This is a genomic window from Streptomyces sp. WMMC500 (assembly GCF_027497195.1).
Taxonomy (GTDB): Bacteria; Actinomycetota; Actinomycetes; order Streptomycetales; family Streptomycetaceae; genus Streptomyces.
Map to the genome: position 1 here is coordinate 4,619,794 of NZ_CP114905.1, position 57,671 is coordinate 4,677,464.

The window sequence follows — 57,671 nt, forward strand, 5'->3', positions numbered from 1 at the left end:
CGGGTCTCCTTCCACCACCACGAGGTGGTGGGCGCCAAGATGACCAAGGCCCGGATGACGAAGCTGAAGTACCCCAACGACCAGATCAAGGACGTCTCCCGGCTGGTCGAGCTGCATCTGCGCTTCCACGGCTACGGCACCGGCGAGTGGACGGACTCCGCGGTGCGCCGCTACGTGCGCGACGCCGGGCCGCTGCTGGCCCGGCTGCACAAGCTCACCCGCTCCGACTGCACGACGCGCAACAAGCGCAAGGCACTGGCCCTGCAGCGCGCGTACGACGGGCTGGAGGAGCGCATCGTCCGGCTGCAGGCCCAGGAGGAGCTGGACGCGATCCGACCGGACCTCGACGGCAACGAGATCATGAAGATCCTCGGCATCGGCCCCGGGCCGGCGGTCGGCGGCGCATACCGGCACCTGCTGGAGCTGCGGCTGGAGCACGGGCCGATGGAGCATGAGGCGGCCGTCGAGGCGCTGCGCGCGTGGTGGGCGGAGCAGAACCCCCCGGCCTAGGGTCTACGGCCCCTGGAGGCCGCCGGCGTACGGAGACGGCGTCACGGCGCCGGGCACGGCGGCCCCACGGCGCCACCGAGCCGGGCACGCGCGTCACGTTTCACGTGAAACATGCGGCTCGGTGCCACCCTCCAGGGCCGCCGGCCGGCTCTCCTCGGCCGGCGCGTGTTTCACGTGAAACAGCGACAAGGCGACGCCCCCGAATATCACCGAGACTCCCGCCACGAGCACCGCCGAGCGTCCGTCCGCGGGCAGCAGCGCCGCCGAGGCCGCCGCGGCGCCCACGAAGGCGACGTTGAAGAGCATGTCGTAGAGGGAGAAGACCCGGCCGCGGTAGGCGTCGTCCACCGACGACTGCACCACCGTGTCCGTCGTGATCTTGACGCCCTGGGTGGCGACCCCGAGGACGAACGCCGCCGCCAGCATCGGCCCCGGCCGGAACGACAGCGCCAGCACCGGCGTCAGCACCGCCGCCAGCGCCGCGCACAGCGTCATCCAGCCGGTCCGGCCCAGCCGCGCCACCAGCCACGGCGTCACCACCGCCGCGACGAAGAACCCGACCCCCGACAGCCCGATGGCCACACCGAGCAGCGCCATGCCGTCGTCCTCGCCGTCGGACCAGGCGTAGCGGCACAGCATCAGGAGCATCACGGTCAGCGCCCCGAAGCAGAACCGCATGAGGCCCATGGCGGACAGCGCCTGTGCCGCCTCGCGCCGCTCGCGCAGGTGCCGCACCCCCGCGACGAGCCCCCGCGCGGTGCTGGCGACCGCCGCCGCTATCCGCGGCAGCACCAGCTCCGGGGCCGGCCCCAGCGCCCCCGGCGCCATCCGCAGCGACGCCAGCGCCGCGCAGAGGTACAGCCCCGAGCCGACCAGCACCGTCACCGCGTCCGCCGCGCCCCCCTCCGGGCCGGCCAGCCCGACGAGGAAAGCGACGCCACCGCCGGCCGTGGCGGCCAGCGTGCCCGCGGTCGGCGACAGGGAGTTGCCGACCACGAGCTGCTCCTCGGTGTCCACCACGCGCGGCAGCGAGGCGGAGAGCCCGGACAGCACGAAGCGGTTGACGGCGGTGACGGAGAGTGCGGAGAGATAGAACAGCCAGTCCGGCACCCCCGCCAGCAGCAGCGCCGCCGTGCCCGCGGCGAAGACGGCCCGCAGCAGGTTCCCGTACAGCAGCACCTGCCGGCGCCGCCAGCGGTCCAGCAGCACGCCCGCGAAGGGGCCGACGATCGAGTAGGGGAGCAGCAGCACCGCCATCGCGGAGGCGATGGCGGCCGGCGACGTCTGCCGCTCCGGGGAGAAGACGACGTACGCGGCGAGCGCCACCTGATAGACGCCGTCGGCGCCCTGGGAGAGCAGCCGTACGGCCAGCAGCCGGCGGAAGCCGTGCAGCCGCAGCAGGCTGCGGAGGTCGCGGACAACGGGCATGGCGTTCAGCATCACATGCCGAGGGGCCCCGGGCGGCAGCCCGGGGCCCCTGGAGTCGGCGAGTCGCCTGCGGCGGCGCCTGCACCTGCGGCGGCGCAGGGGCTACGGCAGGTGCAGCGGCAGTGGTGGCGGTGCCGCTCAGCGCTCGACTTCGCCGCGGATGAACTTCTCCACGTTCTCCCGCGCCTCGTCGTCGAAGTACTGCACGGGCGGGGACTTCATGAAGTACGAGGACGCCGACAGCACCGGGCCGCCGATGCCGCGGTCCTTGGCGATCTTCGCCGCCCGCAGCGCGTCGATGATGATGCCCGCGGAGTTCGGCGAGTCCCAGACCTCCAGCTTGTACTCCAGGCTGAGCGGCACCTCGCCGAAGGCGCGGCCCTCCAGGCGCACGTACGCCCACTTGCGGTCGTCCAGCCAGGCGACGTAGTCCGACGGGCCGATGTGCACGTTGTGCTCGCCCAGATCGCGGTCGGGGATCTGGGACGTGACGGCCTGCGTCTTGGAGATCTTTTTGGACTCCAGCCGGTCCCGCTCCAGCATGTTCTTGAAGTCCATGTTGCCGCCGACGTTGAGCTGCATCGTACGGTCCAGGATGACGCCCCGGTCCTCGAAGAGCTTGGCCATGACGCGGTGCGTGATGGTGGCGCCGACCTGCGACTTGATGTCGTCGCCGACGATCGGCACGCCCGCCTCGGTGAACTTGTCCGCCCACTCCTTGGTGCCCGCGATGAACACCGGCAGCGCGTTGACGAAGCCGACGCCGGCGTCGATGGCGCACTGCGCGTAGAACTTGGCGGCGTCCTCGGAGCCCACGGGCAGGTAGCAGACCAGCACGTCGACCTTCCGGTCGCGCAGGACCTGCACGACGTCGACGGGCTCGTCGGCGGACTCCTCGATCGTCTCGCGGTAGTAGCGCCCGAGGCCGTCGAGCGTGTGGCCGCGCTGGACGGTCACGCCGCTGTTGGGCACGTCGGCGATCTTGATGGTGTTGTTCTCGCTCGCCCCGATGGCGTCGGCGAGGTCGAGGCCGACCTTCTTGGCGTCGACGTCGAACGCCGCGACGAACTCGATGTCACGGATGTGGTAGTCGCCGAACTGGACGTGCATCAGCCCGGGCACCCGGCTGCCCGGGGCGGCGTCCTTGTAGAACTCGACGCCCTGCACGAGAGACGCGGCGCAGTTGCCCACGCCGACGATGGCTACGCGAACCGAACCCATTGACGGTTGCTCCCTGTTGTTCGTTGAGGCCGTGCCAGGCAGGACCTCAGTTGGCGGTGTCGTCGGACGGATCCGGCCGGGTGCTGTCCCGGTCACGGGGCAGGCCGCCCGTCTCTGATGAACCGGCGTCTCCCGAAGGGCGCTCGTCGCGCCCCGCCCGTTCGCTCTCGATCAGCTCGGTGAGCCAGCGCACCTCGCGCTCGACCGACTCCATCCCGTGCCGCTGCAGCTCCAGGGTGTAGTCGTCGAGCCGCTCGCGCGTCCGCGCCAGCGACGTGCGCATCTTGTCCAGACGCTCCTCCAGCCGGCTGCGCCGGCCTTCGAGCACCCGGACCCGTACGTCACGCGACGTCTGGCCGAAGAAGGCGAAGCGGACGCCGAAGTGCTCGTCCTCCCACGCCTCGGGCCCGGTCTGGGCGAGCAGCTCCTCGAAGTGCTCCTTGCCCTCGGCCGTCAGCCGGTAGACGATCTTGGCGCGCCGGCCCGCCAGCGGTACGGCGGGACCGTCCTGTGGCGCAGGTCCGGTCTCCTCCGTCAGCCATCCCTGGGCGACGAGAGTCTTGAGACAGGGATAGAGGCTGCCGTAGCTGAACGCGCGGAACACCCCCAGCGAGCTGTTGAGCCGCTTACGCAGCTCGTAGCCGTGCATGGGGGACTCGCGGAGCAGGCCGAGGACGGCGAATTCCAGGACGTCTGAGCGCCTGCTCATCGCCACCTCCTCCCGTACCGCGGATGTCCCGCTCTGTTATGCCGAGCCGATGTGTCGCACCGATGTGTCGCTGCGATGTGTCGCTGCGATGTGTCGTCCTGATGTATCGACTCGATACATTCGACGATAGAACGGGGCCGCGGCAGCGGCAAGTGGAGGTTCTGTGAACGGCGTCACATCCGCTTGATCGGGCGCGCCGAAGTGTCCGGTATAGCGCGTAATACCCGGCGCAAAGCGGGCAACGCCGGTGCGTACCCTGTTCCGCATGCTGTCTGAAGGGAACCGAGAGCCGCATCCGGACGTCTTCGTCCTCGGTACAGTGCGGCTGGTTGCCAGAGGACAGAGAACCGGTCGTGCATCGGGGGGACCGGCTGACAGAAGACGCCCACAGGCGATGCCACCTGTTCGAGGAGTAGTCCCTTCATGAGCGAGCACCGTCGCAAGCCGCCGAACGGCGGCCGCGGAGGAGGCCGTCACGGCGCCCACTCCGGCCGCCGCGGGACGCCCGGCGCGGACGGGGGCTTCCCAGCCGGCCGCCGGGCCGCCGGAGGTGGCGGTGGCGGCCGGCGGAGAGCCGGCGGCGGGAACGCCGGGAACGCCGGCTACGGGGCGGGCGCGGGCGCCGGGGCCGGCGCGGGTGCCGCCGCGGGCGCGGCGGCCGGGCACGGCCGCAGCCACTCCGCCTCCGGCGGCTACGACGGCCCGCGCCGCAGGCGCCGCCCCGAGCCGCCGCCGCGGAAGCGGTTCATCGACTACCCCCGCTCGAACCACACCGGCCTGCGCCGCTGGCTCCCCTCCTGGAAGCAGGTCATGGGGATGTGCGTGCTCGGCGCCGGGATGCTGGTCGGCCTGTTCATCCTCGGCTACATGCTGGTGAGCGTGCCCGACGTCGCCGCCGCCGCCCGGGCCCAGAACAACGTCTACTACTGGTCCGACGGCACCCAGATGGCCACGTACGGCGGCGAGAAGAACCGCCAGATCGTCGATCTGGAGGACATCCCGAAGGAGATGCAGAACGCGGTCATCGCCGCGGAGAACGCCACCTTCTACTCCGACCCGGGCATCGACCCCAAGGGCATCACCCGCGCCGTCTTCAACATGGCGGGCGGCGGCTCCACCCAGAGCGGCTCGACGATCACCCAGCAGTACGTCAAGAACGCCATGCTCAACGACCAGTCGCAGACGCTCTCCCGCAAGGTCAAGGAGCTCTTCGTCTCCATCAAGGTGGGCGCGAAGGTCGACAAGAACGAGATCCTCGCCGGCTATCTCAACACCGCGTACTACGGCCGCGGCGCCTACGGCATCCAGGCCGCCGCCCAGGCGTACTTCCGCGTCGACGCCGAGGACCTCAAGCCCGACCAGTCCGCCTTCCTCGCCGCCGTCCTCAAGGGCCCCGACCTCTACGACCCCCAGGGCGGCTCCGTCCCCGGTGCCTCGCCGGAGGCCAACCGGGAGCGCGCCGAGGAGCGCTGGGAGTGGATCCTCGACCGGCAGACAGAGGTCGAGCTGGACGGCCAGAAGATGATGTCGCCGGCCAAGCGGGCCGAGTACGACACGTTCCCCAAGATCGAGAAGTACAACCCCAGCGCGGGTCTGACCGGTCAGAAGGGCTATCTCATCGAGACGGCCAACAGATACGTGCTGAAGAACTCCAACATCGAGAAGGAGCAGTTGGAGCGCGGCGGCTACCGCATCTACACGACCTTCGACAAGAAGAAGGTCGCGCAGATGGAGAAGGCGGTCGACGACGCCCGCAAGGAGTACCTCGACCCCAAGACGCGGGAGAAGGACAAGTACGTCCAGTTCGGCGGGGCCTCGGTCGATCCGACGTCGGGGGCGATCGTCGCCCTGTACGGCGGCGAGGGCTTCGACAAGGACCACTTCACCAACAACGCCGACACCCTCGGCGTGCCCGTCGGCTCCACCTGGAAGCCGTTCGTCCTCGCCTCCGCCTTCGAGAACGGCACGTACCGCAGCGACAACCAGCCGATCTCACCGGAGAGCACGTACAACGGCAACAACGGGATCATCATCCGGGACCAGAACGGCGACGCGATGCCCGGGCCGGGAGGTGAGGACTTCCGGCAGGTCAACGAGGCCGACAAGGACTACGGCTACGTCGACCTGAACATGGCCACCGGGCTGTCGATCAACACGCCGTACGTCCAGCTCGGCATCGACGTGGGACTCGACAACATCCGCGAGACGGCCGAGAGACTCGGCATCCTCGAGGACTCGATGGACCCGAACAACAACGCCTCGTTCTCCATCGGTACCTCGACCCCCAGCGCCATCCGCATGGCCAGCGCGTACGGCACGTTCGCCGCCTCCGGTGAGCACATCGAGCCGTACTCCGTGACGAAGGTGGTCAAGGACGGCAGGGAGCTGGACGGTTACGAGGACCACAAGACGGAGCGCGGCATCGACGCGAACGTCGCCGACACCGTCACGAAGGTGCTGAAGGAGAACGTCATCGAGGGCGAGTACGGCGAGTTCGGCAGCGGCACCGGCGTCGCCGCGCGCGACCTCGACCGGCCCGCGGCGGGCAAGACCGGTACCACGGACAAGAACAAGTCCGCGTGGTGGGTCGGCTACACCCCGCAGTTGTCCACGGCCGTCACCCTCTTCCGTACCGATCCGCGCAGCGACAAGCAGGAACTGCTGTCGATGAACGGAACCGGCGGCTTCGACTCCATCCACGGTGGCCAGATCCCGACAGAGATCTGGACCAACTACATGAAGGCCGCCCTGGCGGGCCAGGACGTCGAGGAGTTCCCGGAGCCCGGCCCGCTGGGCGAGATCGTCGACGGCAGCGGCGTCCCCGCGCCCTCCCCGACCGACGTCGAGCCCGAGCCGACCGAGACCCAGCCCACCGAGGAGCCGGACGAGCCGACCCACAGCCCGCCGCCCTCGACCTCGCCCCCGCCCAGCCAGACGTGCGAGCCGTGGGACATGGAGTGCCAGACCGGCGGCGCGACGAACGGCGGCGACATCGGCGGCGAGACGAACGGTGAGACGACCACCGGGGAGACGACCGGAGAGACGACCGGGGAGACGACCGGAGAGACGACCACCGACGGCGGCCAGAACAACGGCGGTACCAACGGCAACGCGGGATCGAACGGCGGCGACGACGGCGGAGGACTGATCCCATGACGGCCGCCGCCGTGCGCACGGGCCCGGACTGACGGGTCCTGAGCGGCTCCGGCGCAGCGGGCGCCGGAGCCCGGGCCCCCGGCCCGGGTCCCCGCCGCCCGTACGCGGCCGGGGCCGCGCCGGCCCGCCCGCCGCGCGCGCCGGTGCCCGTACGCCCGCCTGCCCCCCGTCCCCGTACGGCAGGATGACCCCATGACGAGCGTGGACCACGACCCGGCCCGGCGGCCGGCCGCCGCCGGGGCGGCGGCCGGGCCGCCCGTGGCCCCCACCCGGCACGACGAGATCGCCGCCCGCGGCAGCGAGGTCCTCGGCGGTCCGCTGGGCCGCCGGGCGCTGCTCGGCGGGTCCTGGTGGACTCCGGTGCGGGTGATCGCGCTCGTGGCGATCGGGATGTTTGCGCTCGGCATGGTGCAGAAGTACCCGTGCTACGACGGCGCCTGGTTCTCCGGCGCCAACGCGCAGTACACCCGCGCCTGCTACTCCGACATCCCGCACCTCTACCAGGGCCGCGGCTTCGCCGACGACCTCACGCCGTACTTCGACCGCATCCCGCCGGAGGTCTCCGGCGGGATGGAGTTCCTCGAATACCCGGTCCTGACCGGGCTGTTCATGGAGGTCGCCTCCTGGCTCACCCCGGGCGGCGACGACCTGGTGCACCGCGAGCAGGTCTACTGGCTCGTCAACGCCGGCATGCTGATGGCCTGCACCGCGATCGTCGCCGTCTGCGTGGCCCGTACGCACCGCCGCCGGCCGTGGGACGGGCTCCTCGTCGCCCTCGCCCCGGCGCTCGCGCTCACCGCGACGATCAACTGGGACCTCCTCGCCGTCGCGCTGACCGCCGCCGCGATGCTCGCCTGGTCCCGCAGCCGCCCCGTGGCCGCGGGCGTGCTCCTCGGCCTCGCCACCGCCGCCAAGCTGTACTCCGCGCTGCTGCTCTGGCCCCTGCTGCTGCTCTGTCTGCGCGCCGGGCGGCTACGGCAGTTCGGCACCGCGACCGCCGCCGCGGCCGGCGCCTGGCTCGTCGTCAACCTGCCCGTGATGATCAAGGCGCCGGACGGCTGGGCGAAGTTCTACACCTTCAGCCAGGAACGGGGCGTCGACTTCGGGTCGTTCTGGCTGATCATCTCCCAGCGCTCCGGCGAGCCCCTGGACGACGCGAACGTCTACGCGACCGCCCTGATGGTCCTCGGCTGCCTCGGCATCGGCGCCCTGGCGCTCGCCGCGCCGCGCCGCCCGCGCTTCGCGCAGCTCGCGTTCCTGGTCGTGGCGCTGTTCATCGTCACCAACAAGGTCTATTCGCCGCAGTACGTCCTGTGGCTCATCCCGCTCGCCGCGCTGGCCCGGCCGCGCTGGCGCGACTTCCTCATCTGGCAGGGCTGCGAGGTCGCGTACTACCTGGGCATCTGGCTCTACCTCGCCTACACCAACGGCGGCGAGGACGCCAAGGGCCTGCCCCCGGACGGCTACCACGTGGCCATCGCCGCGCATCTCCTCGGCACGCTCTACCTGTGCGCGGTGGTCGTACGGGACATCGTGATGCCGGACCGCGATCCCGTACGCCGCCTCGGCGACGACGACCCCGGCGGGGGCGTCCTGGACCGGGCGCCGGACGCGCGGGTGCTCGGCGAGGCGCGGCCCGGGCGGCACGCGGCGGGCCTGCCCGGGGCACCCGGAGCGGCCGGAGCGCCGGGGAGGCCGCAGGTGCGGTGGGGAGCGGAACGGGCCGTGAAACCGGCCCCGGTGTCCCCCATCGAGTGAAGTCGCGGAGACGGACCCGCTAGCGTTCCACCACGCGGTCCGGCTGGGTCGTCGTGTGCCGCAGGTGCGCGACCATCTCGTCGCCCTGCACCGGCGCCGACGTCTCCGCCGGCAGGAACAGGATCGACACCTGCATGTGCGGCGGCTCCGCGAACCAGCGCTGCTTGCCCTCCCACACGAACGGCGACAGGTTGCGGTTCACCGTCGCCAGCCCCGCCCGGGCCACGCCCTTCGCCCGGGGCGCCAGCCCGTGCATCGCCTTCGGCGCCTCCAGCCCCACGCCCTGCGACGTACCGCCGGCGACCACCACCAGGTGGCCGTCGCCCGACACCTTCTGCTGCCGGTAGCCGAAGCGGTCGCCCTTCGCCACGCGCGTGACGTCCAGCACCGTGCCCTTGTACTGCGTCGCGTCGTGGTCGCCCAGCCACAGCCTGGTGCCGATCCGCGCCCGGAAGCGGGTCTGCGGGAACTGGCGCTGCAACTGCTCGAACTCGTCCGCCCGCAGATGGCTGACGTACATCGTGTGCAGCGGCAGCCGCGCCGCGCGCAGCCGGTCCATCCACGTGATGACCTCGTCCACCGCGCTGGAGCCGTCCGTGCGGTCCAGCGGCAGGTGGATCGCGAAGCCTTCCAGCGTCACGTCCGACAGCAGCGACGCCAGCTTGGGCAGCTCCTCCTCCGTGACTCCGTGCCGCCGCATCGAGCTCATCACCTCTATGACGACCCGGGCGCCGACCAGCCGCCCCACCGCGTCCACCGACGCGACGGTGCGGATCACCCGCGTCGGCAGCGGCACGGGCTCCTCGGTGAGCTGGTACGGGGTGAGGACGAGCAGGTCGCCGCTGACGAAGTCGCGCGCCCGCGCCGCCTCGTACACCGTGCCCACCGCCAGCGGGCCCGCACCCAGCCGGGCGGCCTCGGCGGCCAGGCGCTCGTGGCCGAAGCCGTAGCCGTTGCCCTTGCAGACGGGGACGAGCCCGGGGAACTGCTCCAGGATGTGCTGCTGGTGTGCGCGCCACCGCGCGGAATCGACGTACAGGGTGAGCGGCATGGCGGTCGGTCTACCTTCCTTCGCGGTGTCGGGGGCCCTTTCCTTCACGCGCAAGTCCGCTGCTTCACGCGCAAGTCCGCCGTGGTCAGCGGCGGGACATGTAGATGTCGAGAGCCTTGTGGAGCAGCTTATTCAGTGGGTAGTCCCACTCGCCCAGGTATTCGGCCGCCTGCCCCCCTGTGCCCACCTTGAACTGGATCAGCCCGAAGAGGTGGTCGCTGTCGACGAGCGCGTCGCCGATGCCGCGCAGGTCGTACACGTGCGCGCCGGCGGCGTGCGCGTCCTTCATCATCTGCCACTGGATGGCGTTCGACGGGCGCACCTCGCGCCCGTGGTTGGCGGAGGCACCGTACGAATACCACACGTGCCCGCCCACCGTCAGCATCGTCGTCGCCGCCAGGCACTCGCCCTGGTGGAGCGCGAAGTACAGCCGCATCCGGCCCGGCTCCTCGGCGTTGAGCACCTTCCACATGCGCTCGAAGTACCCCTGCGGCCGGGGCCGGAACTTGTCGCGCTCGGCCGTGATCTCGTACAGCCGCTGCCACTCGCCGAAGTGCTCGAGACCGCCCTGCACCACCTCGACGCCCGCCTTCTCGGCCTTCTTGACGTTGCGCCGCCAGAGCTGGTTGAAGCCCTTGAAGATCTCGTCCAGGGACCGGCCCGCCAGCGGCACCTGGAAGACGTACCGCGGCTGTACGTCGCCGAAGCCCGCGCCACCGTCCTCGCCCTGCTGCCACCCCATCCGCCGCAGCCGCTCGGCGACCTCGAACGCCTGCGGCTCGACGACGTCGGCGTTGACGTCGCGCAGCCGCTTGACGTCCGGGTCGGCGATGCCCGCCTTGATCGTCGGCGCCTCCCAGCGGCGGATGATCACCGGCGGGCCCATCTTCACGGAGAACGCGCCCTGGCCCTTCAGGTGCGCCAGCATCGGCGTCAGCCACGCGTCGAGGTTCGGCGCGTACCAGTCGATGACCGGCCCCTCCGGCAGGTACGCCAGATACCGCTTGACCTTCGGCAACTGCCGGTACAGCACCAGAGCCGCGCCCACCTGCCGCCCGTCGCCGTCGAACCAGCCCAGGTTCTCCGCGCGCCACTCGGACTTCACGTCCGCCCACGCCGGGATCTGGCAGTGGCTCGCGGCGGGCAGGCTGCGGATGTACGCCAGATGCTGCTCGCGGCTGATGGGCTGCAGGGTCAGGCTCATGGCGGCGCTCCTCGTGCTGCGGCGGGTTGCCGACTGCGGCAGGCTTCTCGCGGGTGAAGCCTACTGCGGGCGCACCGCGCCCCAGAGGGGAAGGCCCCAAGCGGCGGGGCCACGCGAACACGGGAGCGAGCGGTGGTGTGAGGCGGCTGCGTCAGCGGAAGGCGGCGGAAGGCGGCGGCCGACTCGGCGCGTCCCGGAGGAGTTCAGGAGGGGTTCAGAGAGAGAAGCCGCCGCGCGCCATCGCCAGGAAGAAGCCGAGGCCGGACGCCCCGAGGCCCAGGAGGATCAGGAACCGTTCCCGGGTGGTCTCGGAGATCATCTGTGCCCACGCCCCGGTGACGATCCCGATCAGACCCGCCCAGGTCGCCGGCACGTGCAGGCCGCGCCACTGGGCCATGACGACCGCGACCGCGCCGACGGCGAGCGTGATGACGAGAAGCGTGTCCTGCGCGACGTGGTGTTCGCCGTCGCTGGCGAAGAGGCCGATGTTGCGCTGCGGGGGCTGTATTGCCTGAGGCATAGGGCACCTCCATGCCCGTACGGCGGCGCGGGCTGCAGGTCGTACGTGACGCCGCTCACACCCTTTGACTCCAGATTGCCCGGAATCCTGGCCGGATTTCAACCGGAAGGGCCGCTGCGGGTACTGTGTACCGTCTGTAGCGGAGCCAGCCCAGGCCATCCCGCCGCACGGCGCCCCATCCGGCGCCTCCACCGCGGGTTGTCAGTGCCGGGCGCTACCGTTGCGACGCAATGAAGAACCTCCTGCCACGGAGAGACCGTGGCCGCCGAGTCCAGAGGAGGTGGGTTCCACAATGCGTCACTACGAGGTGATGGTCATCCTCGACCCCGATCTCGAGGAGCGTGCAGTCTCCCCGTTGATCGAGTCCTTCCTGTCCGTGATCCGTGAGGCCAAGGGCAAGGTGGAGAAGGTCGACACCTGGGGCCGTCGTCGTCTCGCTTACGAGATCAAGAAGAAGCCCGAGGGCATCTACTCGGTCATCGACATCCAGGCCGAGGCCGATGTCGTCAAGGAGCTCGACCGGCAGATGAACCTCAACGAGTCGGTGCTGCGGACCAAGGTCCTGCGCCCCGCAATCCACTGACGACAACCGACGAGTACACCACGTACGAGTAACCGAACCGACAAGCCAGACCGCACCACCCGGCAGCAACCGCGAGAGGTCAAGACATGGCAGGCGAGACCGTCATCACCGTCGTCGGAAACCTGACCGATGACCCCGAGCTGCGCTTCACGCCGTCCGGCGCGGCCGTCGCGAACTTCACGATCGCGTCGACGCCCCGGACGTTCGACCGGCAGACCAACGAGTGGAAGGACGGCGACCCGCTGTTCCTCCGCGCGTCGATCTGGCGCCAGGCAGCGGAGAACGTCGCCGAGTCGCTGACGCGTGGCACGCGCGTGGTTGCCCAGGGCCGGCTCCGCCAGCGTTCGTACGAGACCCAGCAGGGCGAGAAGCGGACCGTGGTGGAGCTGGAGGTCGACGAGATCGGCCCCGCGCTCCGGTACGCCACGGCCAAGGTCACCAAGACCACCGGCAGGGGCGGCCAGGGCGGCGGCTTCGGCGGCGGTGGCGGCGGCCAGCAGGGCGGCCAGGGCGGTGGCTGGGGCGGAAGCCCCGGCGGCGGTCAGGGCGGCCAGGGTGGCGGCGGCCCGCAGGGCGACCCGTGGGCCACGTCCGGCGGCGGTCAGCAGGGCGGTCAGGGCGGCGGCTGGGGTGGGAACTCCGGCGGCGGCCAGGGCGGCCAGGGTGGCCAGGGCGGCGGTTACTCGGACGAGCCCCCGTTCTGATCCCGGGCCTCCCGGGGCGTGACGAGGGTGCTCGTACACCACACTTCTTGATCACTGGAGCAAAGACATCATGGCGAAGCCGCCTCCGCGCAAGCCGAAGAAGAAGGTTTGCGTCTTCTGCAAGGAGAAGATCTCCTACGTCGACTACAAGGACACGAACCTGCTGCGGAAGTTCATCTCCGACCGCGGCAAGATCCGTGCCCGCCGGGTCACCGGCAACTGCACCCAGCACCAGCGCGATGTCGCCACGGCCGTGAAGAACAGCCGGGAGATGGCGCTGCTGCCCTACACCTCGACCGCGCGCTGACTGGGAGGGTGAGCGAAGTATGAAGATCATCCTCAAGGGTGAGGTCTCCGGCCTCGGTGCCGCGGGCGATGTCGTCGAGGTCAAGGACGGGTACGCCCGCAACTACCTGATCCCCAACGGGCTGGCGATCCGCTGGACCCGCGGCGGGGAGAAGGACGTCGCGCAGATCCGCCGCGGCCGCAAGCTGCGCGAGATCGCCTCGGTCGAGCAGGCCAACGCCGTCAAGTCGGAGCTGGAGGGCGTGCAGGTGCGCCTGTCCACGCGCGCCGGCGCCAGCGGCCGCCTCTTCGGCGCCGTCACCCCCGCCGACATCGCCACGGCGATCAAGCGGGCCGGCGGCCCGGACGTGGACAAGCGGCGCATCGAGCTGTCCGCGCCGATCAAGAGCCTCGGCGCCCACCAGGTGTCCGTGCGGCTGCACCCCGAGGTCGACGCGAAGGTCGGCGTCGAGGTCGTGGCCGGCTGACGCACCGTCCGGCAACGGGCAGAACGAAGAACGGGCCGCAACCCCCGCGGGGGTTGCGGCCCGTTCGCGTACGGACGTACGGAACCGGGCCCGGCCCGCGAACCGGGGCCCCGGCAGCCGAGGGCGTCGGCCGGTCCGGGCCGCTACGCCCGTACCCCTCCGCCCGTACCGCTACGCCCGTACGGCGCCCGTGACCAGCCACCGCCCCGACCGCGCGCGCAGCCACAGCGTCGCCAGCCGGGTCAGCATCATCAGCCCCATCGACCACCACAGCGCCGTCAGCCCCCCGCCCAGCGCCGGGACCGCCAGCGCCACCGGCGCGAAGACCGCCAGCGTCAGCAGCATCGCCCACGCCAGATACGGCCCGTCACCCGCGCCCATGAGCACGCCGTCGAGCACGAACACCACCCCCGCCAGCGGCTGCGTCACCGCGACGACCAGCAGCGCCGGCAGCAGCACGTCGTGCACCCCCGCGTCGTCCGTGAACAGCGGCAGGATCAGCGGCCGGGCGGCCACCACCAGCACGCCCAGCACCGCGCCGGTCGCCACCCCCCACTGCACCATCCGCCGGCACGCCTCCCGCGCGCCGTCCGCGTCCCCCGCGCCCAGATACCGGCCGATGATCGCCTGCCCGGCTATCGCTATCGCGTCCAGCGCGAAGGCCAGCAGCGACCAGATGCTCAGCACCACCTGGTGCGCGGCGACCGACTCGTCCCCGAGCCCGGCCGCCACCGCCGTCGCGATCAGCAGCACGGCGCGCAGCGACAGCGTACGGATCAGCAGCGGCACCCCGGCCCGCGCGGAGGCCCGTATGCCGCCGGGGTGCGGGCGCAGCGCGGCGCCGTGGCGGCGGGCCCCGCGCACGACGACGGCCAGGTACACCGCCGCCATCCCCCACTGCGCGAGCACGGTGCCCCAGGCGGAGCCGGCGATGCCGAGGCCGGCGCCGTAGACGAGGGTGACGTTCAGGACGGCGTTGGCGGTGAACCCGCCGACGGCGACGTACAGCGGCGTGCGGGTGTCCTGCAGGCCGCGCAGCACGCCGGTGGCGGCGAAGACGACGAGCATGGCGGGGATGCCGAAGGCGCTGACGCGCAGATACGTGACCGCGTGCGGCGCGGCGGTGTCCGAGGCGCCGAAGAGCCCGACGAGGCCGGGCGCGGTGGGGACGGTGACGGCGACGAGCGCGGCGCCGAGCAGCACGGCGAGCCAGATGCCGTCGACGCCCTGCCGGATCGCGGAGCGCAGGTCGCCGGCGCCGACCCGGCGGGCGACGGCGGCGGTGGTGGCGTAGGCAAGGAAGACGAAGACGCTCACGGCGGTGGTGAGGAGCGCGGCCGCGACGCCGAGTCCGGCGAGCTGCGGGGTGCCGAGGTGGCCGACGACGGCGCTGTCGGCGAGCACGAAGAGCGGCTCGGCGACGAGCGCGCCGAAGGCGGGGACGGCGAGGGCGACGATCTCGCGGTCGTGGCGCCGCCGGCTGCGGCGCCGCCGCTCGCCGGGCGGACCCTGGTCGGCGGCGGTGGGCGCGGGGACGTCGTGCATGCAGCAAATCTAATAGTCCACAGGTAACAGACGCAACAGGCTTCTGGCTCTTACAGTGTGACGTGTACGGGGTGATCGCACGCGGCGCCCGCCGCGAGCTCGGCGCGGAGGGGGAAGTTTTTCTCCTCCACCGGGGGTGGACGAAGAATGGGCAGGTCAAACGGGTGATCGCGGGGCGATAGTGTGCTTGTCCACAGCACTGTCCCCCGCCTCGTACACAGCTTTCCCCAAGTAATCCACAGGTTGGCGGACGCTTTCCACACCCCCTGTGGATAGCGCAATTGGCGAGAGCCCGCCGCGGACCTACGGTGGACCCTCCCCCCTGCCCGGCACCGGCACCGCCGCCGGCGGTCCGGGGGGCCGGCCGACGCGCCGTAAGCGGAACGCCGCGGGTGAATTGTCAGCGGTGTGCCGTAAGAAAGAGGGGCGCCCTGAGAGGTCCGCCGAGAGGCGGGTGGGAGGAGGTGGGGCAGCCGTGTCCGAGCACGGGGAGTACGTGGACACCATGCCCGGGGACGTCCGTCCACTGCGTCGTGAGGCGGACCGGCCCGCGCCCGAAGACCCCTGGGGCTCCGGCGCCCCCGCAGCCTTCGAGCGCGTACCCCCGCAGGACCTGGACGCCGAGCAGTCCGTCCTCGGCGGCATGCTGCTGTCCAAGGACGCCATCGCCGACGTCGTCGAGGTCCTCAAGGGCCACGACTTCTACCGCCCGGCCCACGAGACCGTCTACACCGCGATCCTCGACCTCTACGCCCGCGGCGAGCCCGCCGACCCCATCACCGTCTCCGCCGAGCTCACCAAGCGCGGCGAACTCGCCCGCGTGGGCGGCGCGTCGTACCTCCACACCCTCGTCCAGTCCGTCCCCACCGCCGCCAACGCGGAGTACTACGCCGAGATCGTCCACCAGCGCGCCATCCTGCGCCGCCTGGTCGAGGCGGGCACGCGCATCACCCAGATGGGATACGCGGCCGACGGCGAGGTCGACGACATCGTCAACTCCGCCCAGGCCGAGATCTACGCCGTCACCGAACAGCGCACCGCGGAGGACTACCTCCCCCTCGGCGAGATCATGGAGGGCGCCCTCGACGAGATCGAGGCCATCGGCTCCCGCAGCGGCCAGATGTCCGGCGTCCCCACGGGCTTCACCGACCTCGACTCCCTGACCAACGGTCTCCACCCCGGCCAGATGATCGTCGTCGCCGCCCGCCCCGCGATGGGCAAGGCCCTGGCCCTGGACACCCCGCTGCCCACGCCCACCGGGTGGACGACGATGGGCGAGGTCCGCCCCGGCGACCTCCTCGTCGCCGCCGACGGCTCCCCGACCCGCGTGGTCGCCGCCACGGAGGTCATGACCGGCCGCCCGTGCTACGAGGTCGCCTTCGACGACGGCACCACGATCGTCGCCGACGCGGACCACCAGTGGCTGACGGACACCCGGGCCTCCCGCCGCTCCGGGCGCACCCCGGCCGCCGTCCGGACGACCAAGGAGATCGCGGAGACCCTGCGCTGCACGAGCCTCGCGGACAACCGCCTCAACCACTCCGTCCCCACCACCGCCCCCCTGGCCCTCCCCGCCCGCCGACTCCCGGTCGAGCCGTACGACCTGGGCGCCCGCCTCGGCGCCGGCACGTCCACCGGGGCGGCGGAGAAACCGCACATCCCGCGCGACTACCTGCGCGGCTCCGCCGAGCAGCGCAGGCACCTGCTCGCCGGACTGCTCGACAGCGCCGGCACCATCACCCGCAGCGGCGCGGTCCGGTTCGCGGTCACCGACGGGACACTCGCGGAGGACTTCCGCGAACTGGCCACCAGCCTCGGCCACCGCTGTCGCACGACGACGAAGCGGGCCGCGGCGGCGCGTACGGACCGGACCTCCACCGTCCACGTCATCAGCTTCACCACCGCCGAGGACGTCTTCCTCCTGGAGCACAAGCAAAGGGCCCACGCGGCGCGCCGCAAGCAGACCACCGCCCGGCGGGCACGCCGCTTCGTCACCGATGTCCGCGAAGTGCCGAGCGTCCCGGTTCGCTGCGTCCAGGTCGAGCATCCGGACCGCCTGTACCTGGCCTCCCGGTCGATGGTGCCGACGCACAACAGCACGCTCGCCCTGGACTTCGCCCGCGCCTGCTCGATCAAGAACAATCTGCCCAGCGTCATCTTCTCGCTGGAGATGGGCCGCAACGAGATCGCGATGCGGCTGCTCTCCGCGGAGGCCCGCGTGGCGCTGCACCACATGCGCTCCGGCAGCATGACCGACGACGACTGGACCCGCCTGGCCCGCCGGATGCCCGAGGTGACCGGCGCCCCGCTGTACATCGACGACTCGCCGAACCTGTCGATGATGGAGATCCGCGCCAAGTGCCGCCGCCTGAAGCAGCGCAACGACCTGCACATGATCGTCATCGACTACCTCCAACTGATGCAGACGGGCGGCTCCCGCCGCCCGGAGAGCCGCCAGCAGGAGGTCTCGGAGATGTCCCGGAACCTCAAGCTGCTGGCGAAGGAGCTGGAGGTCCCGGTGATCGCCCTGTCCCAGCTCAACCGCGGCCCCGAACAGCGCACGGACAAGAAGCCGATGGTCTCCGACCTCCGTGAATCGGGATGCGTCACGGCATCGACGCGCGTCCTGCGGGCTGACACCGGAAACGAGGTCACTATCGGTGAGCTGCTGGCCGGCGGCGAGAAGGACATTCCTGTCTGGTCGCTCGACGAGCAACTCCGGCTCGTGCCCCGAACGATGACGCACGTGTTCTCCAGCGGGGTCAAGGAGACGTTCCGCCTGCGGCTGGCTTCGGGCCGGGAGATCGAGGCGACGGCGAACCACCCGTTCCTGACGTACGACGGCTGGACCCCCCTCGGGGAACTGGCCCCCGGCTCGCGCATCGCCACCCCGCGGCGGCTGGATGCTCCTGTGCAGCAGAAAGCCTGGCCCGAAGCCGAGGTGGTCATGCTTGCGCACCTGATCGGCGACGGCTGCGTGGCGCCGCGCCAGCCCTTGCACTACACGAGCAACGACGAGGCCAACCTCACCGCGGTGGAAGAGGCGGCGACCCATTTCGGCATCACGCCCAGGCGGGTCGCCCAAGGCACCTGGTCGCACGTCTATCTGCCCGCTCCCTTCCGCCTCGCGCGCGGGCGTCGCAGTCCCCTCGCCGCCTGGCTGGACGGTATGGGCCTGTACGGCAAGCGCGCCCATGAGAAGTTCCTCCCGCGCGAACTGTTCGCGCTGCCCGACGAGCAGGTGCGGTTCTTCCTGCGCCACCTGTGGGCGACGGACGGTTCGGTGACGGTGTCGGGTTCCGGCGCTGTCCGCGTCTATTACGCGACGACGAGTGAACGGCTTGCCCGAGATCTGCACCATCTCCTGCTGCGCCTCGATATCCGCGCCCGGCTGCGGGCGGTGGGCAACACCACGGGCAGGCCCGGCTGGACCGTGGACATCTCGGGCGTGGACGATCAGCGCCGGTTCCTGCGAGACGTCGGGGTCCACGGCGACCGCTCCCGCCACGTCGTATCCGCGGTGGAGCGCCTACGGCACGTCCGGGCCAACCCCAACCTCGACACGGTCCCGCGCGACGTCTGGGAGCAGGTCCGCGAGCAGCTACGTGAGCAGTCTCTGACGACGCGAGCGTTCCAGAGCGCCCTGGGCACCAGATACTGCGGCAGCGCACTCTACAAGAGGTCACCCGGCCGGGTCCGCCTCGGGCGCATCGCGGAGGTCCTGCAGAGCGCGGATCTGGAGATGCTGGCGACCAGCGACGTGTTCTGGGACGAGGTCGTCTCGATTGAGAACCTGGGCGAGCAGGAGGTGTACGACGCCACCGTGCTCGGCACGCACAACTTCATCGCAAACGGAATTAGCGTGCACAATTCGATCGAACAAGACGCAGACATGGTCATCCTGCTGCACCGAGAGGACGCGTACGAGAAGGAATCCCCCCGTGCGGGCGAAGCGGACCTGATCGTCGCCAAGCACCGCAACGGCCCGACGGCGACGATCACCGTGGCGTTCCAGGGCCACTACTCCCGCTTCGTGGACATGGCCCAGACCTGACCGGGCCTGCTGTAGGTTTTCTGTCTCCGTGTCATTTTCTCCGCTGCCGTGTCATGGCGATGGCATTCCTGACAGCGCCTGGAGAACCACAGTTCAGGGGCGCCACCCGATCAGGTGGCGCCCCTGAACTGTGACTCCTGCGGCACGCGCCTGGTGCGACTCTCCTCGTGTCGAGCTGAGTGGCTGACAGGGGTGGGGCGTGGATGCCGGACCGGCTGAGGACGTGACGCTGAGCCGCCGTCGTGTTGATGGGGCGTCGATGAGAACCGCCCCTGGGAGGCTGTGGACATCTCCCGGCTGTCGGAGGCGTCGCCGTGGCGTACGTTCCGCTGGTACAGCGGGCAGCGGCACTACTCGGGTACGTACTGGTTCAACCGCGCCATCTTGGAGTTCTACGCCCACCCGGGCCGCTTCCGAGGCACGGCCGCCGACTTCGGCTACCGCGCCCTGGACTGCATCCTCTCCAGTGGCGCGGAGCTTGTCATCGTCGATGACCTGTACTTTTTGAAATTCCGGCACCGCAACGGCGCGGAAGTGAGCAACCACTTCAACTACCTCGCCAACGAGTTCCCCGTCACCTTGCTGCTGATCGGCGTCGGCCTGGCCAAGAAGGGGCTGTTCGACGAGGGAGAGGACTACGAGGACGCCGTGGTCGCCCAGACCGGACGTCGCACCACCCGGCTGGGCATGGAGCCGTTCGGCATCACGAACAACAAGGGACGCCGCGACTGGCGCGACCTGCTGCTGGCCGTCGAGCAGCGCGTCGTCCTCGCCGACAAACACCCCGGAATGATCGCCGATGAGCTGTCGGACTACCTCTTCGCCCGCAGCACCGGACACATCGGCTCGCTGATGACCCTGATCAACCGCGGCTGCCAGAAGGCCGTCCGCACCGGCGCCGAGCGCCTGGACGAAGAGCTGCTGAACACCGTCAAGAACGACGCCGCCTCCGAGCGGGCCCGCAGGGAACTGGAGCGGCCTTCGCCGGAGGGAAGCGCACCAGCCGCCCCGGCAAGCGGGCAGCATGAACCTCCCGCGCACCCTGCCCCTGCGCTTGGAACCGCTGCCCGGGGAAGCGCTGGACTCGTGGTTCGAAGCGCTCGCGCACCGGCTGCACACCCCGCTGGGCGAGCTGCTGCCGCAGCTCGGACTGCCCCGGCCGGAATACCGAAAGCGCACCCGCGACATCCCGTCCGAGTGGACGGCCATGCTGCGAGGGCACAAGACCGACATGCTCAGCGCTGTCACCCGCATCCCACCGGAGACGATCACCACGATGACGCTGGCCGCCTACGACGGACGGGCAGTGCTCATCGACCCCGCCACCCGGCACGTCAACCAGAGGCACCTTCGGGCATCACGTCATCCGGGCCATCCGTGACCTGCAAGGTGCCACCGCGGCCAGTGAGGAAACCACGCGTCAGGTGGCTATCGATTCTTGATCCAACTGGTGTCTGAGAGATCTGAAGACATCTGACGACTTGCCTTCTATCGGGTCTTCTGCACGTGGGTGGTCTCGGTATCAAGGGGGGTGCCGTCGGCGCTTGTCGGCACGATTTCTGGCACAGGGGTGCCGTGCTCGTCAACCAAGGTGGAGTGCGCCTCGTCCGGAGCGAAGGCGTGGCGTTCTCCCCACTGCCGCAGGGTGAGGATGACGGAGAAGAGATCGCGGCCGGCGTCGGTGAGCACGTATTCCTGACGGCGGCCTGACGGCGCGGTGCGCTGGGCGAGGAGCCCGTACGCAGTCAGCCTGCGCAGGCGCTCGGTGAGGATGTTGCGGGCGATGCCGGTGCGTCGCTGGAACTCGGTGAACGAGCGCGCCCCGTCCATCGCGTCGCGGATGACGAGAAGGCTCCACCTGTCGCCGACGAGGTCGAGTGTGCGGGCGACGGGGCAGTTGGGGTCGGTCCAGTCGGGCTTCGGGGCGCGGATGGTGGGGCGCGGCATGACACCTCCCAATGAGTTGCGGATTGAAACCAGCATGCCCTACCGTCAAAACGGTTGCAATTCGCTACTGATTGGGGTTGGGGTGCGATGGACATGTGGCGGCGGCTACTCCTCGCGGCGGTCTGTGGCGTCGCTGTGGCCAGCATCTACGCTGCGCAGCCGGTTCTGGAGCCAATGGGACGGGATCTCGGTGTGCCGGCAGCACACACGGGGTGGATCGTTGCGACCGGCCAGTTCGGTTACTTGGCAGGGCTGGTGCTGCTGGTGCCGCTTGGCGATGTGGTCGTCAGCAGGCGCTGGCTCATCGCCGTGCACCTGGCGATCACCGCAACGGGCATGGTCCTCACGGCCTTGGCGCCAGCCGCATGGATGGCGTTCGTGGGGCTCGCGGCGGCAGGGCTGTTCGCAGTCGTCGTACAGACCACGGTGGCCTACGCCGCATCGGTCTCGCCGCCTGCCGAGCGAGGCCGGAACATTGGTGTGGTGACCTCGGGCGTTGTGGTCGGCATCCTGGGAGCGCGGGTCGTCACCGGCACGCTCGCCGATGTGTGGGGCTGGCGCAGCATCTATGCCCTGCTTGCGGTGCTGTTGCTCGGGCTCGCGGGTCTCGTTCTCGTCGCCCTTCCGTCAGAGGAGCGTCCGAGCCGACCTGCGGGATACAGGCAGGCCGTCGTTTCACTCGGCGGACTGTTCGGTGAGCGTCTCCTGCTGACGCGCGGGCTCATCGCATTCTTCTTGTTCGCCTCGTTCGGAACGCTGTGGAGCGGGCTGTCCCTGCCGCTTGGGGACGAGCCGTGGCATCTGAGCGAGAGCCAGATCGGATTGTTCGGCATCGCGGGACTCGCTGGTGCCCTCGGCGCTGCTCGCGCGGGACGGTGGGCAGATGCGGGGCGGACGACTCAGGTCGCTGGCCTCGCGCTCACCCTGCTCGTCCTCTCGTGGGTAGCGATTGCGCAACTGCCGTGGACGCTGGGGCTCCTCATCGTCGGAATCGTGGCCCTTGACTTCGCGGTCCAGGCCGTACATGTGAGCAACCAGCACCTGCTCACCACCGCGCACCCGGATTGCACCAGCAGCGTCATCGGCAGCTACATGGTCTTCTACTCCCTCGGCTCCGCCCTCGGAGCAGCCGCAACCACCGCCATCTTCACCGCCCACGGCTGGGCGGGCTCCAGCATCCTCGGGGCCGGATTCGCGGCCTGTGCGCTGGCCGTCTGGGCGACGAACAGGCGATTTCCCCTCGATAGCGCAAACGTCCGTCGCCCGCGGGGCCCAGCGAGCGAGCGCGAGCCGTGGAGTGAAAAGCAGGAGGCGGAGCAAGCTGGCCGGTGACCTGGGGCCGGAGCCGTCCGGGCCGACCGAGGCACGGGCAGTGGTAGCCGCAGTCCGAGGAAATGACACGTTCATGAGACTGCGGACGACCGACGCAACGTGAGACAGCGAGAGGAACCGCAGGTCACAGCGCTGCCACCTGACAGCGAAGCTGAGAACCTACACCTGTAGTAGGGCGTCGTTTCAGGCGAGCAACGGAGTTCGCCATATCCCTCTGGGGACACAGGAGACATCCGAGTCGCGACATGATCGACACACAACGAGAGCCCGGCCGGTGGCCGGGCTCTCGGAGGTGCGTCGGGCGATGTTCGGTTCCGGATGTCAGATGCCGAGTTGTCGCTGTACGGCCTGGGCGTCGATCAGGTAGTTCATCTCGTAGAAGCGTCCGTCACGCACCTTGTGGAAGGAGTACTCGGCGTACTCGATCGTTTCGCCGGTCGGAGCGACGCCGAACCACTCCTTCGCGGGGGTGCCCTTGTTGAACAGACGGGCTGCGACGCGGTCACCGTCGATGGCCACGTCCCGTACCCGCCAGGTGAAGTCCGGCACCGCGTCGCCGTGCCCCTTCAACTCCGCGATGACGTCGTCCCGCGTGACCGGCCTGCCGTTCTCGGTGAGCTCGTCATGAATGAACTCGGTCATCCGGTCGAACTCATGGGCGTTGAGTGCCTCGATGTACCGCTCGAAGACTTCGCGTACTTCCTTCTCGGACATGCTGACCTCTCTGCCGCCCCGAACCGCGGGGCGTGTGCTCGGACGATGATCGACCTGCGACGACGCCCTTCCACGAACCCGCCGTGGTGACTGCCGTCGTGGGTGGGAACCGAGAGTGCAGGATTTCTATTCCGGGCGGTACAGAAGTCGGCCGGATTGGACCATCACTCGGGAGTACGCTGCACACATGGCTGGTTCGCGGAGCGCCGTCATGGGTCGGCCTCGAGGATTCGATATCGACGAGGCGCTCGAGCGCGCCATGCAGATGTTCTGGGAACGGGGCTACGAGGGGGTCAGCCTCACCGATCTGACCAAGGCCATGGGCATCACGAAGCCGAGCCTCTACGCGGCCTTCGGCAACAAGGAGGAGCTGTTCCGCAAGGCTGTGGAGCGCTACACCGAGGGCCCGGCCGACTACGGGACGCGCGCCCTGGAGGAGCCGACCGCGCGAGGCGTGGCCGAGGCGATTCTCCGCGGAGCGGTTCGGACCACGACGCGTCCCGGAGGCCCCGCGGGATGCCTGGGCGTGCAGGGCGCGCTGGCGTCGAGCGATGCGGGTCGGCCCGCGCACGACCTGCTGGTCGAGTGGCGGAACGACTCGGGTCTACGCCTTGAGGAGCGCTTCCGGCGCGCCGTCGACGAGGGCGATCTTCCGGCCGACGCCGACCCCCGACGGCTCGCCCGGTATGTGATGACGGTGACGTTCGGCATCGCCGTCCAGGCCGCCGGCGGCCTCGGCCGCGACGAACTCCAGGACATCGTCGACATGGCACTGGAGCGCTGGCTGCCGTAGCGGGCGTACGGCCTCCCTCACCCCGTAGCGACCGAAGCCGCCGCCCGCCCGCTGCGCTCAGTCCTGGCCGGAATCGCTGGAGAAGTCCGGCGGTGCCTGGAGGTCGTGGGCGCGGAAGAGGACGGCGTGGTCGACGCCCATGGCCTTGCCGTTCAGCGCGGTGAACTTCGGGATGAAGTCCCTTGGGGCGGGGTGGTCCGGGAGGGCGGCCAGGTAGGCGGCGTGCGCCTCCAGTGAGGCGATGCCGCGGGCCAGCGGCTCGCCCGTGACCTCGACGCCGTGGGTCGCGCCGGAGCCCGGGAGTCCGGGGAGGATGAGCCAGCGCGCGGAGTGCGGTTCGAGGCCCTCGTCGTCGACCTGCTCCGGGAAGATCCACCGGTTGCCCGCGTCGCGCACCGCGTCGAGGGTGGCGAGTCCGGCCGCGCGGTGGTCGGCCTGGTCGAAGCCGAAGGGCGTCTCGATCCCGTATCCGGAGCCGAGTACGACGTCGGGCTTGAACCGCCGGATCTCCCGGCAGATGTCCCGGCGCAGGTCGAGGCCGTAGACGAGCACCCCGTCCGGGTGCTCGAGGATCGTCAGGCGCTCGACGCCGACGACCGCGCAGGCCGCCTGCTGCTCGGCGGCGCGCAGGCGCGCCGTCTCCTCGGGAGGGTTGGGCATGCCGGCCTCGCCGCGGGTGAGCAGGAGATAGCCGACCTCGATGCCGCGCGCGGTCCACCGGGCGACCGCCGCGGACGTGCCGTACTCCATGTCGTCGGGGTGCGCGACGACGCAGAGCACGCGCTGGAAGGACTCCTCGGGAAGAGCAGGCAAGGTCATGCCGGCCATCCTGCCGCGTTCTCCGTCCGCCGTCCGGCATTTTCGGAGTGCGGGAAACGGCCCGGTCGGTCGCCGCCGGCCGCTACTCCTCGCCCGCCAGGGTCAGCGACCGCAGGCGCTGGGCGGCGAACCAGGTCGTGCCCGCCGTGACCACGATCAGGAGGATGGTCGCCACCGGCAGCGCCACGTCGGAGACCACGTGGCCGCCCTGCCCGATCTTCTCGCCCACCGCCAGCGCCCACTGCTGGATGCTGAGCGTCTTCACGCCGTCGACGAGGCTGCCGAGCAGCGCCTCCCACACCAGCGCGTAGACGAGTCCGAAGACCACCGCGTGCCGCGAGATCGTGCCGAGCATGAGGAAGAAGGCGGCGTATGCGACGGAGGCGACCGCGGCGGCCAGCGCGTACGCGACCGCCAGGCGGCTGCCGTTGCCGCCGAGGATGACGCCGGCGAGCAGCGTGGGGACCGCGGAGAACGCGGCGGTCACGCCGATCGCGACGATCAGTTTCGTGAGGATGATCGTCGGGCGCGGCACGGGCTTCGCGAGCAGGTAGACGATCGAACTGTCGTCGATCTCCGGGCCGATGGCGCCCGTACCGGCGATGACGCCGATCAGCGGCACCATGGTCGCCAGCGCGAAGCCGCCGAGGAGGTCGGCGGTGACCTCGTCGTCGGCGCCCACGAGGGCGCGTACGACGATGGCGATGACGATGAGCAGTACGGGCAGCAGGAGCAGGATGAGCGCCCGGCGGCGGCCGAGGATGGCCCGCTGGGTGAGCCGGGCGACGGTGGGGTGGTACAGCATCGCGTTCTTCGCTCCTTCTCAGGCCGCGACCAGGTACGAGAAGACGGATTCGAGGGACTCGTCGGACGGCGAGACCTCGTAGAGGCGGATGCCGTGGTCCCTGGCGACGCGCGGCAGCAGCTCGGTGAAGCGGGCGAAGTCGACGGCCTGGATGTGCAGGATGCCGTCGCGCCGGTCGAGTTCGAGGCCGGCCGTGGACGGGTCGGCGATGAGCGCGGAGGCGAGTGCGCGGTCGTCGCTGGAGCGTACGGCGTAGTGGTGCGGGCGGTCGGTCATCAGCCGGCGGATCTTGCGGAAGTCGCCGGAGGCGGCGTGCCGGCCGGCGACGATCACCTCGATGTGCGCGGCGAGCTGCTCGACCTCCTCCAGGATGTGCGAGGAGAACAGCACGGTACGGCCGGCGGCGCCCATCTGCCGGAGCAGGTCCATGAGGTGCATGCGCTGGCGCGGGTCCATGCCGTTGAAGGGCTCGTCGAGGAGCAGTACGTCGGGCTCGTGGACGAGGGCGGACGCCATCTTCACGCGCTGCCGCATGCCTTTGCTGTACGTGCCGATCCGGCGGTTCTGCGCGTACTCCATCTCGACCGTGGCCAGCGCCTTCTGCGCGGCGTCGGGGCCGAGGCCGTGCAGTTCGGCGTTGGCGCGGACGAACTCGCGGCCGGTGAGGAAGTCGTACATCGCCTCGCGCTCGGGCACGAGCCCGATGTGCTTGTAGACCTGCTCGTTGCGCCAGATGCGCACGCCGTCGAGGGTGACGGCGCCGGTGGAGGGGGCGAGGAAACCGGCCATCATGTTGATGAGGGTCGACTTGCCGGCGCCGTTGGGGCCGAGGAGGCCGGTGACGCCCGGGCCGATGGCCATGGTCACGTCGTTGACGGCGACGACGTTGCCGAACCAGCGGGAGACGCTGTCGATCCGGATGGTGGTCACAGCCCGGCCTTTCGGTAGCGGCGCAGCAGGAACAGGAAGCAGCCGGCGGCGACGGCGAGCGCGATGAGCAGGGCGGCCGCCCCGGCCGCGGTGGACGGGTCGACGGGCTCGGGGGAGGCGGTCGCGGGGGTCGCGCCGAGGAACACCGACTGGACGTTGTCGATGAGGCCGATGGGCGAGAAGAGCGCGAACCAGCCGATGGCGTCGAGGTTGTCCTGCTCCCACGCGATGCCCTGCAGGGCGCTGACCGCGCCGAACGGGACGGTGAACGCGGCGATGACGGCGGCGACGCCGAAGCCGCGGCGCGGGGTGAGGGCGGCGATGGCCAGGCCGATGCCGGCGAAGAGCAGCGACAGCAGGGCGACGGAGACGAGCGCCTGGGCGAAGCCCTTGGTCTGGTCGGCGAAGTCGAACTTCGCCAGCAGCGCGCCGACGTAGAGGACCACCAGGGGGGTGGCGGTGAGGATGAAGAGCGCCGAGGCCATCGCCCCGTACTTGGCGACGACGTAGTCGACGCGCTCGACGGGGCGGGAGAAGTACAGCGGGACGCTGCGGAACCGCAGGTCGCGCGAGACGGACACCGGGGCCTGGGCGGCGATGAAGAGGAAGATGACGGGCTGGAGGAAGATCGCGTAGTCGGTGTAGTCCAGCGGCAGTTCGTCCATGTTGGTGCCGATGGCGACCGCGACGATGATGAGCGCGACCAGGGCCATGATGCCGTAGAGGAGCGCGGGCGGGACCTTGGACTTGGCGGAGCGGCCGAGGCCGTACGCGGCGCGCAGGGACTGGATGAACAGCGAGCGGCGGGCGTAGCCGCGGCCGAGGCGGGGGCCGTCGTAGTGGCGGTAGCCGATGTCGTGGATGACGTCGGTGGCGGCGGCGGGCGTGCCGGTGCCGGGGGCCTGGCCGGCGTTGCCGGCGTTGCCGGTGGCGGGCGCGTCAGTGGGCATGAGAGCTTCCTGCGGGGTCGGTCGCGGGGTCGGTCGCGGACGTGCTCGCGGGGGGTGTCGCGTCGGCTGTGCCCGGGGGCGCCGTGCCGGGGCTCGTGTCGGGGTGCGCCTCTGGGCTCGTGTCGGGGGGCGCGCTCGCCGGGTGGGTGTCGTCGTCGCGGAAGATCTCCGCTATGCGGTGCCGGCGCTGCTCCATCCGCACCAACCCGAGGCCGAGCCCGGCCACCGCGTCCCGTACGACGTCGTACGTACCGTCGTCCCCGGCCTCGACGTACAGCAGCCGGCCGTCCGCGGTGATGCCGAGACCCGCGCCGGCGAGCGCCTTGCGCAGGGTGGCGGTGCCGTCGGGGTGGGCGTCGGTGTCGGTCACCTCGACCGCGAGGGTGGCGGTGGTCTGCGTGAAGTCGCTGGTGGAGCTGGAGCGCAGCAGCCGGCCGCCGTCGATGACGACGACGTGGTCGCAGGTGCGCTCCAGTTCGCCGAGGAGGTGCGAGGTGACCAGCACGGAGATGCCGAAGTCCGCGTACACGCGGCGGATGAGGCCGAGCATGTCGTCGCGGCCGACGGGGTCGAGCCCGTTGGTCGGCTCGTCGAGGAAGACGAGCTGCGGGTCGTGCACGAGGGCCTGGGCGAGCTTGACGCGCTGCTTCATGCCGGTGGAGTAGCCGCCGATGGGGCGGTAGCGCTCCTCGTACAGGCCGACGTGGCGCAGCGTGTCCGCGGTACGCTCGCGCGCCGCGGTGGCGGGCAGGCCGGACATGCGCGCCATGTGCACGACGAACTCCGTGGCGGAGACGTCGGGCGGCAGGCAGTCGTGTTCCGGCATGTAGCCGACGCGCTCGCGGATGCTTGCGGCGGTGTCGCTGCCGGCGGCCACGTCGAGGCCGAGCACGGTGGCGGAGCCTTCGGAGGCGGGCGACAGCCCGAGAAGGATCTTGATCAGCGTGGACTTGCCGGCGCCGTTGGCGCCGACCAGGCCCGTGACCCCGGGGCCGATGTCGAGGGTGAGGCCGTCGAGCGCGGTGACCCGGGGAAACCGTTTGCTCAGGTTCTCGGTGGCGATGACTGTCACGCTGCACGACGGTAGTGGTGCCGGGTGCGGAGGGCGTCAGCCTTGGCGATGGTTGGCGGGTACGACCGGGGGGTGACGGACCCGTAGGGGAACGGGGCGGGCAACCCTGACGTTACCGACGGTATCCACAGGGCGACTGCGGGCATTGACGGAGCCACGGGGCGATGTCACAGTCATTGGTGTCAGCTTTTGGGGCGGGGCCGGCTTCGGGTGAAGTCGGGCCGGGCAGGGTGGACTTGGGCGGAGCCGCGGCAATCGCGGGTGGGCGGAACGGGAGGGGCGGACTGATGACATTCACCGAGTCCTCGGCGGCTCTGCGGGGGTTCAGAAGCGTGCAGCGGCTGGCGTACGAGTGCGCGGAGGCGGTGGCGGCGCAGCTCCGGCCGGGGGTCACGGAGCGGGAGGCGGCGCGGATGCAGCGGGAGTGGCTGCGCGAGCGCGGCGTGCGGGACTGGTTCCACCTGCCGTTCGCGTGGTTCGGCGACCGGACCGCGTTCGCGGGCTTCAGGGTGCCGCTGCAGTTCTTCCCGACGAACCGGGAGCTGGCGCCGGGCATGCCGTTCATCCTCGACCTCGCGCCGGTGCACGGCGGCCATACGGCCGACGTGGGCTATTCCGGCTGCCTCGGGCCGAACCCCGTGCACGACCGGCTGATGCGCGACCTCCGGGTGCACCGGGAGCTGATCCTGCGCGAGGTGCGCGAGCGCCGCCCGCTGCGGGAGATCTACGAGGACGTGGAGCGCCTCATGGTCCGCCAGGGTTATCACAACCGGCACCGGGCCTATCCGTTCGGCGTCATCGCGCACAAGGTCGACCGGGTCCGGGAGCGGCGCTTCGCGCCGCACGTGTTCGGCTTCGGCGCGCAGAGCCTGAAGGGCCTGGCGAAGGACGCCCTGCGCGGGCACCGGGAGGGCTGGTCGCCGCTGTGGAGCCCGTACCGGTTCTCGCAGCATCCGCCGCGGCCGGGACTGTGGGCGGTGGAACCGCACCTGGGCTTCCGCGGCACGGGCGCGAAGTTCGAGGAGCTGCTGGTGGTGACGGACTCGCGTGACGCGCAGGAGAGCGCGTTCTGGCTGGACGACGACCTGCCGCATGTGCGGCGGTGGGCGGAGACAGAGGCAGCGGTTGCGGCGGACCGGGAGCCGGCGAAGGGGCGGGTGGCATGAGCGAGCGGGGCGGCGCGGCCGTACGGGAGCGGTGGGTCAGGACCACCGGTGTCGAGCTGTGCGTGGCGGAGCTGGGGGATGCCGGGCAGCCGACGGTCGTGCTGCTGCACGGCTACCCGGACAGCAAGGAGGTCTGGTCCGCGGTCGCGTACCGGCTCGCCGAGCGTTTCCACGTCGTGCTGTACGACGTCCGCGGCCACGGCCGCTCGACCGCGCCGGAGCCGCTGAAGGGCGGTTTCACGCTGGAGAAGCTCACGGACGACTTCCTCGCCGTGACCGACGCCGTCAGCCCGGACCGCCCGGTGCACCTCGTGGGGCACGACTGGGGCTCGGTGCAGGGCTGGGAGTTCGCCACGGTGGCGCGCACGGAGGGCCGCATCGCGTCGTTCACCTCCCTGTCCGGCCCGTGTCTCGACCACCTCGGGCACTGGCTCGACGGCCGGCTGCGCCGCCCCACGCCGCGGCGGGCCGCCCAACTGCTCGGCCAGTCCGCCAAGTCCTGGTACGTGTATCTGCTGCACACCCCCGTGCTGCCCGAGCTGGCCTGGCGCGGCCCGCTCGGCGCGCGCTGGCCGGCGATCCTGCGGACGGTGGAGAAGGTCCCCGGCGACGGCTACCCGACGCCCTCCCTGGGCGACGACGCGGCGCACGGCGCCTGGCTCTACCGGGACAACATCCGCGCCCGGCTGCGCCACCCACGCCCCGACGCCTACGCGCACGTGCCGGTGCAGCTCATCACGCCCTCCGGCGACGCCTTCCTGTCCCCGAGCCTCTATGACGACCTGGACCGCTGGGTGCCGCAGTTGCTGCGGCGCACGATCGACGCCCGGCACTGGGTCCCGCGCACCCGGCCCGACCAGCTCGCCGCGTGGATCGGCGAGTTCGTGCGCGCCCACGAGGACGGCGCGCCGGTGGCGGAGATCGTCCCCGACGGGCCGTACGCGGACCGGTTCGGCGGGCGGCTCGTGCTGGTCACCGGCGCGGCGAGCGGCATCGGCCGGGCCACTGCGTTCGCCTTCGCGGAGGCCGGCGCGCGGATCGTGGCGGCGGACATCGACGCCGAGGGGGCGGCCACGACCGCCGAGCTGTGCCGGATGATCGGCGCGGCCGAGGCGTGGGCGGAGGTCGTGGACGTCGGGGACGAGGAGGCGATGGAGAAGTTCGCCGAGCGCGTCGCGGCCACGTACGGGGTGGTGGACGTGCTGGTGAACAACGCCGGGATCGGTCTGGCCGGCCCGCTGCTCGACACCTCGGCGGCGGACTGGCGCCGGGTGCTGGACGTCAACCTGTGGGGTGTCATCCACGGCTGCCGGCTCTTCGGCAGGCAGATGGCCGAGCGCGGCCAGGGCGGGCACATCGTCAACACCGCCTCCGCCGCCGCGTATGCGCCGTCGCGGACCCTGCCGGCGTACTCGACGTCGAAGGCCGCGGTGCTGATGCTCTCGGAGTGCCTGCGCGCGGAGCTGGCCGGGCGGGGAATCGGCGTCTCGGCCGTCTGCCCCGGCTTCGTGCACACCGGCATCACGGCCACCGCCCGGTTCGCGGGCGTCTCCGAGGAGGAGGAGACGCGCCGCCGGAAGAGCGCCCACCGGTGGTACGGGAAGCGGAACTACCCCGCGGAGAAGGTCGCGGACGCCGTGCTGCGGGCGGTCGTGCGCAACCAGGCGGTGGTGCCGGTCACGCCGGAGGCGCGGGGCTCGCGGCTGCTCTCGCGGTTCGCGCCGCGCGCGCTGCGGGCGATAGCCCGGGTGGAACCGAAGTTCTAGCACCCCCGCCTCCGGTCGCCTTCCAGGAGTCTCATCGTGAGCACCGAAGCACGTCTCCCGCGCGCGGAGCACGACGCGGGCGGGCCGCACCGGGTCCCGCGCGACCGGAGCGGGATCCCGGCATCCGCGCCGGTCGTACCATCCCTCCCACAAACGGCGGCGAACGGGCCGGGGGGCCGGCCGGGGGGCAGGAGAGCGGTGCTGGAGGAACAGGCGGCCGGGGAGTACCGGATCGAGGGTCTGGCGCACGCCAGCGGCACGACCGTACGCACCATCCGCGCGTACGCCGACCGCGGGCTGCTGCCGCGACCGGAGCGGCGCGGGCGGACGAACGTCTACGGCGACGAACACCTCGCCCGGCTGCGCCAGATAGCCGGCCTCCTCGACCGCGGCTACACCCTGGCGTCCATCAAGGAGCTCCTGGAGGCGTGGGACGCGGGCCGGGGGCTCGGCGGAGTGCTGGGTCTGGTCGCCGAGGTGCAGGGGCCGTGGACCGACGAGGAGTCCGGGCAGTTGGGCCGGGCGGAGCTGGAGGAGCTGTTCGGCGGGGGGGCGGACGAGTCCGCGGTCGAGGAGGCCGTCGAGCTGGGCGTGCTGGAGCGGGTGCCGGGGGAGCCTGAGGTGTTCCTCGTGCCCAGCCCGCAGCAGCTCACGGTCGCCGCGGAACTGCACGCGGCCGGAGTGCCGTTCGCGGCCATCACCGGCCAACTGCGCGAGCTGCGGCTGCGGGTGGAGGAGATCGCCGCGGGCCTGCTCGACTTCACCGCCGAGCACGTCTTCCAGCGCTATCTCGACCACCCCCCGTCGGACGCGGAGGCGACCGAGGCCGCCGGCCTCGTCCGCCGGCTGCGCCCGCTGGCGCAGCAGACGATGGACGCGGAGCTGGCCCGCGCGATGCGCACGCTGGCCACGCGCCAGCTCCACGAGCACCTCGCCGGCCCGCCCCAGCCCCCGGCCACCGGCCCGGCGACGGTCCCGGTGAGCCTGCCGGCGGCCACGGTGGCGGCGGTACGTGACCTGGTGGGTCCGGCGGCGACGGCGGAGTTCGTCACGGCGGCGACGGAACGGGAGGTCCACAAGCGCCGGATGGACACCCTGGCGCAGGACCGGGGCGGGGAAGACGGCCCGGGGTGACCGGGGCGGCTCCGGCGCGCCGGCGGGGACGCGCAGGTGTCCGGACGCGGGGTTGACCCTTCGTTACCCGCGGGTCACTCTGGCTCAGCCATACCACGGGAGGAGAACACGCATGCGCAGACGCAGCTTTGTCAGAGGGTTAACCGTCACGACCGCCGCCACCGGGCTCGGCCTCACGGCCGGACACGGCCAGGCCGCCGCAGGACCCGGTCACGCCGCCGCCGGCGCCGGTGCGCAAGGCCAAGCCGCACGCGACACCCTGCCCCCCGCCGCCTGGCGGGACGTGCCCGTCCCGGCCGGCGAACCCGCCGCCCTGCTCAGCGCCATCGCCGCCGCGGGGCCCGATCTCGCCTGGGCCGTGGGCGAGGAGGCCCGCAGCGGTTCCGTCTCCGGCCGCCCCCTGGCCCGTACCTGGGACGGCTCCGCCTGGCGGCCCACCGACGTCTCCCACCTCGCCTTCGCCGGCAGCCTCCGCAACGTCGCCGCGGCCCCCGCCGCCCTCGCCGGGGCCGCGGGTGCGGTCGCCGCCTGGGCCGTGGGGTACGACCGGGCCGGCGCCGACCACCTCCTCGCCTGGGACGGCACCACCTGGCGCGAACACGACTTCCCCGGGCGCGGCGAGTCCGGCACGGAGTTGTGGGCCGTCACCGTCGCCCCCGACGGCACCGTCCGCGTCTCCGGCACCCGCGACGGCGCTTCCCGGGTGCTGCGCTCGGACGACGCCGCCGGCACCCGCTGGAGCTGGTCCCCGCCGCTGCCCACCGAGGACGGTTCCGCCCCCAGCCTGTGGAACGTCCACGTCGACCGCGCCGGCGCCACCTGGGTCTCCGGCGGCGTCCTCGTCGCCCGGTACGACGACCGCTCCTGGCACGTCCTGCCCGAACTCCTCGGCCTGCGCCTCTCCGTCACCGACCTGCTCCCCGTCGCCCCCGACGACATCTGGCTCACCGGCCACGACTACGGCGCCGGCGGGCCGCCCGGCAAGCCGCCGGGCGTCGTCCTGCGCCACTACGACGGCACGGCGTGGACCGACGTCGACGCGCCCTTCTCCGTCGGCTCCCTCGGCGCCATCGCGGCCGACGCCGCCGGCCGTCCCGCCGTCATCGCCGGCTGGGACTTCTGGGACGGAACCAGCGCCCACTACCTCCGCTGGGACGGCACCGCCTGGACCAGCGAGCGCGGCCCGGCCGCGACGGAGGGTGTGACGCCCGTGATGTCCGCCCTCGCGCCCATACCGGGCACGGCCGGCTTCTGGTCGGCGGGCACCACGGCGCAGTCCCCGTTCCCGCCCGCCCAGGCGCGCATCGAGCGCTACGGCTGAGGGTTCCGCCCTCTACGCTGGACGCCGGCGGAACGGACGGCACCGGGAGGGTGGCTGGTGGGCGGCGGACGGATCCCCGTGGTCGTGCTCGCGGGGTTTCTGGGCTCCGGCAAGACCACCCTCCTCAACCGGCTGTTGCGCAACGACGGCGGCACCCGGATCGGCGCGGTCGTCAACGACTTCGGCAGCATCGAGATCGACGCCATGGCCGTCGCCGGCCAGGTCGACTCGATGGTCTCCCTCGGCAACGGCTGCCTGTGCTGTGCCGTCGACACCGCCGAGCTCGACGCCTACCTCGACCGGCTCGCCGGCACCGGCCGGATCGACGTCATCGTGGTCGAGGCCAGCGGGCTCGCCGAGCCGCAGGAACTCGTCCGCATGGTGCTGGCGAGCGAGAACGACCGCATCGTGTACGGGGGACTGGTCGAGGTCGTGGACGGAGCCGAGTTCGCCGCGACCCGCGAGCGGCACCCCGAGATCGGCCGCCACCTCGCCGTCGCCGATCTCGTCGTGCTCAACAAGACCGACCGGACCGACGCCGCCGAACGCCGCCGCCTCCACGAGGCGATCGGGGAACTGGCCCCCGGCACACCCGTGGTGGCGACGGCGTACGGGCGCGTGGACCCCGAGCTGTTCTTCGACCCGCGGGGCGACGACCGTTCCGGCGCGGCTCCCCGCCACCGCCAGCTCTCCTTCGCCGACCTCGCCCCCGACCCCGACCCCGCGGACCCCGCCGACGGCAGCACCACGGGCGGCAGTACCGCCGACGGCACCGCCGACGATCACAGTGCCCACCTGCACGCGGCGTACGAGAGCGTCGAGTTCGTCACCGACCAGCCCGTCAGCCCCCGCCGCCTGCTGGACTTCCTCGACACCCGCCCCGCCGGCCTGTACCGCGTCAAGGGCTTCGTCCACTTCGGCGTCCCCGGCCACCCGCAGAAGTACGGGCTGCACGCCGTCGGCCGCTTCCTGCGCTTCCACCCCGCCCCGTGGGGCCGCGGCGAGGCGCGGGTCACGCGGCTGGTGCTGATCGGCGCGGGGATCGACGCGGAGGCCGTACGCAAGGAACTCGACGCCTGCCGCGGCCACACGCCGCGGGACGCGGGCGAGGACGCGATGTGGGGAGTCCTGCGGTACGTGGACGGAGACGAGGAGCCGGGGGCGTAGGAGGTCGCCCGGGTTCAACTGACCGTTGCGGGACAGAAAGGCCGCGGGCCCCGAGACGCTGCAAGCTGGCCCGCGTCGTGCATCCGACCGAGAGGGATCCCGCATGAGCACGCTCAGCCGCCGCGCCCTGGTCACCGGGGCCTCCACCGCCGGCCTCGCGCTGGCGCTGCCCCATTCCGCCACCGCCGCCGAGCCCGCCAACCAGCCCGCCGCCGGACCCGCCGCGGCACCCGCAGCCGCCGACGCCGCCGTCGCGTACGCCGCCTTCCGCCTCGTCCGCCTCCGCCCCGGCGACCCCGCCACGCCCGAGGTGACGCTCCCCGAGGGCTACGAGTTCGTGCCCGGCGACCGCTACCACGTCGCCAGCCGCGCCGAGTACTACTCCTTCGTCCGCGGCCCCGCCACCGCCGAGGGCATCGAGGTCTCCGTCCGCTGGCCCGGCGTGCTCGTGGCCGCCGTCGTGCACATGGACACCCGGCTGCGTCTCAGACGCGACCGCGCCGACCGCCACCGCTTCGCCTTCACCCTCCCCGTCACCCAGCCCTCCGCCGACGCCAACCAGCCCACCCTGCAGATCTGGAGCCACCCCGACATCTCCCCGGGCATGTACTACAAGCTCGACCACAACGACCCCGACCGCGTCGCCGGCCCGTGGACGACCGTCCCCTGGCCGGCCAAGGAGGCGCGCTCCCAGCTCCACCAGCTCGTCGCCGCGCACCGCATCCTCGTCGACTCCGGTCTGAAGGCCACCGCGGCGGCCAAGGGCCACCGCTGGTTCGTCGCCGGCTTCGAGACCAACAACACCCTGCACGCGGACAACCCGCCCCACTGGCACATCTCCTACAACTCAGGACCCGACTTCGGCTCCCCCACCCACAACACCCACTTCTGGCTCGACGCCGACGCCGGGAACTTCTACAACGGCATGGACGTCACCGGCCTCGGCCGCCTGCGCCACTACGTCGGCGACCCGGCCCGCCTCTACGACTTCGCCGGAGACGCCAACGACGGCCGCGGCGAACTCGTCGCCACCATGACCATCCGCGAGGACGGCGGCATCGACATCGCCCCGCCCGCCGGCCCCGTGTACGCGCTGGCGGCCGGCCGCGACGGCTCGCTGACCGAGGAGGTCACGGTCGTCCGCGACGGCCGCCCCTGGCTGCGCGTCGCGACCGAGGACCGCTACCGCACCGGCATCATGACCATCCGCACCCGCGGCCTGCGCCACCCCGCCGACAACGACTTCACGCTCCTGCGCTACGACCCTCTCACCGGCGTCCTCGTCTGAGCGCCCCGCACCCCGACCCCCACCCCCGGGTACGCGCCGTCAGATCCCCGGCCCGTACCCGGGGTCGGGGGCCCGCCGCGGCGCCCACCACTCGGTGAGCCCCCACACCCCCAGCCCCAGAGCCGCCACGGCCGCCACCGCCGCCACCCAGGGCCGCCCCACCCAGCGCAGCCCGCACGCCCAGACGCCCAGCGGCAGCAGCGCACCGCCGAGGACGACGAGCGGCAGGTCGACGTAGAGCACACTCAGGTCGCGCGCGTGCCCCTCGAACCCGCCGTGCACGCTGTCCGCCGCCCGCGGCGCCCACGCCAGCGGCGCGGCGGCGGCCCCGAACAGCGCGAGACCGCACCCGCCCAGCCCGACGCCCGGACCGCTCCGCACACCCGCCGCTCGCGCATCCCCGCCACCCACGTCTCCCTCACCCGCCTCTTCCTCACCCATGCCGGTAACAGACGCCCCGGCCCCGGCACGAAGTTCCCCGCCTTCGGTTCCCGCGCCCTCTGGCGACGCGCGTAGACATCGGGCATCATCCTGCGGTGTACCACCTGCTCAGCCGGAAACCCCCACAACTCCCCACCCCAGCAGGAGGTTCCACATGCGTGTACGTTCCGCACTCACCGCCCTCGCCCTCGTCGCCGGCGCCGCGGCCGGCGTCGCCGCCGCTCCCGCCCAGGCGGCGGCGCCCACGGCGCCCGCCACCTCCGCGTCGCCCGCCGCACCGCTGGTCACGAAGATCACCCACGCCCAGGCCACGTCGCGGTTCCGCTCCTCCGGCATCACCTGGTCGTCCTCCGGCGGCTGCTCCAACCGCAACAACCCCACCTGCACCTCGTTCGAGCAGCTCAACCTCGCCTCCGCGCAGGGTGCCCAGACGCTCAAGTCCGCGAGCGGCTGCGCCCTCAACATCACCGGCGGCACCGAAACCGGCCACGCCGGCGGCACGTACAGCCACTGGAACGGCTACAAGCTCGACTACTCCCTCGCTTCCTGCATCAACAACTACGTCACCGGCAACTTCACCTACATCGGCGACCGCGGCGACGGCGCCGCCCAGTACCGCTCCGGCTCCGGCAACATCTACGCCCGCGAGAGCAACCACTGGGACGTGACGTACTACAACTGCGGCGGCTGCTGACCCCGCCGCCCACGCATGAAACCGCGACCCTGCGGCCCCGCAACGCAGGCCGTAGGGTCGCGGTATGCGACTGAGCACCCTGATCCTGCCCGTCCGGCGGTGGCACTCCGGCGGTCGTGCGCAAGCAACCTCAGTAGGGGCTCATCTCGTCGAGAACGCGCTCTGCCAGATCGATGATGGCCTTCACCTTGGGGATGTCGGCGGCCACGTCGTCGGCGTCGGGTGGAGGAGTCTCAAGGTCGGCGTACTCGGCTTGGTTTCGTCGGCGGCGCATGCGGTCGTAGGGGCGCAGTACGGCTCCCATGGGCGGGTCGAGTTGGGCCGTGAGGGCGTCGCGGACGGCGATGTGGCCTCCGCGACTGGTCGGTCGCAGGCCCTGGTTCTCCAGGACGGCCACGAGGGACTTGCGGGCCGCGTCGTAGAGGAGTTGGTAGGCGCCGACGGAGTCGATGGCCGTCACGGCCTGGGCTGCCGCAAGGTGGTTGCGAGCCTGGACCAGGAGGTTGTCCGCCTGCTCCCGGCTGGCGGGGATCCGCTCCAGGTCGCCGCGGGCGAGCATGTTCTCAAGTGCGGCTCTGCCTTGTTGCCACTTCATGTGCTGCCGCTCCTGTCGGGCGCTTCGAGTTGCACGCGGGGGCGTTCGCGTACGGAGGTGAGGAAGGGGTCGGCTTCAGGCGAGTGCCAGCGTGCGGCGGAGACCCGATGGACGTTGACCTCCCGGCCAAGAATGCGTTCGGCGGTACGGGCGGCCTCATACAGGTCGTCTTCGTCGGGTGCGCCGATGGCCAGGACGTCGACGTCCTCGGGCACACCGCCACGCTCTCCGCGGTAACGTGCGGCCCAGGAGCCGTAGATGTACGCGTCCTCCACGCCCGGAACGCCGAAGATGATCTCGCCGAGGACTGCGATCGGGCCGTAGGTGAGTGCGAGGAGGTCGGTCAGCGCACCGGCGAGTCGTCCCTCGGTGTTGGCTCGGATGAGTCGGAGGTTCCCCCGCCGTCGATCGGTGATCAGCTCGGCTGCCGCGAGGCGGTCGGCCTCCCTGCTCGCCGTGGCGCTGGAGACGCCGAATCGGGCGGCCAGGTCCGCGAGGGACGTCTCCGCCTGCGGATGCAGGTACAGCCAGGCCAGCAGCTCGCCCTGAAAGGGTGAACGAAGGAGCGGCAGCAGCGCCGGCGGGGTACGTTGCATAAAGCGAAGGATAGCTTGCACCTTACGTAACTTCACGCAGAGTAGGCGACTGTCACCCGATCGAGTGGCGGAGGGACCCCGTACGCTCGCGGTATGCGACTGAGCACCCTGATCCTGCCCGTCCGGCGGTGGCACTCCGGCGGTCGTGCGCAATGGCAGCGGGCGGAGGAGCTTGGCTTTTCCGCCGCGTACACGTACGACCACCTGTCCTGGCGCACGTTTCGCGACGGGCCCTGGTTCGGCGCGCTGCCCACGCTGACCGCCGCCGCCGGCGCGACCTCCCGGCTCCGCCTCGGCACGCTCGTGACCTCGCCGAACTTCCGGCATCCGGTCACGCTCGCCAAGGAGTTGATCACGCTGGACGACGTGTCCGGCGGGCGGGTGACGCTGGGGATCGGAGCGGGGGGTTCCGGCTTCGACGCGACCGCCCTGGGGCAGCAGCCGTGGGCCGGGCGGGAGCGCACGGAGCGGTTCGGGGAGTTCCTGCCGCTGCTGGACACGCTGCTGACGCAGGACACCACGTCGTACGCGGGCACGTACTACTCGGCGCACGAGGTGCGGATGATCCCCGGGTGCGTCCAGCGGCCGCGGCTGCCGTTCGCCGTGGCGGCGACCGGGCCGCGCGGGATGCGGCTGGCCGCGCGGCACGGGCAGGCATGGGTGACGACCGGCGACCCCCAGACCTCCGCGACCGGCACCGCCGCCGACTCGCTGGCCGCCATCCGCACCCAGGTCGCCCGGCTCGCCGAGGCGGGGGCCGCCGTGGGGCGGGACACCGCGGTGATGGAGAAGGTGCTGCTCGCCGGCTTCACCCCGGACCGGCCGCTGGAGTCCCTCGACGCCTTCGTCGACTTCGCCGGCCGGCACGCCGCCCTCGGCTTCACCGAGATCGTGCTGCACTGGCCCATCCCGGACTCGGTCTTCGCCGCGGACGAGCGCGTCTTCGAGCGCATCGCCACGGAGGCCCCGGCGCAGTTGGCGAGTTGACTCACGGGGCGCGCAGGGCGTCCACCGCCAGGCGGGCCGCGGTGCCGATCACCGCGTCGGCCGCCGGGAGCGTGACCGCCGTCGCCGCGGCGCGGGTGCACACGGCGACCGCGTAGCGGCCCCCGTCCGGGTACTCCACGACGCCGATCTCGTGCCGCACCGTCGGCAGCGTGCCCGTCTTCCCGCTGACCCGTACGTCGTCGAAGGGGAAGCCGGACGCCAGCCGGTGCGCCCACGCCTGGGTGCCGAGCGTGCGGCGCAGGTCGGCGGCGTACGCGCCGGTGCACACCTCGTCGCGCCAGATCGCGGCGAGGAGGGCGGTGAGTTCGCGCGGGGTGGAGCGGTTGGTACGGGCCGGGTCGAGGGCGCGGAGGCGGGCGACGCGGGCGGGGTCGAGGAGCGCGGCGGCACCGGCGTCGCCGGCGTCCTCGGCGAGTGCGGCGTACAGGTCGCGCACCTTCTGCACGGCGGTGGTACGGGTCAGGCCCAGGGCGGTCATGGTGCGGTTGACGGCCTCGATGCCGACGGTGTCCCACAGCACGTCGGCGGCGGTGTTGTCGCTGACGGAGACCGCGAGGACGGCCAGGTCGCGCAGCGAGAGGCGGGCGGCGTCGCGCATGGCGCCGAGCCCGGTCGGGCCGGGGGTGCGGCCGGCGGCGGGGACGTCGACGGGGGTGGTGAGGTCGAGGCGGCCGTGCTCGGCCTCGCGGTAGAGGGTGGCGAGGAGGCACACCTTGTGGACGCTGGCCGTGCTGACCGGGGTGTCGGCGGCCACCGCCAGGGCGGCGCCGGTGTCGATGTCGCGGGCGTGGAGCTGCCCGGTGACGCCGGCCTCCGCGAACGCCTCGCGGATGCGGGACCCCGTGCGAGCCCGGGGGGCGGGGGGCGGCTGGGGCGGGGTCACAGCGGGAACTCCGATGCGGGGCGGGGGTGGACGGCCGCGGCGCGGGCGGGGCGCATGCCGGCGTGGTCGCGCATCGCCTCGTGGGCGGCCTCCGCGAAGCGGGCCACGGCCGGGTTGTGGCCGTCCGCCGGCCACGCCGCGGACGTACGCCAGCCGATCGGCTCGCCGGCCAGCGGGCGCCACACCGTACCGGGGCCCGTGGTGGTACGGGGCAGCAGGGCGACGGCGCCGCCGGGGGCGGGCGGGGCGTCGGGGGCGTCGAGTGGGTCGGGAGGTTCAAGTGCTTCGGGTGCTTCGTGTGCTTCGGATGCGGCGGGCTGCTCCGGGGCGGCCGGGCCCGCGGGGGCCGTGGAGAGGACGAGGGCGCGGGTGAAGTCCCCGCCGGCCGCCTCGTGGACGGCGGCCGGGGTGCAGCCGTGCCGGGCGCAGGCCGTGAGCACCTCGTCGTACAGCGCCGGGTCGTCGGCCCGCGGCGTGAGGACGAGCGCGCGCCCGCTCAGGTCGGCCGCGGTCAGCCGGCCGCCCGCGGCGAGCGGGTCGGTGGCGGCGAGGAGCGCGCCGAGCGGCTGGTGGAGTACGGGCCCGAAGGCGAGCCCGGGTGCGGGACACGGATGCCGTACGACGCCCGCGTCGAGGGTGCCGGCCGCCAGCTCGCGGACCTGCGCGGTCGTGGTCAGCTCGCGCAGCTCCAGCTCGCCGCCCGGGGACCGCTCGCGGTAGCCGGTGATGAGCGCGGCGACGGCGGCCGGGCCCAGGTGCGGCGGGACGGCGGCGCGCAACGTACCGGCCGCACCGCTGCCGATCCGCGCCACCGCAGCCGCGAGCCGGTCAGCGGCGGCGAGCACCCGGTCGGCCTCCGCGAGCACGAGCCGGCCCGCGGGGGTCAGCGCCGTGCCCTGGCTGCCGCGGTCGAAGAGCCGCACGCCCAGCTCGCGCTCCAGCCGGCGGATGCGCTGGGAGAGCGACGGCTGCGCGATGCGCAGCCGCTCGGCGGCGCGGCCGAAGTGGCGTTCCTCGGCGACCGCCCTGAAGTAGCGCAGATGCCGGAGGAGGTCCATGAGCGGTGAGGATAGTCAATCGCCTATGGGATCGATGACGATATTGGTCTTGGACTGAGGGGCGGGGCGGCTGGTCTGCTGTCCGGCATGACAGGACATGGGGTGGGGTACGGGGACGGGACGCGGAGCGGCTACGAGGACGGGGCTTACGGCGCCTACGGCGGTTCGTACGGCGCGGACCCGTACGGCGTCGATCTCTCCCGCGCCGCGCCCGTGCGGCGGGGCCGGCGACGCCGGCGCCGTGGTCCGGTGCTCGCCGCCGTGGCGGTGGTGCTGGCCGGCGGCGGGTACTGGGCGGCGACGGCCGGGCCGCTCGACGGCGGCGCGGACGGCGGCGGGGCCGCGGATCCGGCGGCGCGGCGGACGGCGGAGCGGTTCCTGGACGGTTGGTCGGCGGGGCGGATGGGGGCCGCGGCGAAGCTGACGGACTCGCCGGCCGAGGCCGAGCGGATCCTTGCGAGCTTCACGGAGGGCCTGGAGATCGGCAGGCCGAAGCTGACGGCGGGCCGGGCCCGCGCCGACGGCGACGGCGGGGCGCGCGTGGCGTACACCGCGAAGATGCCCGTACGGGGCCTCGGCACCTGGACGTACGCCGCGACGCTCCCGCTGACCCGCGACGACGGCGGGACGTGGCGGGTGCGGTGGGAGCTGGGCCTGGTGCATCCGAAGCTGACGGAGACGGAGAAGTTCCGGCTCGTGCGCGAGGAGTCGGCGCAACTGGACGCCGTCGACCGCGACGGTGCGGCCGTCTCCGCCGCGGACCACCCGTCGCTGGCGGGTGTGCTGGGCCTCGGCGGCGGACTGCCGCAGGGCGCGGTGCAGGTCGTCGACCGGCACACGGGGGACGTACGGAGTACGGAGGCGCGTTTCGGAGCGCGGCGGGACGCGGGCGACGGGACGGTGCGTACGACGGTGGACGCGGAGCTGCAGGGCGCCGCAGAGGCGGCGATGGAGCGGCACGTCGGCGGGCGCAACGCGGGGCTCGTCGCGCTCGACATGGACAGCGGCGAGGTGCTGGCCGCCGCCAACTCGCCGGCCGCGGGCTTCAACCGGGCCTTCCAGGGCACCTACGCGCCCGGCTCGACGTGGAAGGTCGTCACGACGGCCGCGCTGCTGAACAAGGGCGCGGTCAGCCCCGGGACCACGGTGGACTGCCCGAAGTACCTGACGGTCGGGAAGCGGTTCCACAACGTGGAGACCTCGGAGATCCCCGGCGCGACCTTCCGCGAGGACTTCATCCACTCCTGCAACACCGCCTTCGTCGCGCTGCGCGACTCGCTCGGCGACGAGGAGATGACGGACTTCGCGCACCGGTACTTCGGGATCGGGGAGGTGTGGAACACGGGGGTGCCGTCGTTCGACGGGGAGGTGCCGGTGCCGGGGGACGAGACGGAGAAGGCCGCGGCGCTCTTCGGGCAGGGGCGGCTGCGGGCGAACCCGCTGGTGATGGCGTCGGTCACGGCGACGGCGGCGACGGGTACGTTCCGGCAGCCGGTGATCGTGGAGGGCTCTTCGGCGTCGCCCCGGGCTTCGGCGGAGCCGCTTCCCGAGGCCGTGGTGACGCAGCTTCGGGAGCTGATGCGGGACACGGTGACGGAGGGCAGCGCGCAGGTGCTCGCGGGGCTGCCGGGGGACGTGGGGGCGAAGACGGGGACGGCGGAGGTGACGGCGACGGGGCCGAACAACGGGTGGCTGGTTGCGTATCGCGACGGGGTGGCGGTGGCGTGCGTGGTGGAGGACGCGGAGAGCGGGTCGGGGGACGCGGGGCCGGTGGTGCGGGAGGTGCTGGAGGCGGTCGGGTGAGGCGGGTGCCCGGCCCGTACGGGGCGGGGTGCCCGGCCCGTACGCCCGTACGGCCTTCGGGGCCGTACGCGATGATGGCCCGGTGACCGACGCCGCCCCCTTCTCCATGCCCCCTCCCGTGCCGCTTCCCCGGCTCATCGCCACGGACCTCGACGGCACCCTGCTGCGGGACGACAAGACCGTCTCCGGCCGCACGGTCGCCGCGCTCGCCGCCGCGGAGGAGGCGGGTCTTGCGGTGGTGTTCGTCACGGGCCGGCCGGCGCGGTGGATGGGCCTGGTCGCGGAGCACGTGCACGGGCACGGGATGGCGATCTGCGCCAACGGCGCCGCGGTCGTCGACCTGCACCGCGGGCTGGAGCTGGTGGAGGTCTGCCCGCTGCCGCTGGCCGACGCCGTCACGATCGTCGGCGTGCTGCGGACCATCGCGCCGGGTACGGCGTTCGCGGTCGAGCACACGGGCGGCTTCGGCCGCGAACCGGGATACCCGCTGCACCGGGGGCCGGGGCCGATAGCGCCGGTGGAGAAGCTGCTCGCGGAGGACGGGGAACGGGCGGGCGATCCGCTGCTGAAGCTGCTGGCGTACCACCCGGACCTCGGCGCGGACGAGTTCCTGCGCGCGGCGCGGGCGGGGGCGGGGGCGCACGGGGAGTTCACGCGGTCGACGTCGAGCGCGCTGCTGGAGGTGAGCGGGCTGGGCGTGAGCAAGGCGAGCACGCTGGCGCGTTACTGCGGGACGCGGGGGATCGCGGCGGAGGAGGTCGTGGCCTTCGGCGACATGCCGAACGACCTGGAGATGCTGACGTGGGCCGGCAGATCGTACGCGATGGCCAACGCGCACCCGGAGGTCCTGGCCGCCACGACGGACCGCACGGCGGCGAACGAGGAGGACGGGGTGGCGCTGGTCATCGAGCAGTTGCTGCAGGGACGGTGAGGGAGAGCGCCGCTCTGGGCCGAGAGCACCGCTCTGGGGCGCGAGCGCTGTTTCGTGCCGAGAGCGCTGCTCCGGGTGGTGAGCACCGCTTCGTGTCGAGAGCGCCGCTTCGCATCGTGGACGCTGCTCTGCGTCGAGAGCACCGCTCTCGTCCGTGAACGGTGCTCTGGACGCAAGCCCCCGCCCCGCACCCCTACGCCGCCGCCCCCGCTGCCCCGCCCGCCCCCGCGGCCCCAGGCCCTCCCCCCGCCTCGCCGGCCGGCGCTTCCAGCGGCACCTCCCAGATCAGCGACGTCCCCCCGCCGCAGTCCCCCAGCCCCGCCCCGTACGTCGCCTGACCGCCCAGTTCCTCCGCCCGCCGCTCGATGTTGCGCAGCCCGCTCCGCCGCCCGTACGGCGGCAGCCCCCGCCCGTCGTCCGCCACCGTCAGCCGCACCGCGTCCCGCCCGTCCGCCAGCTCCGCCGTCGCGTCGACCACCACCCCCACCTGCCCCGCCCCCGCGTGCCGCGACGCGTTCGACAGCCCCTCCCGCAGCGCCGCCAGCAGTTGCCGCGCGATCCGCTCGTCCACCCGCTCGTCCACCGCCCCCACGAAGCTCGTCGACGGCTGGAACCCCAGCGGCGCCGCCGCCGTCGCGACCTCCCGCAGCACCAGCGCCCGCAGCCCCGTCGGCGCCTGTTCCGGCTCCTGCTGGAGCGCGTAGATCGTGCCCCGGATCTCCTCGATCGTGAGCTCCAGCGCGTCGACGGCCGCGTCGATCCGCTGGCGTACCTCCGGCGCCCGCTCCAGCCGCTTCGCCCCCTGCAACTGCATCCCGGTCGCGAACAGCCGCTGGATCACCAGGTCGTGCAGGTCCCGCGCGATCCGGTCGCGGTCCTCGTACACCGCCAGCCGCTCCCGGTCCCGCTGCACCTCCGACAGCATGAGCGCGAGCGCCGCCTGCCCCGCGAACTGCGTCGCCGACTGCTTCTCCGTCTCCCGGTACAGCCGGCCCCCCGGCGCCCGCGGCAGCGACAGCGCGCCCAGTACGCGCTTCCCGCTCCGCAGCGGCAGCATCATGCACGGCCCGAAGCGCCCCGCGCCGTCGCTCACCGCCCGCGGGTCGGCGCTCGCGTCGTCGAGGAAGACCTCCTTGCCCGCCAGCAGCGCCAGGACCGTCGGGCTGTACGACGGCAGCACCCGGCCCACGAGGTCCTCCACTCCCTCCCCGGCCACCGCCACGACCTCCAGCCACTCCGGCTCGTGCGCCCTGCCGCCACCGGCAGCACCACCGGCACCGCCACCGCCACCCGCGACGTCGCTCCCCGACCGCGGCAGCAGCACCACCCCGGCCATCGCGTCCGCGAGTCCCCGCGCCTGCTCCGCGATCACCCCCAGCGCGTCCCGCGCGTCCGCGCTCGACAGCAGCGCGGTCGTCACGGCGTGCGCCCCGTCGATCCACCGCTCCCGCTGCCGCGTCTCCAGGTGCAGCCGCGCGTTGCCGATCGCGATGCCCGCCTCGGTGGCGATGATCCGGACGAGGTGCAGGTCGTCGTCCTGGAACCGCCCGCCGCCGCGCTTCTGCGCCAGCACCAGGTCCCCGAAGTACCGCCCGTCCACGTCGATCGGCACCGTCAGCGTCGTCCCCGGCGCGTCCGGGATCTCGTCGAGACGGGCCCGGTCCACCTCGTCCACGCCGTACGACGCGAACTCGTCCAGGTCACCGCTCTGCTCGTCGATCACCACGATCGACGCGTACCGCGCCCCCGCCAGCTCCGCCGCCGTCTGCGCGATCACGTCGAGCGTGGGGTGGAGCTGCAGCCCCGTACCGATGGACCGCATGGCGGCCAGCAACTGGGTCACGCGCTCGGCCAGCTCGCTGGAGACCCCCTGCAGTCCGCGGGTGGCGCGGGCGGCGGCGTCCATGGAGTCGGCTGCGGTCATGTCCCGAGGGTAATAAGCGGCTCTCGGTGGGGAAAGTCGGGATTGTCGGTTACGCCGGGCCCGCGGCGGCCGTCCGGGCGCTCGTCCGGGTGGGGGTGCGGAGAGGTCTGCGGGTACGGGGACGGGTGTGCCCGCTCCCGTACCAGCGTGCGCCGGAACGGACCGTCCGCCTCCGCCAGCTCCGCGTACGCGCCGCGCTGCACCACCCGGCCGCGCTCCAGCACCACGATCTCGTCCACCGCCTCCAGCCCGGTCAGCCGGTGCGTGATGAGGACCGTCGTGCGGCCCTCGGTGGCGGCGAGCAGGTCGGCGGTCAGGGCGTCGGCGGTGGGCAGGTCGAGGTGTTCGGCGGGTTCGTCGAGCACGAGGACCGGGAAGTCGGCGAGCAGCGCGCGGGCCAGCGCGAGGCGCTGGCGCTGGCCGCCGGAGAGCCGGGCGCCGTGTTCGCCGACCGGGGTGTCGAGGCCGTGCGGGAGGGTCTCGACCCAGTCGAGGAGGCGGGCGGCGGCGAGGGCGGCGCGCAGGTCGTCGTCGGTGGCGCCGGTGCGTGCGAGGCGGAGGTTCTCGCGCAGGGTGCTGTCGAAGAGGTGGGCGTCCTGGGCGCAGAGGCCGACGAGGAGGCGTACGGCGTCGGGGTCGCAGGCGAGTGCGTCGGCGGTGCTCTCCTTTCGGAGCGGTGCTCTCGCGGGAGAGCGGTGCTCCGAGCCGAGAGCGCCGCTCTCCGCCGCCGGGCCCAGCCGGTACGCGCCCGTAACCGGATCCAGGAACCGCAGCAGCACGTGCGCCAGCGTCGTCTTCCCCGACCCCGACGCGCCCACCACCGCGACCCGCCGCCCCCGCGTCAGCGTCAGATCCACCCCGTCCAGCGCAAGACCGTCCTGCCCCGGATGCCGCGCCGACACCCCCGTCAGCGTCACCGGGAACGGATCCGCCGGTGGCAGCCCCGTCCCCTCCGCGGCCGGCGGCGGCGCGTCGAGGATCTCGTCGATGCGGGCGGCACTCCGCCGTACCCGGGCCCGCTGCTGCAGCGCCAGCGGCATCCCGTTCACCGCCTCGAACGCCGCGAGCGTCCCCAGCACCACCACCCCCAGCCACACGCCGCCCAAGCGCCCCTCGTACACCGCCTGGGCCCCGGCCGCCGCCGCGCCCACCACCGTCAGTCCGCAGATCAGCGCCGACAGCCCGGCGCCCAGCGCGAGCGCGGCGGCACTGCGGGCGGCGATCCGGGTCAGCCGGCGGTCGGCGTCGCGGAGCGCGGCGAGGCGGCGGGGCAGGGCGCCGGCGACGGCGAGTTCCGCGGTGCCGGTGAGCACGTCCACGACCTCCGTGGCGAGCGCGGCCCGCGCCGGCGCGAGCCGGGCCTCCGTCCGCCGGGCCGTGGCCGCGGCCAGCAGCGGCACCCCGACGCCCGCCGCCAGCAGCCCGGCGGCGAGCACGGCGCCGGCCTCGGGCAGCAGTACGGCGGCCGTCGCCACGGACGCGGTGCCGACCAGGGCCGCGGCGGAGACGGGCAGCAGCCAGCGCAGGTAGCGGTCCTGGAGGGTGTCGGTGTCCGCGACGAGCCGGGTGAGCAGGTCGCCGCGCCGGTGCGGGGCGAGGCCGGCGGGGGCGAGGCGTTCGAGCCGGGTGTACACGACGACGCGGAGGTCCGCGAGGATCCGTAGCACGGCGTCGTGGGAGACGAGGCGCTCGGCGTAGCGGAAGACGGCGCGCCCGATGCCGAACGCGCGGGTGGCGGTCACGGCGACCATCAGGTAGAGCACGGGCGGCTGCTCGGAGGCGCGGGAGATCAGCCACCCGGAGACACCCATGAGCCCGACGGCGGACGCGAGCGCGAGCGCGCCGAGCAGCGCGGCGAGCGCCAGCCTCCCGCGGGCGGTGGTGCTGCGGAGCGCGCCGCCGCCGCGGGGCGCCGCCTCGGGTCCGTACGACCCGTCGGGCACGGCGTGCGCAGCCTCGGGCTGCTTCTCGCGTACGGACCCGGCCGCCGGGACCGCCGCCGGGACCGCCGCGGGGACCGCCGCCGGGACCGGCTCCGGGCCCGCCGCCTCCGGCACTGCCTCCGGGGCCGCCGCAGTGACCCGTACCGCGTCCGTCCGCGCGGCCACCGGCGTGCGGTACTCCCCCAGCCGTACCACCCGGTCCGCCACCTCCAGCAGCGCCGGGCGGTGGGCCACGAGCAGCACCGTGCGGCCCCGGGCCAGCCGGGCGACCGCCGCGGTGACGGCGGCCTCGGTGTCGCCGTCGAGGGCGGCGGTGGGCTCGTCGAGGAGGACCACGGGCCGGTCGGCGAGGAAGGCCCGCGCGAGGGCGACCCGTTGCCGCTGGCCGGCGGAGAGGCCGGCGCCCGCCTCGCCGAGGACGGCGGCGGGGTCGAGGTCGCCCGCGGCGGCGTCGCGGAGTGCCCGGGCCACCTCGGCGTCGGTGGCGCCGGGGCGGGGGAGGCGGACGTTGTCGGCGATCGTGCCGGCGAAGAGCGCGGGCCGCTGCGGTACCCAGGCGACCTGCGCGTGCCAGGTCGGCAGGTCCAGCGCGGCGAGGTCGCGCCCGCCTATGAGCACCCGGCCGGCGGTGGGCCGTACGAGGCCGAGGAGCGCGGCGAGCAGCGTGGACTTGCCGCCGCCCGACGGCCCGGTCAGCGCCACGGTCTCGCCGGGGCGGAGCGTGAGGGTCGTACGCGGAAGGGAGTCCTCGGCCCGGCCCTCGTGCCGTACGACGAGCCCGTCGAGGGCGAGGGCGGCGCCGCGGGCGTCCGGGCAGGCGTTGTCGGTGGGGCGATCTACCCTTGGGCGGGCGTGCGGGGGTGAGCCGAAGGCGGCGCTGTCCGCGCCCCCTGCCTTCCCCGCGTCGTCTCCGCCCCCTGCGTCCGGCTCGTCGTTGTCGGTGGGGCGGCCTACCCTTGGGCGGGTGTGCGGGGTTGAGTCGGCTGTTTTCCGGGCTGCTCCGCGTTCCAGGACCGCGAAGACCCTGTCCGCCGCCGCCAGGCCCTCCGCCGCGGCGTGGTAGTGCGTGCCGACCTGGCGCAGCGGCAGATACGCCTCCGGGGCCAGGATCAGCACCACCAGCCCGGTGTACAGGTCCAGTTCGCCGTGGACCAGCCGCATCCCGATGGTGACCGCGACCAGCGCCACCGAGATCGTCGCCAGCAGCTCCAGCGCGAACGACGACAGGAAGGCGATCCGCAGCGTGCGCATCGTCGCGCGGCGGTAGTCGGCGGTGATGGTGCGGATGTTGTCGGCCTGCACCTTCGCCCTCCCGAAGACCTTGAGCGTCGGCAGGCCGGAGACGACGTCGAGGAAGTGGGCGGAGAGCCGGGACAGGGTGCGCCACTGCCGGTCGGTGGCCGCCTGGGTGGCCCAGCCGATGAGCACCATGAAGACCGGAATCAGCGGCAGCGTGCCGGCGATGATCGCGGCGGAGACCCAGTCGTCGGTGACGATGCGCGCCAGGACGGCCGCCGGGACGACGACGGCGAGGCCGAGTTGGGGAAGGTAGCGGGAGAAGTAGGCGTCCAGGGCGTCGATTCCGCGGGTGGCGAGCGCGGCGAGTTCGCCGGTGCGGAGTTCGCCGGTGCGGAGTTCGTCGGCGCGGGGTTCGCGGGCACCGTCGATCCGTACCGCCTCCGTCAGCAGCCGCATCCGCAGCTCCGACTTGACCGCCGCACTCGACCGGTGTGCCGCCAGCTCCGTCAGCCAGTTCACCGCCGCCCGCCCCACGGCGACCGCCGCGAGCAGCAGCAGCGGCGTACGCAGATCGGCGGCCGCCAGGCCGTCCTCGAACGCGCCGACGACGATCTCCGCCATCAGCACCGCCTGCGCGATGACCAGCCCCGCACCGGCCGCGCCCAGCGCGACCGTGGCGAGCAGGAACAGCCGGGTCGCGCGGGCGTACCGGGCCAGACGCGGGTCGACGGGCTTCATGTCACCGGCCCGCCCCGTCGCCAGCAGAACCGCCACCCTCACCGTCCGCACCCGCCAGGCCCGCCGCAGCCCCCACGTGCGCCTCCGGCGCGATGTGCTGCGTGCCGATCCGCTTGCGGAACACCCAGTACGTCCACCCCTGGTACATCAGCACCACCGGCGTGGCGATCCCCGCGCACCACGTCATGATCTTCAACGTGTACGGCGTCGACGAGGCGTTCTCCGCCGTCAGGCTCCACGCCGGGTTCAGCGACGACGGCATCACGTCCGGGTACAGCGCCAGGAACAGCGTCGCGACCGTGGCCACGACGGTCACCCCGGAGTAGAGGAACGACCACCCCTCCCGGCCCGCCGCCACCGCGCCCAGCGCGCACAGCAAGCCCGCCACCGCCACGATCAGCGTCACCAGGCTCCACGTGTCGCCGGTGTCCGCCTGGAGCCACAGCAGGAAGCCCAGCGTCAGCGCCGCCGTCGCCGTACCGAGGACGGCGGCCAGCCGGCGCGCGCGCATCCGGATGTCGCCGACGGTCTTCAGGGCCGTGAACACCGCGCCGTGGAAGGTGAAGAGGCAGAGTGTGACCAGCCCGCCCAGCAGCGCGAAGGGGTTGAGCAGGTCGAAGAAGTCGCCCACGTACTCCTTGTCCGGGCCGATCTTCACCCCGCGCACGATGTTGCCGAACGCGACCCCCCACAGGAACGCGGGCAGCAGGGAGGCCCAGAAGATGGCGAGTTCCCAGTTGCGCTGCCAGTGCTCCTCGGGGCGCTTGGCCCGGTACTCGAAGGCGACGCCGCGGATGATGAGGGAGACGAGGATGAGGAGCAGGGGCAGGTAGAAGCCGGAGAAGAGGGTGGCGTACCAGTCGGGGAAGGCGGCGAAGGTGGCGCCGGCCGCGCTGAGCAGCCAGACCTCGTTGCCGTCCCAGACCGGGCCGATGGTGTTGATGAGCACGCGCCGCTCGGCGCGGTCGCGGGCCAGCACCCGGGTGAGGACGCCGACGCCGAAGTCGAAGCCCTCCAGGAAGAAGTAGCCGGTCCACAGGACGGCGATGAGGACGAACCAGACGGTGTGCAGTTCCATGGCGTGGTCTCCCCCCTCAGTACGAGAAGGCCATGGGCCGGTCGGAGTCTTCGCGGTCGTGGCCGCCGATCTTCGTCGGCGGGTTGAGGTCGGACTCGGTGAGTTCGGGCGGTCCGGCCTTCACGTACTTGATCATCAGCTTGGCCTCGATGAAGGCGAGGGCCGCGTACAGGAGGGTGTAGACGCTCAGCGAGGCGATGACCTCGCCCTGTGAGACACCGGGGGAGACCGCGGAGGACGTGGGCAGGACGCCGTAGACGACCCAGGGCTGGCGGCCCGTCTCGGTGAAGATCCAGCCCCAGGAGCTGGCGATGAGCGGGAAGAGGAGGGTGAGGAGGCAGAGCCGCCAGTACCAGCCGCCGAGGCGGGCGCCGAGTTCGCGGTCCTTGGTGAGGGCGAGTCTGGGGACGTCGTCCTCGCCGGTACGGAGCCGGGCGGCGAGCCAGAACCGGCGGCGGGTGAGCCAGAGTCCGAGGACGCCGAGGCCCAGGGAGACCATCCCGAAGCCGATCATCCAGCGGAAGCTCCAGTACGCGAGCGGGATGTTGGGCCGGTAGTCGCCGAGGCCGAACGTGCCGTCGTACTTCTCCTTCAGCTCCTCGTTGGTGGGGTTGATGCCGGGGACGGCCTCGGAGAAGTTGTCGTGGGCGAGGAACGACAGCACGCCGGGGACCTCTATGGCGACCCTGTTGTGGCCCTTGTCGACGTCGCCGATGGCGAAGAGCGAGAAGGGCGCGGGCGCCTCGGTCTCCCACAGGGCCTCGGCGGAGGCCATCTTCATCGGCTGCTGGTCGTACATGATCTTGCCGAGGCGGTCGCCGGTGAACGCGGTGAGCAGCCCCGCCACGACCATCGTGATCAGGCCCAGCCGCAGCGAGCTGCGCATCACGGCGACGTGCCGGCCGCGCATCAGGTGGTACGCGGCGATCCCGACGACGAACGCGCCGCCGGTGAGGAAGGCCGCGGTGATGGTGTGGCAGAACTGCGCGACGGCGGTGTTCTGGCTGAGTACGCGCCAGAAGTCGGTCAGCTCGGCGCGGCCGGACTCCTCGTTCATGCGGTAGCCGACGGGGTGCTGCATCCAGGAGTTGGCGGCGAGGATGAAGTACGCGGAGAGCACGGTGCCGATCGCGACCATCCAGATGCAGGCGAGGTGGATCTTCTGCGGCAGCCGGTCCCAGCCGAAGATCCACAGGCCGACGAAGGTGGACTCGAAGAAGAAGGCGATCAGGGCTTCGAAGGCGAGGGGGGCACCGAAGACGTCGCCCACGAAGCGGGAGTAGTCGGACCAGTTCATGCCGAACTGGAACTCCTGGAGGATGCCGGTGACCACGCCCATGGCGATGTTGATCAGGAAGAGCTTCCCCCAGAACTTCGTCGCCCTGAGGTACTTCTCCCTGCCGGTGCGCACCCAGGCGGTCTGGAGCCCGGCGACGAGGGAGGCGAGGGAGATCGTCAGGGGGACGAAGAGGAAGTGGTAGACGGTGGTGATCCCGAACTGCCAGCGCGCCAGGGTCTCCGGGGCGAGTGCCAGATCCACGTGGGCTCCTCTCCGTGATCACGGGCACGGCACTGACGATGATCCACGCGCCGGTCGGCCGGTTGGGGCCGTGGCGGCATGGCATACGGGGGTAAACCCTTGCGAACAGCGCCGCTCGTGAATGAGTTCACATTCACAAGGTCCAGTGTGGCACAGCGCTTCCCCGGCCCTTCAGGGGGGTCCCCTACGTCGCGTTTCGGCAGGTCTGGGGGGTGCCGGGGAGGGAGGCGAGAGCGGTGCTCCGCGCGGAGAGCAGTGCTCACCGCCGCGCCCACCGGACCCGCCCCGGCCGCGCCCTACAACTCCTTGCGGAACTCTTCCGCCACCGCCAGCAGGATGTCGTTCGCCTCGGGCTCGCCCACCGAGGCCCGTACCCCGTCGCCCGCGAACGGCCGCACCACCGCGCCCGCCGCCTCGCACGCCGCCGCGAAGTCCAGGCTCCGCTCCCCCAGCCGCAGCCAGACGAAGTTCGCGTGCGTCTCCGGCACCGACCAGCCCTGCGCCAGCAGCCCCTCCCGCACCCGCGTGCGCTCCGCGACCAGCGCCTCCACCCGCTCCAGCAGCGCCGCCTCGCTGCGCAGCGAGGCGATCGCCGCCTCCTGCGCGATCTGGCTCACCCCGAACGGCACCGCCGTCTTCCGCAGCGCCGCCGCGACCGGCTCGTGCGCCACCGCGAAGCCGACCCGCAGCCCCGCCAGCCCGTACGCCTTGCTGAAGGTGCGCAGCACGCAGACGTTCGGCCGGTCCCGGTAGAACTCCAGGCCGTCCGGGATGCCGCCGTCCACGCCGTCGTCCCGTACGAACTGGCAGTACGCCTCGTCCAGCACCACCAGCACGTCCCGCGGCACCCGGTCGAGGAACCGCTCCAGCTCCCCGCGGCGCACCGCCGTGCCCGTCGGGTTGTTCGGCGTGCAGACGAAGATCAGCCGGGTGGCGTCCGTCACCGCGTCCGCCATCGCGTCCAGGTCGTGCCGCTCCTCCGCCGTCAGCGGAACCTGCACCGAGCGCGCGCCCGAGATCTGCGTGATGATCGGGTACGCCTCGAACGACCGCCACGCGTAGATCACTTCGTCGCCCGGCCCGGCCGTCGCCTGCAGCAACTGCTGGGCCACCCCCACAGAACCGGTGCCGATGGCGACGTGCTCGGGGGGCACGCCGAGGCGTGCGGCGATCTCGGCGGTGAGCGCGGTGCACGCCATGTCGGGGTAGCGGTTGAAGCTCCCGGCCGCCGCGACCGCCGCCTCCAGCACGCCGGGCAGCGGCGGGTAGGGGTTCTCGTTCGAGGAGAGCTTGTACGCCGCCGCCCCCGGGCCCGCGCTCGCCGCCGGCTTGCCCGGCTTGTACGTCGGGATGCCCGCCAGCGCGGCCCTCAGCCTGGGAGCACCGGGAGCCTCCGCAGCCCCGGAAGTTCTGTCGTTCGTCACCGCGGTCCTCCTCGACCGAGCCCGTACCCTGCTGTTACGCGCCGTAACCACCGGCCCCGTCCTGCCCGCCCCGGCCGCGGGCGGCACCCGAAGGGGCGCATCCACCCTCGCGCGCACGGGTGGCGGACGCCATGGCGCGCATCACCCGTGAAGGTGACTGAGACCTCTTCGAGACCTTCGCACCATGGCAGGTGCCACCCAGCTTGCGCCATCGACCGGGGGTCGACAATGGTGCAACCACTTGTCGTTCCATGGTCGTTTGACCGTTCCGCTCCTGCAGAATCGTGCCTGTCAGTTACGGTTCGGATTCTCCCGCAATCGAGCCATCCGAGCCCTACTATCAGCTCGCGATGACAAGCCTGACTGACTATTGCGGCTTGCACGGGGGACCACGTACGTGCTTGAAGAAAGAAGGCGCATGACCGGCTCGATCCAACCGCAAGTGAGCCGGCCGCCCAGCCGCAAGCTGGCGCGGGCGGGCATCCGGGATGTCGCCGCCGCCGCGGGCGTCTCGATCACCACCGTCTCCGACGCGCTGAACGGCAAGGGCCGGCTGCCGGAAGCGACCCGCCGGCACGTCCGCGAGGTCGCCGACCGCCTCGGCTACCGGCCCTCGGCCGCCGCCCGCGCCCTGCGCACCGGCAAGTCGGGGCTGATCGGCTTAACGGTGACGACGTACGGGGAAGAACCGTTCACCTTCACGGAGTTCGCGTACTTCGCCGAGATGGCCCGCGCCGCGACCTCCGCCGCCCTCGCCCGCGGCTACGCGCTGGTGATCCTTCCCGCGACCTCGCGCCACGACGTGTGGTCCAACGTCGCCCTCGACGGCACGGTGGTCATCGACCCGGCCGAGGGCGACCCGGTCGTCAGCGAGATCGTCCGGCAGGGCATCCCCGTGGTCAGCGACGGCCGCCCCGGCGGCTCCCTGCCCGTCACCGCCTGGGTCGACAACGACCACCAGGCCGCCGTCATGGACCTCCTCGACCACCTCGCCGAGTCCGGCGCCCGCCGCATCGGGCTGCTCACCGGCACCAGCACGGACACCTACACCCGGCTGTCCACCACCGCGTACCTCACCTGGTGCGAGCGCGTCGGACAGGACCCGGTCTACGAGTCCTACCCCGCCCACGACCCGCGGGCCGGCGCCGTCGCCGCCGACCGGCTGCTCGCCCGCCCCGACCGCCCGGACGCCGTCTACGGCCTCTTCGACCCCAACGGCACCGACCTCCTCGCCGCCACCCGCCGCTACGGCCTGCGGGTGCCCGACGACCTCATGCTCGTCTGCTGCAGCGAGTCCCCGGGCTACGCCTCCACCGACCCGCCCATCACCACGCTGTCGCTCAAGCCGCGCCGCATCGGCACGGCCGTCGTGCAGTTACTGATCGACGCCATCGAGGGAGTCGACACGGGCCGCCCCATCGAGCAGGTCATACCGACGGACCTGATCGTGCGGGCGTCCTCGCAGCGCCGCCCGCCGCGCACGGTCGTCAGCGCCCCGCGCCGCCCGGCGTAGCGGGCGGGGAGCGCGCCACGGCCGTACGGGACGGCCCCGGGCGGGGCCGTGCGGGACGGCGCCACGCGACGGGCCCACGCGACGGCCGTACGACCCGGGGTCGTACGGCCCGGCCCGCGCCCCGGGCCGTACGGCCGCCCGCGCCCCTGCCGTACGGCCTCCGCCGCGCTCCGCGGCCGGGCCGCCCCGCCGCGCTACGGCCCGGCCCGCGCCCCGGGCCGTACGGCGACTCACGCCCCGTGCGCCCCGCCCTCGCCGGCCCTCCGGCCGGGCTCGCGCCGGTCGTGCCCTGTTTGCCCGGTTCTGGTGCTCCGCCGGGCGTCCGTCTTCGGCAGCCGGAACCAATTGGCGGCCCCTGGTACCGCACAAGCTGCGACGGGCATTTCTATGATGGGCGCACGCACACCGCGGATCTCCTCCACCTGCACGGGGGAGCGGCACCTGGTCCCATGGCGGCCCGGTCGTGTCCCGGTGGCAGAACGGCGAGGCGGTGGAGGGGTTCGATGCAACAGGGGGCCGGTCAGACGCCGGGGCTGCGGACCACGGCTGGGGTGCCCGCCGGGGCGGCGCCCCCCGTCCCCGCGGCGCCGGCCGCCGGCGACGCCTACGGGCCCGCCGACGACGGGTACACCCCGACCCAGGCCGACCTGCCGGTGATCAGGCCGGGCGAGAACGGCGGCTACGGCCCGCTGTACGTCGTGGGCGACGTCCACGGCTATCTCGACGAGCTGCGCGCCGCGCTGCGCGCCCAGGGCATCGTCGACGAGGCCGACCGCTGGATCGCCGGCAACACCCGCGTGTGGTTCCTCGGCGACTTCACCGACCGCGGCCCGGACGGCATCGGCGTCATCGACCTCGTCATGCGGCTGTCCGCCGAGGCGGCGGCCGCCGGCGGCTACTGCAAGGCGCTCATGGGAAACCACGAGCTGCTGCTGCTCGGCGCCAAGCGCTTCGGCGACACGCCCGTCAACTCCGGTGCCGGCACCGCCTCCTTCCAGGCCGCCTGGCTGCTCAACGGCGGGCAGCGCACCGACATGGAGCGGCTGGAGGACGTCCACCTGCAGTGGATGGCGCGTCTCGACGCGATCCACCAGGAGGACGACCACCTCCTGGTGCACTCCGACACCACCGCGTACCTCGACTACGGTGACTCGATCGAGGGCGTCAACGACACCGTCCACGACATCCTCGCCCGCTCGGACGCGGACGAGGTGTGGGACCTCTTCCGCAAGTTCACCAAGCGCTTCGCCTTCCGCGACGAGGAGACGGGCCCCGCGGCGGTACGGGAACTGCTGGGCCGGTACGGCGGCGAGCGGCTGGTGCACGGGCACAGCCCGATCCCGTATCTGCTGGGGGAGGTGCCCAGCGAGGACACCGAAGGCGAGGAGCGGGGCGCCGCCGTGCAGGGCCCGCACATCTACGCGGACGACCTCGCCATCGCCATGGACGGCGGGGTCACCATGGCCGGAAAACTGCTTGTCGTGCGACTTCCGCTGATCGGGCGCTAGCGCAGGTCCGCGCGTCGTGCTCTAATACGGAACCTCCTTTTCTGAAAAGACACTTATCCGCCATACCCGAAGCGCTCTACCATCGGTAATAGGCTCTGCCGCCCAGGGCCTAGCGCCGCAGGCACGCTCCGTCCCCTGTTTGCCTTGTTGCCTGCCCATCCGGGGGAGCACAAGCACATGACCAGTGCGTCGCATCTGTTGACGGAGGACCGCCCGGACTTCGAGCGGCTCCTCGATACCGCGCTGTCCAATGCCGAGTTCGCGGTCGGCGCCGGCCGCGGCCGGCCGCTCGACCCCGAACGGCTGCGCGCCCGGGCCCTCGGTGCCACGGCCGA

Annotated in this window: 48 protein-coding genes (2 of these 48 only partly in view); 24 read left to right on the forward strand and 24 right to left on the reverse strand. The window is 72.4% G+C overall.

The features are described from left to right. Positions 1-510: the 3' end of a CCA tRNA nucleotidyltransferase gene (locus O7599_RS19795; protein ID WP_281616935.1), read on the forward strand. The gene continues 951 nt to the left of window position 1, outside the view; the window shows 510 of its 1,461 coding nt (coding positions 952-1,461); its start codon lies off the left edge, out of view; its stop codon occupies positions 508-510. A 93-nt stretch (positions 511-603) separates the two neighbouring features. Here O7599_RS19795 and O7599_RS19800 read toward each other — a convergent pair whose 3' ends face one another. From O7599_RS19800 to O7599_RS19810, 3 genes are all read right to left on the reverse strand, one after another. After that, the gene (locus O7599_RS19800) at positions 604-1,938 is read right to left on the reverse strand and encodes an MFS transporter (protein ID WP_281616936.1); all 1,335 of its coding nucleotides are present in this window, start codon (positions 1,936-1,938) and stop codon (positions 604-606) included. Between the two features lie 138 nt (positions 1,939-2,076). Next, a complete protein-coding gene (locus tag O7599_RS19805; RefSeq protein ID WP_281616937.1) occupies positions 2,077-3,159 on the reverse strand; it encodes an inositol-3-phosphate synthase in 1,083 nt (360 codons plus the stop codon). Positions 3,160-3,205: 46 nt separating this feature from the next. Next, on the reverse strand, positions 3,206-3,868 hold the full coding sequence (locus O7599_RS19810; RefSeq protein ID WP_281616938.1) for a PadR family transcriptional regulator: 663 nt from the start codon (positions 3,866-3,868) through the stop codon (positions 3,206-3,208). A 423-nt stretch (positions 3,869-4,291) separates the two neighbouring features. Here O7599_RS19810 and O7599_RS19815 point away from each other — a divergent pair, with 423 nt between their 5' ends. After that, positions 4,292-7,024: a transglycosylase domain-containing protein gene (locus O7599_RS19815; protein WP_281616939.1), complete on the forward strand. Its 2,733-nt coding sequence runs from the start codon at positions 4,292-4,294 to the stop codon at positions 7,022-7,024. 192 nt (positions 7,025-7,216) lie between these two features. Beyond that, a complete protein-coding gene (locus tag O7599_RS19820; protein WP_281616940.1) occupies positions 7,217-8,782 on the forward strand; it encodes a glycosyltransferase 87 family protein in 1,566 nt (521 codons plus the stop codon). A 19-nt stretch (positions 8,783-8,801) separates the two neighbouring features. On the opposite strand, the gene O7599_RS19825 is transcribed toward O7599_RS19820, so the two are convergent. The 3 genes from O7599_RS19825 to O7599_RS19835 all read right to left on the reverse strand — a co-directional run bounded on the left by O7599_RS19825 (position 8,802) and on the right by O7599_RS19835 (position 11,557). Next, a complete protein-coding gene (locus O7599_RS19825) occupies positions 8,802-9,833 on the reverse strand; it encodes an alanine racemase (RefSeq protein WP_281616941.1) in 1,032 nt (343 codons plus the stop codon). Positions 9,834-9,918: 85 nt separating this feature from the next. Next, positions 9,919-11,037, reverse strand: coding sequence for a peptidoglycan bridge formation glycyltransferase FemA/FemB family protein (locus O7599_RS19830; RefSeq protein ID WP_281616942.1), 1,119 nt, complete (start codon positions 11,035-11,037; stop codon positions 9,919-9,921). 214 nt (positions 11,038-11,251) lie between these two features. Then, on the reverse strand, positions 11,252-11,557 hold the full coding sequence (locus tag O7599_RS19835; protein WP_281616943.1) for a hypothetical protein: 306 nt from the start codon (positions 11,555-11,557) through the stop codon (positions 11,252-11,254). 292 nt (positions 11,558-11,849) lie between these two features. Between O7599_RS19835 and rpsF the strand changes: the two genes are divergently transcribed. The 4 genes from rpsF (at position 11,850) to rplI (ending at position 13,617) form a co-directional block, all read left to right on the forward strand. Then, on the forward strand, positions 11,850-12,140 hold the full coding sequence (gene rpsF / locus O7599_RS19840) for a 30S ribosomal protein S6 (protein ID WP_018838796.1): 291 nt from the start codon (positions 11,850-11,852) through the stop codon (positions 12,138-12,140). Positions 12,141-12,226: 86 nt separating this feature from the next. Beyond that, positions 12,227-12,844 (forward strand): single-stranded DNA-binding protein, encoded by a 618-nt coding sequence (locus tag O7599_RS19845; protein ID WP_281616944.1) that lies wholly within the window; start codon positions 12,227-12,229, stop codon positions 12,842-12,844. Between the two features lie 70 nt (positions 12,845-12,914). Then, the gene (gene rpsR, locus O7599_RS19850; protein WP_018838794.1) at positions 12,915-13,151 is read left to right on the forward strand and encodes a 30S ribosomal protein S18; all 237 of its coding nucleotides are present in this window, start codon (positions 12,915-12,917) and stop codon (positions 13,149-13,151) included. A 19-nt stretch (positions 13,152-13,170) separates the two neighbouring features. Then, positions 13,171-13,617: a 50S ribosomal protein L9 gene (gene rplI / locus O7599_RS19855; protein WP_281616945.1), complete on the forward strand. Its 447-nt coding sequence runs from the start codon at positions 13,171-13,173 to the stop codon at positions 13,615-13,617. Between the two features lie 171 nt (positions 13,618-13,788). Here the strand turns inward: rplI and O7599_RS19860 are convergent, their stop codons facing one another. Further along, positions 13,789-15,162, reverse strand: a complete 1,374-nt coding sequence (locus tag O7599_RS19860) for an MATE family efflux transporter (RefSeq protein WP_281616946.1) — start codon at positions 15,160-15,162, stop codon at positions 13,789-13,791. Between the two features lie 505 nt (positions 15,163-15,667). Here O7599_RS19860 and O7599_RS19865 point away from each other — a divergent pair. Next, positions 15,668-19,216, forward strand: coding sequence for a replicative DNA helicase (locus tag O7599_RS19865; protein WP_281623443.1), 3,549 nt, complete (start codon positions 15,668-15,670; stop codon positions 19,214-19,216). A gap of 282 nt (positions 19,217-19,498) precedes the next feature. Further along, positions 19,499-20,674, forward strand: coding sequence for a hypothetical protein (locus O7599_RS19870; protein ID WP_281616947.1), 1,176 nt, complete (start codon positions 19,499-19,501; stop codon positions 20,672-20,674). A gap of 30 nt (positions 20,675-20,704) precedes the next feature. Here the strand turns inward: O7599_RS19870 and O7599_RS19875 are convergent, their stop codons facing one another. After that, positions 20,705-21,163: a helix-turn-helix domain-containing protein gene (locus tag O7599_RS19875; RefSeq protein WP_281616948.1), complete on the reverse strand. Its 459-nt coding sequence runs from the start codon at positions 21,161-21,163 to the stop codon at positions 20,705-20,707. A gap of 87 nt (positions 21,164-21,250) precedes the next feature. On the opposite strand from O7599_RS19875, the gene O7599_RS19880 reads away from it, so the two are divergent. Beyond that, a complete protein-coding gene (locus O7599_RS19880; protein WP_281616949.1) occupies positions 21,251-22,495 on the forward strand; it encodes an MFS transporter in 1,245 nt (414 codons plus the stop codon). Positions 22,496-22,816: 321 nt separating this feature from the next. Here the strand turns inward: O7599_RS19880 and O7599_RS19885 are convergent, their stop codons facing one another. Then, the gene (locus O7599_RS19885; RefSeq protein WP_208517059.1) at positions 22,817-23,209 is read right to left on the reverse strand and encodes an ester cyclase; all 393 of its coding nucleotides are present in this window, start codon (positions 23,207-23,209) and stop codon (positions 22,817-22,819) included. 211 nt (positions 23,210-23,420) lie between these two features. Between O7599_RS19885 and O7599_RS19890 the strand changes: the two genes are divergently transcribed. Then, positions 23,421-24,002 carry a TetR/AcrR family transcriptional regulator gene (locus tag O7599_RS19890; protein ID WP_281616950.1) on the forward strand — a complete coding sequence of 194 codons (582 nt, stop codon included), beginning with the start codon at positions 23,421-23,423 and terminating at the stop codon, positions 24,000-24,002. Between the two features lie 57 nt (positions 24,003-24,059). On the opposite strand, the gene O7599_RS19895 is transcribed toward O7599_RS19890, so the two are convergent. The 5 genes from O7599_RS19895 to O7599_RS19915 form a co-directional block, all read right to left on the reverse strand. Next, a complete protein-coding gene (locus O7599_RS19895) occupies positions 24,060-24,821 on the reverse strand; it encodes a PIG-L deacetylase family protein (protein ID WP_281616951.1) in 762 nt (253 codons plus the stop codon). Between the two features lie 82 nt (positions 24,822-24,903). Then, complete coding sequence (locus tag O7599_RS19900; protein ID WP_281623444.1) at positions 24,904-25,623, reverse strand: ABC transporter permease subunit; 720 nt, start codon at positions 25,621-25,623, stop codon at positions 24,904-24,906. A 21-nt stretch (positions 25,624-25,644) separates the two neighbouring features. Then, positions 25,645-26,556: an ABC transporter ATP-binding protein gene (locus tag O7599_RS19905; RefSeq protein WP_281616952.1), complete on the reverse strand. Its 912-nt coding sequence runs from the start codon at positions 26,554-26,556 to the stop codon at positions 25,645-25,647. Further along, positions 26,553-27,506 (reverse strand): ABC transporter permease, encoded by a 954-nt coding sequence (locus O7599_RS19910; protein ID WP_281616953.1) that lies wholly within the window; start codon positions 27,504-27,506, stop codon positions 26,553-26,555. The genes O7599_RS19905 and O7599_RS19910 overlap by 4 nt, the downstream gene beginning before the upstream one ends. Further along, the gene (locus O7599_RS19915) at positions 27,496-28,578 is read right to left on the reverse strand and encodes an ATP-binding cassette domain-containing protein (protein WP_281616954.1); all 1,083 of its coding nucleotides are present in this window, start codon (positions 28,576-28,578) and stop codon (positions 27,496-27,498) included. The genes O7599_RS19910 and O7599_RS19915 overlap by 11 nt, the downstream gene beginning before the upstream one ends. 287 nt (positions 28,579-28,865) lie before the next feature. Here O7599_RS19915 and O7599_RS19920 point away from each other — a divergent pair, with 287 nt between their 5' ends. The 6 genes from O7599_RS19920 to O7599_RS19945 all read left to right on the forward strand — a co-directional run bounded on the left by O7599_RS19920 (position 28,866) and on the right by O7599_RS19945 (position 36,420). Next, positions 28,866-29,744: a M24 family metallopeptidase gene (locus tag O7599_RS19920; RefSeq protein WP_281616955.1), complete on the forward strand. Its 879-nt coding sequence runs from the start codon at positions 28,866-28,868 to the stop codon at positions 29,742-29,744. Then, positions 29,741-31,510, forward strand: a complete 1,770-nt coding sequence (locus O7599_RS19925) for an SDR family oxidoreductase (RefSeq protein WP_281616956.1) — start codon at positions 29,741-29,743, stop codon at positions 31,508-31,510. Before O7599_RS19920 ends, O7599_RS19925 begins: the two co-directional genes overlap by 4 nt. A gap of 198 nt (positions 31,511-31,708) precedes the next feature. Then, the gene (locus O7599_RS19930) at positions 31,709-32,644 is read left to right on the forward strand and encodes a MerR family transcriptional regulator (protein ID WP_281616957.1); all 936 of its coding nucleotides are present in this window, start codon (positions 31,709-31,711) and stop codon (positions 32,642-32,644) included. 112 nt (positions 32,645-32,756) lie between these two features. Further along, entirely contained in the window at positions 32,757-33,965 is a 1,209-nt protein-coding gene (locus O7599_RS19935) for a hypothetical protein (RefSeq protein ID WP_281616958.1), read from the forward strand. 57 nt (positions 33,966-34,022) lie between these two features. Further along, entirely contained in the window at positions 34,023-35,132 is a 1,110-nt protein-coding gene (locus O7599_RS19940; protein WP_281616959.1) for a GTP-binding protein, read from the forward strand. A gap of 103 nt (positions 35,133-35,235) precedes the next feature. Further along, complete coding sequence (locus O7599_RS19945; protein WP_281616960.1) at positions 35,236-36,420, forward strand: hypothetical protein; 1,185 nt, start codon at positions 35,236-35,238, stop codon at positions 36,418-36,420. 39 nt (positions 36,421-36,459) lie between these two features. Here O7599_RS19945 and O7599_RS19950 read toward each other — a convergent pair whose 3' ends face one another. After that, entirely contained in the window at positions 36,460-36,861 is a 402-nt protein-coding gene (locus tag O7599_RS19950) for a hypothetical protein (RefSeq protein WP_281616961.1), read from the reverse strand. A 154-nt stretch (positions 36,862-37,015) separates the two neighbouring features. On the opposite strand from O7599_RS19950, the gene O7599_RS19955 reads away from it, so the two are divergent. Continuing rightward, a complete protein-coding gene (locus O7599_RS19955) occupies positions 37,016-37,555 on the forward strand; it encodes a hypothetical protein (protein ID WP_281616962.1) in 540 nt (179 codons plus the stop codon). Positions 37,556-37,685: 130 nt separating this feature from the next. Here the strand turns inward: O7599_RS19955 and O7599_RS19960 are convergent, their stop codons facing one another. Both O7599_RS19960 and O7599_RS19965 read right to left on the reverse strand, forming a co-directional pair. Then, positions 37,686-38,150, reverse strand: a complete 465-nt coding sequence (locus O7599_RS19960) for a hypothetical protein (RefSeq protein WP_281616963.1) — start codon at positions 38,148-38,150, stop codon at positions 37,686-37,688. Next, positions 38,147-38,746: a MarR family transcriptional regulator gene (locus tag O7599_RS19965; protein ID WP_281616964.1), complete on the reverse strand. Its 600-nt coding sequence runs from the start codon at positions 38,744-38,746 to the stop codon at positions 38,147-38,149. The genes O7599_RS19960 and O7599_RS19965 overlap by 4 nt, the downstream gene beginning before the upstream one ends. A 93-nt stretch (positions 38,747-38,839) precedes the next feature. Between O7599_RS19965 and O7599_RS19970 the strand changes: the two genes are divergently transcribed. Then, a complete protein-coding gene (locus tag O7599_RS19970; protein ID WP_281616965.1) occupies positions 38,840-39,733 on the forward strand; it encodes an LLM class flavin-dependent oxidoreductase in 894 nt (297 codons plus the stop codon). Between the two features lies 1 nt (position 39,734). Here the strand turns inward: O7599_RS19970 and O7599_RS19975 are convergent, their stop codons facing one another. Further along, positions 39,735-40,637: a serine hydrolase gene (locus tag O7599_RS19975; RefSeq protein ID WP_281616966.1), complete on the reverse strand. Its 903-nt coding sequence runs from the start codon at positions 40,635-40,637 to the stop codon at positions 39,735-39,737. After that, entirely contained in the window at positions 40,634-41,695 is a 1,062-nt protein-coding gene (locus tag O7599_RS19980; RefSeq protein WP_281616967.1) for a LysR family transcriptional regulator, read from the reverse strand. Before O7599_RS19980 ends, O7599_RS19975 begins: the two co-directional genes overlap by 4 nt. Before the next feature lie 102 nt (positions 41,696-41,797). Here O7599_RS19980 and O7599_RS19985 point away from each other — a divergent pair, with 102 nt between their 5' ends. Together O7599_RS19985 and O7599_RS19990 are read left to right on the forward strand one after the other, a co-directional pair. Next, the gene (locus O7599_RS19985; RefSeq protein ID WP_281623445.1) at positions 41,798-43,498 is read left to right on the forward strand and encodes a penicillin-binding transpeptidase domain-containing protein; all 1,701 of its coding nucleotides are present in this window, start codon (positions 41,798-41,800) and stop codon (positions 43,496-43,498) included. Between the two features lie 106 nt (positions 43,499-43,604). Then, entirely contained in the window at positions 43,605-44,429 is an 825-nt protein-coding gene (locus tag O7599_RS19990) for an HAD hydrolase family protein (RefSeq protein ID WP_281623446.1), read from the forward strand. Between the two features lie 193 nt (positions 44,430-44,622). Here the strand turns inward: O7599_RS19990 and O7599_RS19995 are convergent, their stop codons facing one another. The 5 genes from O7599_RS19995 to hisC form a co-directional block, all read right to left on the reverse strand. After that, entirely contained in the window at positions 44,623-46,353 is a 1,731-nt protein-coding gene (locus O7599_RS19995) for a GAF domain-containing protein (protein WP_281616968.1), read from the reverse strand. Then, entirely contained in the window at positions 46,350-50,273 is a 3,924-nt protein-coding gene (gene cydD, locus O7599_RS20000; RefSeq protein ID WP_281623447.1) for a thiol reductant ABC exporter subunit CydD, read from the reverse strand. Before cydD ends, O7599_RS19995 begins: the two co-directional genes overlap by 4 nt. Position 50,274: 1 nt before the next feature. After that, complete coding sequence (gene cydB / locus O7599_RS20005) at positions 50,275-51,351, reverse strand: cytochrome d ubiquinol oxidase subunit II (protein WP_281616969.1); 1,077 nt, start codon at positions 51,349-51,351, stop codon at positions 50,275-50,277. A 16-nt stretch (positions 51,352-51,367) separates the two neighbouring features. Continuing rightward, on the reverse strand, positions 51,368-52,891 hold the full coding sequence (locus O7599_RS20010) for a cytochrome ubiquinol oxidase subunit I (protein WP_281616970.1): 1,524 nt from the start codon (positions 52,889-52,891) through the stop codon (positions 51,368-51,370). A gap of 296 nt (positions 52,892-53,187) precedes the next feature. Next, positions 53,188-54,315, reverse strand: coding sequence for a histidinol-phosphate transaminase (gene hisC, locus O7599_RS20015; protein ID WP_281616971.1), 1,128 nt, complete (start codon positions 54,313-54,315; stop codon positions 53,188-53,190). 418 nt (positions 54,316-54,733) lie between these two features. Here hisC and O7599_RS20020 point away from each other — a divergent pair, with 418 nt between their 5' ends. From O7599_RS20020 to O7599_RS20030, 3 genes are all read left to right on the forward strand, one after another. Further along, on the forward strand, positions 54,734-55,828 hold the full coding sequence (locus O7599_RS20020) for a LacI family DNA-binding transcriptional regulator (protein ID WP_281616972.1): 1,095 nt from the start codon (positions 54,734-54,736) through the stop codon (positions 55,826-55,828). A 503-nt stretch (positions 55,829-56,331) separates the two neighbouring features. Then, positions 56,332-57,336, forward strand: coding sequence for a metallophosphoesterase (locus tag O7599_RS20025; RefSeq protein ID WP_281616973.1), 1,005 nt, complete (start codon positions 56,332-56,334; stop codon positions 57,334-57,336). 177 nt (positions 57,337-57,513) lie between these two features. Next, on the forward strand, positions 57,514-57,671 hold the beginning of the coding sequence (locus tag O7599_RS20030; RefSeq protein ID WP_281616974.1) for a hypothetical protein. Its footprint extends 754 nt past the window's final position; only the first 158 of its 912 coding nucleotides appear in the window; it begins with the start codon at positions 57,514-57,516; its stop codon lies off the right edge, out of view.

Bases quoted from the DNA above. Each gene is read 5' to 3' on its own strand.
- O7599_RS19800 (WP_281616936.1), bottom strand. From the start codon at position 1,938: ATGCCCGTTGTCCGCGACCTCCGCAGCCTGCTGCGGCTGCACGGCTTC.
- O7599_RS19805 (WP_281616937.1), bottom strand. From the start codon at position 3,159: ATGGGTTCGGTTCGCGTAGCCATCGTCGGCGTGGGCAACTGCGCCGCG.
- O7599_RS19810 (WP_281616938.1), bottom strand. From the start codon at position 3,868: ATGAGCAGGCGCTCAGACGTCCTGGAATTCGCCGTCCTCGGCCTGCTC.
- O7599_RS19815 (WP_281616939.1), top strand. From the start codon at position 4,292: ATGAGCGAGCACCGTCGCAAGCCGCCGAACGGCGGCCGCGGAGGAGGC.
- O7599_RS19820 (WP_281616940.1), top strand. From the start codon at position 7,217: ATGACGAGCGTGGACCACGACCCGGCCCGGCGGCCGGCCGCCGCCGGG.
- O7599_RS19825 (WP_281616941.1), bottom strand. From the start codon at position 9,833: ATGCCGCTCACCCTGTACGTCGATTCCGCGCGGTGGCGCGCACACCAG.
- O7599_RS19830 (WP_281616942.1), bottom strand. From the start codon at position 11,037: ATGAGCCTGACCCTGCAGCCCATCAGCCGCGAGCAGCATCTGGCGTAC.
- O7599_RS19835 (WP_281616943.1), bottom strand. From the start codon at position 11,557: ATGCCTCAGGCAATACAGCCCCCGCAGCGCAACATCGGCCTCTTCGCC.
- rpsF (WP_018838796.1), top strand. From the start codon at position 11,850: ATGCGTCACTACGAGGTGATGGTCATCCTCGACCCCGATCTCGAGGAG.
- O7599_RS19845 (WP_281616944.1), top strand. From the start codon at position 12,227: ATGGCAGGCGAGACCGTCATCACCGTCGTCGGAAACCTGACCGATGAC.
- rpsR (WP_018838794.1), top strand. From the start codon at position 12,915: ATGGCGAAGCCGCCTCCGCGCAAGCCGAAGAAGAAGGTTTGCGTCTTC.
- rplI (WP_281616945.1), top strand. From the start codon at position 13,171: ATGAAGATCATCCTCAAGGGTGAGGTCTCCGGCCTCGGTGCCGCGGGC.
- O7599_RS19860 (WP_281616946.1), bottom strand. From the start codon at position 15,162: ATGCACGACGTCCCCGCGCCCACCGCCGCCGACCAGGGTCCGCCCGGC.
- O7599_RS19865 (WP_281623443.1), top strand. From the start codon at position 15,668: ATGCCCGGGGACGTCCGTCCACTGCGTCGTGAGGCGGACCGGCCCGCG.
- O7599_RS19875 (WP_281616948.1), bottom strand. From the start codon at position 21,163: ATGCCGCGCCCCACCATCCGCGCCCCGAAGCCCGACTGGACCGACCCC.
- O7599_RS19880 (WP_281616949.1), top strand. From the start codon at position 21,251: ATGGACATGTGGCGGCGGCTACTCCTCGCGGCGGTCTGTGGCGTCGCT.
- O7599_RS19885 (WP_208517059.1), bottom strand. From the start codon at position 23,209: ATGTCCGAGAAGGAAGTACGCGAAGTCTTCGAGCGGTACATCGAGGCA.
- O7599_RS19890 (WP_281616950.1), top strand. From the start codon at position 23,421: ATGGGTCGGCCTCGAGGATTCGATATCGACGAGGCGCTCGAGCGCGCC.
- O7599_RS19895 (WP_281616951.1), bottom strand. From the start codon at position 24,821: ATGACCTTGCCTGCTCTTCCCGAGGAGTCCTTCCAGCGCGTGCTCTGC.
- O7599_RS19910 (WP_281616953.1), bottom strand. From the start codon at position 27,506: ATGCCCACTGACGCGCCCGCCACCGGCAACGCCGGCAACGCCGGCCAG.
- O7599_RS19920 (WP_281616955.1), top strand. From the start codon at position 28,866: ATGACATTCACCGAGTCCTCGGCGGCTCTGCGGGGGTTCAGAAGCGTG.
- O7599_RS19925 (WP_281616956.1), top strand. From the start codon at position 29,741: ATGAGCGAGCGGGGCGGCGCGGCCGTACGGGAGCGGTGGGTCAGGACC.
- O7599_RS19935 (WP_281616958.1), top strand. From the start codon at position 32,757: ATGCGCAGACGCAGCTTTGTCAGAGGGTTAACCGTCACGACCGCCGCC.
- O7599_RS19945 (WP_281616960.1), top strand. From the start codon at position 35,236: ATGAGCACGCTCAGCCGCCGCGCCCTGGTCACCGGGGCCTCCACCGCC.
- O7599_RS19950 (WP_281616961.1), bottom strand. From the start codon at position 36,861: ATGGGTGAGGAAGAGGCGGGTGAGGGAGACGTGGGTGGCGGGGATGCG.
- O7599_RS19955 (WP_281616962.1), top strand. From the start codon at position 37,016: ATGCGTGTACGTTCCGCACTCACCGCCCTCGCCCTCGTCGCCGGCGCC.
- O7599_RS19960 (WP_281616963.1), bottom strand. From the start codon at position 38,150: ATGAAGTGGCAACAAGGCAGAGCCGCACTTGAGAACATGCTCGCCCGC.
- O7599_RS19965 (WP_281616964.1), bottom strand. From the start codon at position 38,746: ATGCAACGTACCCCGCCGGCGCTGCTGCCGCTCCTTCGTTCACCCTTT.
- O7599_RS19970 (WP_281616965.1), top strand. From the start codon at position 38,840: ATGCGACTGAGCACCCTGATCCTGCCCGTCCGGCGGTGGCACTCCGGC.
- O7599_RS19980 (WP_281616967.1), bottom strand. From the start codon at position 41,695: ATGGACCTCCTCCGGCATCTGCGCTACTTCAGGGCGGTCGCCGAGGAA.
- O7599_RS19990 (WP_281623446.1), top strand. From the start codon at position 43,605: ATGCCCCCTCCCGTGCCGCTTCCCCGGCTCATCGCCACGGACCTCGAC.
- O7599_RS19995 (WP_281616968.1), bottom strand. From the start codon at position 46,353: ATGACCGCAGCCGACTCCATGGACGCCGCCGCCCGCGCCACCCGCGGA.
- cydD (WP_281623447.1), bottom strand. From the start codon at position 50,273: ATGAAGCCCGTCGACCCGCGTCTGGCCCGGTACGCCCGCGCGACCCGG.
- cydB (WP_281616969.1), bottom strand. From the start codon at position 51,351: ATGGAACTGCACACCGTCTGGTTCGTCCTCATCGCCGTCCTGTGGACC.
- O7599_RS20020 (WP_281616972.1), top strand. From the start codon at position 54,734: ATGACCGGCTCGATCCAACCGCAAGTGAGCCGGCCGCCCAGCCGCAAG.
- O7599_RS20025 (WP_281616973.1), top strand. From the start codon at position 56,332: ATGCAACAGGGGGCCGGTCAGACGCCGGGGCTGCGGACCACGGCTGGG.